Source organism: Rhodococcus sp. WB9 (genome assembly GCF_007558985.1).
GTDB lineage: Bacteria > Actinomycetota > Actinomycetes > Mycobacteriales > Mycobacteriaceae > Rhodococcus_F > Rhodococcus_F opacus.
In genome coordinates, this window is the sequence record NZ_CP041769.1 from 5,952,925 (window position 1) to 6,010,595 (window position 57,671).

Genomic DNA, 57,671 nt, shown 5'->3' on the forward strand with positions numbered 1-57,671 from the left:
GGGCCGCAGTGGAATCGCTGGTGGACGTCCCCGTCGACGTGACCATCGAAGATCTCCTGACAGAGACAGGACAAGCTCAATGAACAGCACAATCACAGGCCTGATCGTCGGGTTACTTCTCGCCATCGCCGGGATCCTCGGTGGCTTCAGCGGATTCGTCTTCGCCGTCCTCCTCGGCGCACTGGGCATGGCCGTCGGGGCGCACCGCGACGGCCACCTCGACCTCGGCGCCATCCTCCGAAGCCGTGGCCGTGGCTGAACCCTTCACCGCACCCTCCGCCGGTCCCCACGACGACGCGGCGCTCGACGACACCGCCCTGCGCGGCGAACTGGTCATCAAGGAGCGCGCCGTCGTGAAGATCGCCGTCGCCGCGGCGCTCCAGGTACCCGGCGTCGTCAAACAGTCCGGTGGGCTGTCTCGCCTGACGGGTCGGGAACTGCCCCGCGCCGACGTCTCGACGGGAGCGGGCGCCGTCGCGATCAACCTGTACATCGCGGTGCAGTGGCCGTGCCACCTCGACCTCGTCAACCGCCGGCTCCGCGCGCAGGTGCACCGTCAGGTCGAGCAGATGACGGGCATGCCGGTGATCGAACTCAACATCGTGGTCGTCGGAACGGAATCCGCACCCCCCGAAGACAGTTCGACCGAAAGCCGCTACTCCGAACAAGGCGACCCGGCCGTGCCGCCCGCCCCGGTGACGCCCATCCGGCCACGCACGCCGCGCGCAACCCCGGCCGCCGTGCCCGCCGCAATCATCGTCGCCGTCGGTGCCCTCGGTCTCGCGGTCGTCGCGGCGCGTGAGCTGCTCATCATGCGCGGCACCTTCGCCAACGCACCCTGGATCCGCAACACCGTGCAATGGCTGGGCCGCCTGCACTGGTCCGAGTGGATCGTCCCCGTCGCGGCAGGCGCGATCGTCCTGGGGGTCGTGTTCATCGTCGCGGCCCTCAAACCGCGGCCGCGCACCCACCTGCCGCTCGCGGTGGGTGACACCCCGATCGTCTGGCTGCGCCCCACGGACCTCGCTCGCAATTCCAGCAGCCACGCCAAGACCGTCCCCGGCGTGGTGTCGGCGCACACGACGGTCGACCGCAAGCACGTCACCGTCCGCGTGGTACGCACCGAATCGACACCCGCCGGCGACGTGGCCATCTCCGTCCGCGAGGCGGTGGAACCGACGCTGTCGCTGCTCGGCACGTCCCCCGAACTCCGAGTGCAGGTGAAGCCGTGAGACATCGGACCGCCGCCGTCAACCGGCTCATCGTCCTGATCGTCGGGCTCGCGCTTCTCGGGTTCGGCGCCTACGCCATGGCCTGGGACCTCCAGGTTCCGATCGTCCGCGAATGGGTGTCGCGGTACGACCGCGCGCGCGTCACCGCACTCCCCGACCAGGACTGGTGGGGCTGGGCGCTGGCCGCCACGGTCGTCGTGGGACTGGTCTTCGGGATCGTGCTCCTCGCCCTGGACCTCACCCGGCGACGCACGTCCCCCGTCGCCGTACCGGATCGCGAATCGGGCACTTACGTGACTGTCGACCTCGGCTCCCTCGCCAACGGGGTCGCCAGTGAACTCGCCCAGTACCCCGGAGTCCGGCAGACACGCGCTCGCGCCGTCATCGAACGCGGCCTCCCCACCCTGTCGATCGTCGTGACCGCCGACCCCACCCTCGACATCTACGACTTCACGCGCAAATCCGAGGACGTCGCGTCGTGGGTCGCATCGACCCTCGGTGGTGAAGAGGTCGCCACCCAGGTCCTGCTGCACCTCGACCGCGCCGACCACCCGGTGCACGTCGAAAGCTGACGCGGGGCGTTCCGGTCTCGGTAGGTTCGATGCCATGGAGTACGTGGTGTTCTATGCGACCGATCCGACCACCGCCGCCCGGATCCCGGAGATCTACCCACGGCACCGGGAGTACCTCGACGCGTTCGCCGCGGAAGGTGGGCTCCTCGGTATCGGACCGTTCGACGACCCGGCGAGCAACGGATCGATGGCGATCTTCAGCAGCCGCGAGCGAGCAGAACAGTTCATCGCCCGCGACCCGTTCGTCCTCGAAGGCATCGCGCATCCCGGCGACATCCGAGAATGGGATGCGCTGAACTACCGCTGAAGTCCGTACCCCGAAAACGCCAATGGCGCCCACCCCGGAGGGTGAGCGCCATTGGCGTTGGTGGAGCTAGATCACTTGTTGATCTTCGTGACCTTGCCGGCGCCGACGGTACGGCCGCCTTCGCGGATCGCGAAGCGCAGGCCCTCGTCCATGGCGACGGGCTGAATCAGCTTGACGGACATCTCGGTGTTGTCACCGGGCATGACCATCTCGGTGCCCTCGGGCAGCGTCACAACGCCCGTCACGTCCGTGGTACGGAAGTAGAACTGCGGACGGTAGTTGTTGAAGAACGGCGTGTGGCGGCCGCCCTCGTCCTTGGACAGGATGTACGCCTGGCCCTCGAACTCGGTGTGCGGGGTGGTGGTGCCGGGCTTGACGACAACCTGTCCACGCTCGACATCTTCGCGCTTGATACCACGAACCAGCAGACCGACGTTGTCACCGGCCTGGCCCGAGTCGAGGAGCTTGCGGAACATCTCGATACCCGTGACCGTGGTCTTGGTCTTGGTTTCCTTGATGCCGACGATCTCGACGTCCTCGTTGACGTTGATCACGCCACGCTCGATACGACCGGTGACGACGGTGCCACGACCGGTGATCGTGAAGACGTCCTCGACGGGCATGAGGAAGGGCTTCTCGGTCTCGCGGACCGGGTCCGGGATGGACTCGTCGACCGCAGCCATGAGCTCGAGGATGTTCTTGGTCCACTCCGGGTCGCCCTCGAGCGCCTTGAGTGCGGAGACCTTGACAACCGGAGCGTCCTCGTCGAACTCCTGCGCAGCGAGGAGCTCACGGACCTCCATCTCGACGAGCTCGATGATCTCGTCGTCGTCCACCATGTCGGCCTTGTTCAGGGCGACGAGGATGTACGGCACGCCGACCTGGCGGGCGAGCAGCACGTGCTCACGCGTCTGGGGCATCGGGCCGTCGGTGGCCGCGACCACGAGGATGGCGCCGTCCATCTGCGCCGCACCGGTGATCATGTTCTTGATGTAGTCGGCGTGACCGGGAGCATCGACGTGCGCGTAGTGGCGCTTCTCGGTCTGGTACTCAACATGCGAGATGTTGATCGTGATACCGCGAGCCTTCTCCTCAGGAGCCTTGTCGATCTCGTCGAAGGCCGAAGCCTCGTTGAGATCCGGGTACGCGTCGTGCAGAACCTTGGTGATGGCCGCGGTCAGCGTGGTCTTGCCGTGGTCGACGTGACCGATGGTGCCGATGTTCACGTGCGGCTTCGTCCGCTCGAACTTCGCCTTCGCCACTGTGTGTCCTCCTGGACTGATTGATGCTTGCGGTATGCAGCAGTGCGGTTGTTATTACTGGGTCGTGCTTCGGCCGGCTGGAACCGAGGTTACTCGCCGGTCGCCTTGGCGATGATTTCCTTCGAGACGTTCGCGGGAACCTCTGCGTAGGAATCGAACACCATGGAGAAGTTCGCCCGGCCCTGGGTCTTCGACCGCAGATCACCGATGTAACCAAACATCTCCGAGAGCGGAACCAGCGCCTTCACGACACGGGCACCACTGCGTTCCTCCATGGCCTGGATCTGGCCACGGCGGGAGTTCAGGTCGCCGATCACATCACCCATGTACTCCTCGGGTGTGGTGACCTCGACAGCCATGAGCGGCTCGAGAATGACCGGGCCGGCCTTGCGGGCGGCTTCCTTCAGCGCCTGCGAACCGGCAACCTTGAAGGCCATTTCCGACGAGTCGACGTCGTGGTATGCACCGTCGAGCAGCGACAGCTTCAGGTTCACCAGCGGGTAGCCGGCAAGAACGCCGTACTGCATCGCGTCCTGCGCGCCTGCATCCACGGAAGGGATGTACTCGCGAGGGATGCGGCCGCCGGAGACCTTGTTCTCGAACTCGTAGGTGGCACCGTCTTCGCCGACGAACGGCTCCAGCGCGATGATCACCTTGGCGAACTGGCCCGATCCACCCGTCTGCTTCTTGTGGGTGTAGTCGTGCTTCTCGACCTTCTTGGTGATGGTCTCGCGGTAGGCAACCTGCGGCTTGCCGACGTTGGCCTCGACCTTGAACTCGCGACGCATACGGTCGACGAGGATGTCGAGGTGGAGCTCGCCCATGCCGCCGATGACGGTCTGGCCGGTCTCCTCGTCGAGCTCGACGGAGAACGTCGGGTCCTCTTCGGCGAGCTTCTGGATCGCGGTGCCCAGCTTCTCCTGGTCGGACTTGGTCTTGGGCTCGATCGAGACCTGGATGACCGGGTCCGGGAAGCTCATGGACTCGAGCACGATCGGCGCGTCCTGTGCACACAGGGTGTCACCGGTCGTCGTGTCCTTCAGACCGATCATCGCGTAGATGTGGCCGGCCACGGCCTCGTCGACCGGGTTCTCCTTGTTGGCGTGCATCTGGAAGAGCTTTCCGATGCGCTCCTTCTTGCCCTTGGTCGCGTTCATGACCTGGGCGCCCGGATCGATCCGGCCGGAGTACACGCGGACGAACGTCAGCTTGCCGAAGAACGGGTGCGAAGCGATCTTGAAGGCCAGAGCCGAGAACGGCTCTTCCTTGCTCGGCTTACGCGTGAGGATCTCTTCTTCGTTGCCCAGGGCGTGACCCTGAACCTCGCCGATGTCCAGCGGGTTCGGCAGGTAGTCGATGACCGCGTCGAGCATGGGCTGAACGCCCTTGTTCTTGAACGCGGAACCACACAGCACCGGGTACAGCTCGGAGTTGACCGTCATCTTGCGGATGGCGCCCTTGATCTCCTCGACGGAGAGCTCCTCGCCGGCGAAGTACTTCTCCATGAGCTTCTCGTCGGACTCGGCGACCGTCTCGAGCAGCTTCTCGCGGTACTCGGCAGCCTTGTCGGCGAGATCGGCCGGGATCTCCTCGATGGTGGGCTCGGCGCCGATGGCGACCGTGCCACGCCAGGTGACAGCCTTCATCTCGACCAGGTCGACGACACCGTCGAAGTCGTCCTCGGCGCCGATCGGCAGCTGGAGAACGAGCGGCTTCGCGCCGAGGCGGTCGATGATCGTCTGGACCGTGAAGTAGAAGTCCGCGCCCATCTTGTCCATCTTGTTGACGAAACAGATGCGCGGAACGTCGTACTTGGCGGCCTGACGCCACACCTGCTCCGACTGGGGCTCGACGCCCTCTTTGCCGTCGAACACTGCGACGGCGCCGTCGAGCACGCGGAGCGAACGCTCCACCTCGACGGTGAAGTCGACGTGGCCCGGCGTGTCGATGATGTTGATCTGGTTGTTGTTCCAGAAGCAGGTCACCGCGGCAGAGGTGATCGTGATGCCGCGTTCCTTCTCCTGTTCCATCCAGTCCGTGGTCGAGGCACCGTCGTGCGTCTCACCGATCTTGTAGTTGACACCGGTGTAGAACAGGATGCGCTCGGTGGTCGTGGTCTTGCCGGCATCGATGTGCGCCATGATGCCGATGTTGCGGACCTTGTTCAGGTCGGTCAGCACTTCCTGTGCCACAGGATTCTTCCCCGCTCGTAGCTCGTGTATCGGGTGTCGGCCTCCCCGGTGTTCCACCAGCGGGGCCATTGTCTCGAGTTGTAGATCAGCCGGTCCCCGGTAGGGGCCCGACGTGCGACGACGCCGGAGCAGTCACGGTAGGTGACTGCTCCGACGTGACGTCACCAGCGGTAGTGGGCGAATGCCTTGTTGGCTTCGGCCATCTTGTGAGTGTCCTCACGGCGCTTCACAGCGGCACCCAAGCCGTTGCTGGCATCGAGGAGCTCGTTGGCGAGACGCTCGACCATGGTCTTCTCGCGGCGCTGCCGGGAGAAGGTCACGAGCCAGCGGAGCGCGAGGGTGGTGGAGCGGCCCGGACGGACCTCGACCGGCACCTGGTAGGTGGCGCCACCGACGCGGCGGCTGCGGACCTCGAGGGCAGGCTTGACGTTGTCCAGTGCGCGCTTGAGGGTGACGACCGGATCGGTGCCGGTCTTCTCGCGCGCCTGCTCGAGTGCTTCGTAGACGATGCGCTCGGCGGTGGACTTCTTGCCGTCCAGGAGAATCTTGTTGACGAGCTGCGTCACCAGGGGCGAACCGTAGACCGGGTCGTTGATGAGCGGACGCTTCGGAGCGGGGCCCTTACGTGGCATTAGCTCTTCTCCTTCTTGGCGCCGTAACGGCTGCGGGCCTGCTTGCGGCCCTTGACACCCTGGGTGTCGAGCGAGCCACGGATGATCTTGTAGCGCACACCGGGGAGGTCCTTCACACGACCGCCGCGGACGAGCACCATCGAGTGCTCCTGCAGGTTGTGACCCTCGCCCGGGATGTAAGCGGTGACCTCGACGGAGCTGGTCAAGCGCACACGCGCGACCTTACGGAGCGCCGAGTTCGGCTTCTTCGGGGTGGTGGTGTACACGCGGGTGCACACGCCACGACGCTGCGGGCTGCCCTTGAGGGCTGCCGTCTTGACCTTCGCGGTCTTGTCGCGGCGGCCCTTGCGGACCAGCTGGTTGATGGTTGGCATTTACCGGCTTTCTTCGTGTTGAACAGACTGCTCTGGACAAGCAACCTTGGCTGTTCTGAAATTAGGGATCTAGCAGTTGGGGCAAGAGAGCTGCTGCCCCTCACCCGCACCTCGAGCTGCACCCGAGGTCGGGTGTGTCGCATACCCCCACACAGGCAGCCGGATGCTCGTTCCATGCAGAAATCTGCACGAACGCGCGCACGGCAATACCTCGCTAGGCACACAGATCGGCCCGGGCATGCCGGACACGACCCACAACGATACCCGGCGGCGCGCCGGAAGGTCAAAGTGGGCTGGCAGTGGTAAGGGCTGACCTGCGATGTGGGGTGCTGCTCGGAGCTGTCGGTACGGACACGGGCACATCAACTACTCAGATTGAGCGTCAGATCCGCAAGCGTCGATGCCGCTTCACACGGGTCTGCCGCCCCCGTCTGGAACTGTACCCACCAGCCGACGACGCCCGCGGAGGGTGATCCGACCGTCACTCCGCACGCCCCCGGATCGCCGGGGGGACGCATCACGACGGCCTTGCGCCCCTGGATGGTGGAGGACTCCACGGTGTAGCCGAGCTTCTCGCCGGTCGACTTCTCCGTGTCGAGAGAACCCGTCTCGAACCAGTTGAACGTCACCTTCACGGGACCGTTGGCGCCGACCGCGTCCCAGCGGCAGATCGCGCCGAAGAAGCCCCGTTCGATGGCGTCGGCGCCGACGGTCTGGGCGATCTGTTCGTCGGCGACGGCGTTGCACTCCTCCAGCAGGGCCGTGAACTGTTCGGTGTCACCGGACGAGGACGCCCCTTCAGCCCTGGGTGAGCCCTCGATCGTCGACCCGCACCCCGCGATCAGCCCGACCGCGGTGGCCGCGGCCAGCACCCGCACGGCACGCCACGTCCCGCCGTTCATCACTCCCCCGCTCACTTGGCCCTCGACACGCTGAGTTCGGCGAGATCGCGCGCCACCGTGCACGGGTCCGCCGCGGGTTGCGCGTCGGCGTACATCACCGACCAGTGGACGAAGTCGCCCCCGAACTCCACGCCGAGTTCACACAGAATTCCTTCGGACGATGCGATGAATCCGGGGTGCCCCTGGATGTCGATGTCGGTGGCCGGCCTGCCGATCAGCTCGGAACCGGCCCGCTCGCGGCCGATGGGGCTGCCGCGGTACCAGGAGAACGTCACGCTGGGACCGCCTATTCCTGCGGTTTCCCACTCGCAGCCGACGGAATTTCGCGTCACTCCGGTGAAGGGCGGCATCCCGAACGCCTTGGCGACCTCGTCGTCGGTGACCGAACCGCACTGACCGAAGAACGGGCCCGGATCGGTCACCTGCGGGAGTTGCTGCGCGGCCGGTTCGGTACCGGAATCGTCTCCGTCTCCCCCACAGCCGGCCAGACCGGCGGCGACGGTGATCAGGACGAGCGCTCCCCATTTCCGGCCCATGGTCGGTGACTCTACCGATCCCCGCGCTCTTTGCCCGGTCAGTCGAGAACGGCCACGTCCAGCCTCGGCGGCTGTACCGACTGACCGCTCCGCGGCTGTCCGGACGGTAACGCCGCATCCAGCTGCGCCGCCCACTGCCGCACGATCTCCGCTCGTCGTTTGGAGTCGTCCGTGAGCACGTCGGCCAGGCCGAGTCCGCGGGCGAGATCCAGGGTGGCCTGGACGAGCCGGTGCGCCACCGGATCGGCATCGTCGAATCCGAAGTGTTCGACGGCGGTGCGGTGCGCGACCCGCCCGAACCGTTCCTCGAGCGGCACGATCCTGGCCCGGAGTTCGGGGTCGGCGGCCGCGGCCGTCCAGACCTGCAGCGCCGCCTTGAACAGGGTGCCCGTGTAGTAGTCGACGAGCCGCGCCACCACGGCCTCGGTGCGCCCCTCCCCGGTCGGCAGATCGGTGGCCTCACGTCGGGCCTGCTCCATCCGGGCGTCGAACATGACCTCGAGCGCCGCGGTGATGAGGTCCTCGCGGGTGGGGAAATGGTGCTGGGTCGCGCCGCGGGACACCCCGGCGCGCTGCGCGACGAGGCTCACCGTGGTGGCACCCCAGCCCAGCTCGGCGAGGCAGTCGATGGTGACCGCGAGGAGGTGCCCGCGCGTGACCCGGCTACGGTCCTGCTTCGGTTCGCGGGTCATGTGTCACTTCCTCTCGTCGCGCTGCGCGCCCGTGAGTGCTCGACGAGTCCTGAGACTCGTCAACCACGCACGGGGCCGGAGGCCCATCTCGGCGGCCGCTTCTGCAGGAACGCCATCATGCCTTCCCGCGCCTCCTCGGATTCGAACAGCCTCGCCGACTGGGCGGTCAGCTCGTCGGTGTAGCGGTCGAAATCGGCGAGCACACTGCGCGTCGTCAGGGTCTTCGACTCGGCCAGGCCCTGCGGCGACGCCTGCCGCAACTGGTCGAGCACTTCCTCGACGGTGTCCTCGGGATCCTCGGCGGACTCGCTGATCAGCCCGATAGCCTCCGCCTCGTGGGCACCGAACTTCTCGCCCGTGAGGAGGTAGCGGCTCGCGGCGCGCGAATCGATCCGGGGCAGCACGGTCAACGAGATGATCGACGCGGCGAGTCCGAGCCGGACCTCGGTCAGCGCAAACGTGCTGCGCGGGCCGGCGACGGCGATGTCGCAGGCCCCGACCAAGCCCATGCCCCCGGCCCTGACGTGACCGTCGATCCGGGCGATCACCGGCTTGGGCAACTCGACGATGGCCCGCAGCAGGTCGGCCATCTGCCGGGTGCGCGAGCCGACGTCGCCGGACGTCTCACTCAGATCCGCGCCGGCGCAGAACGTGCCGCCGGTGTGGGTGAGGACGACGCCGCGGACGTCGTTGTCCGCGGCGGCGTCCCGCAATCCCTGCAGCAGTTCGTCCACGAGCCTGCCGGAGATCGCGTTCCTGTTGTGGGGCGAATCGAGGGTGAGGGTGGCGAACCCCCGGTTCACCTCGTACCGGACGTACCGGTCGGCTTCCACGTCGGTCATGTGCTGTCCGTTCGACATCAGTACGACTTCGGCAACCCGAGCGAGTGCTGGGAGACGAAGTTGAGGATCATTTCCCGGCTCACCGGGGCCACTCGGGCGATGCGTGCCGCGCCGAGCATCGCCGCGAGACCGTATTCCTTGGTCAGGCCTGCGCCACCGTGTGTCTGGACGGCCTGGTCGAGTGCCTTGATGCTGGCCTCGGCGGCGGCGTACTTGGCCATGTTGGCGGCCTCGGCGGCGCCGAAGTCGTCGCCGCTGTCGTAGAGGACGGCCGCCTTCTGCATCATCAGCTTGGCGAGTTCGAGTTCGATCTTGATCTGCGCCAGCGGATGCGCGATGCCCTGGTGCGCGCCGATCGGCTCCTTCCACACCGTGCGTTCCTTCGCGAACCGCACCGCGGCGCCCAGCGCGTAGCGGCCCATGCCGATCGCCATGGCGGCGCCGAGGATGCGTTCGGGGTTGAGACCCGCGAACAGCTGCATCAACGCCGCATCGGCCTCGCCGACGAGGGCGTCGGCGGGTAGCCGGACGTCGTCGAGGAACAGCATGAACTGGTGGTCGGGCTCGACGATATCCATCTCCATCGGCGTCTTCACGAAGTTCGCGGCGTCGGTGGGGACGATGAACAGGGCAGGTTTCAGCTTGCCGGTCTTCGAGTCCTCGGTCCGCGCGACGATCAGCACGGCGTCGGCCTGGTCGACCCCGGAGATGTAGATCTTGTTCCCCGACAACAGCCAGTCCTCGGCTTGACCATCACCCCTCGCTTCGCTCGACCGGACCCGACGCGCGGTAGTCGTGATCTGGTGCGAGTTCGAACCCGCGTCGGCCTCGGTGATGCCGAACGCCATGATCTTCGAACCGTCGGCGAGGCCGGGGAGCCAGGTCTGTTTCTGCTCCTCGGTGCCGTACTTGCCGATGATCGTGCCGCAGATGGCCGGCGACACGACCACCAGCAGGAGGCCGGCGCCGTGGGCCGCGAGTTCTTCCTGGACGAGGGCGAGTTCGTAGATGCCTGCGCCGCCGCCCCCGTATTCCTCGGGGAGATTGACGCCGAGGAAGCCGAGTTTGCCCGCCTCGTTCCACAATTCGGTCAGCGGTTCGCTGCGCCGCGCCCGGGGCAGCACGTAGTCGACGTAGTTGAATCGCTCCCCGAGCCTCGACACGGAGGCGCGGAGTTCCTTCTGTTCTTCGGTCTCGATGAAGCTCATGACACTCCTTCAGGCTGCGCTGCTTCGACTACTGCCAGGACCGTTCCCACGTCGACCTGCTGACCGGCGGTCACGGAAAGTTCGGTAAGGACACCGGAAGCCGGCGCCTTGATCGTGTGTTCCATCTTCATCGCCTCGAGCCACACGATCGGCTGACCGGCGGTCACGGAGTCGCCGGCCGCGGCGCCGAGGCGGATGACGGAACCCGGCATCGGCGCGAGTAGCGACCCCTCGGCGACGACGGCGTTCGGATCGGTGAATCGCGGTGCGGCGTGCAGGCTCACCGGGCCCAGGGCGGAGTCGACGAACACGTCGTCCCCGTACCGGGACACCTCGAACGAGCGGCGCAGCCCCGCGACGTCCAGTGCGACGTGCCGCGCCGTGGCCGACACGAGCGCGACGTCGTCGAAGCCCTCGGCCTTCAGCCCGTACCGGGTGAGCAGGTACCGGATCTCGATGTCACCGTCGGTTCCCGTGAACGTCTTGCTCTGCGGCGCGGACGCCAGGTTCCGCCATCCGCTGGGCAGCGAGGTGTTCACGGTCGCGACGTCGCGGTTGTGCGCGGCGTCCGCAAGTGCGGCGGCCAGCGCCGACAGTCGCTCGGTGTCGGCCGAGGCCAGCGGACGCGCCAGCACGTCCAGCCCGTGCGTGTCGAAGAAGGCGGTGTCCGTGTCGCCGGCGAGGAATGCCGGGTGGCGGAGCACGTTGACGAGGAGGTCGCGGTTGGTGCGCAGTCCGTGGATCTGCGCGCGGCTCAGGGCCGCCGCCAGCCGCGTGGCCGCCTGCGTGCGGGTGGGCGCGAACGAGATGACCTTCGCGAGCATCGGGTCGTAGTGCACGCCGACGGTGGATCCGTCGACCACACCGGAGTCGAGGCGGATGCCCGGGGTGCGGAGAACGTCGAATTCGACCGCGTTCCCGGGCAGGTCCAGGCGGTGGACCGGTCCGCTCTGTGGCTGCCAGTTCTGCGCCGGATCCTCGGCGTACAGCCGGACCTCGATGGAATGGCCGGACACGGCGGGCGATTCGGCGCCGAGCGCCTGCCCGGACGCCACCTGCAGCTGCAGTTCCACGAGGTCGAGGCCGGTGGTGCATTCGGTGACCGGGTGTTCCACCTGCAGCCGGGTGTTCATCTCGAGGAAATAGAAGTCACCCTTGTCCGGGTCGTCTCCCTCTCGCTCCGCTCGACCGGAAGCCAGGAACTCGACCGTTCCCGCACCCTCGTAGTCGATGGCCTTCGCCGCGAGCCGGGCGGCCTCGAACAGTCGCTCGCGCATCCCGGGGACGGCTTCGACCAACGGTGACGGCGCCTCTTCCACCACCTTCTGGTGCCGCCGCTGGATGGAGCATTCACGCTCCCCCACCGCCCAGACGGTTCCCTGCCGGTCGGCCATCACCTGGACCTCGATGTGCCTGCCCGTTTCCAGGTAGCGCTCGCAGAACACGGTCGGGTCGCCGAACGCCGACTGCGCTTCGCGGCGGGCGCCTTCCAGCTGTTCCGGAAGGTCCGCGAGCTCACGCACGACACGCATGCCGCGTCCGCCGCCGCCTGCGGACGCCTTGACGAGTACCGGCAGGTCCGCTTCGGTGACGGCACCCGGGTCGAGTTCGGCCAGCACCGGAACTCCGGCGGCCGCCATCATCTTCTTGGACTCCACCTTCGAACCCATCATCTCGATGGCGGGCGCGGGCGGCCCGATCCACGTCAGCCCCGCGTCGTGGACGGCGCGCGCGAAGTCCGCATTCTCGGAGAGGAACCCGTAGCCGGGGTGGATGGCATCGGCGCCGGCGAGCAGTGCCGCCTCGATGACGAGGTCACCGCGCAGGTACGTGTCGGCAGGACTGTTGCCCGGCAACCGGACCGCGGTGTCGGCCTCGGCGACGTGCGGGCTGAGGGCGTCGGCGTCCGAGAACACGGCGACGGTCCCGATGCCTGCGCGGCGGCAGGTGGCGAAGACGCGGCGGGCGATCTCACCGCGATTGGCAACCAGTACGGACTGGATCATGTCGGGCCTCACATCCGGAAGACGCCGAAGTTCTCGGCGCCTTCGATCGGGGCGTTGGCAATGGCCGACAGGCACATTCCCACCACGGTTCGGGTGTCGCGCGGGTCGATCACGCCGTCGTCGTAGAGGCGACCGGACAGGAACATCGGCACGGATTCCGCCTCGATCTGGTTCTCGATCATGGCGCGCATGCCGGCGTCGGCCTCTTCGTCGAACGCCTGCCCGCGGGCCTCGGCGGAGGCGCGGCTGACGATGGAGATGACACCGGCCAGCTGCGCCCCGCCCATGACCGCGGATTTGGAACTGGGCCAGGCGAACAGGAAGCGCGGGTCGAATGCGCGTCCGCACATGCCGTAGTGACCGGCGCCGTAGGAGGCGCCGAGCAGGATCGAGATGTGCGGGACGGTGGAGTTGGAGACGGCGTTGATCATCATCGACCCGTGCTTGATCATCCCGCCCTCCTCGTACTCCCTGCCCACCATGTATCCGGTCGTGTTGTGCAAGAACAACAGTGGGGTGTGCGAGCGGTTGGCCAGCTGGATGAACTGGGTCGCCTTCTGCGATTCCTCGCTGAAGAGCACGCCGCGCGCGTTGGCGAGGATGCCCACCGGATATCCGTGCAGCTCGGCCCAGCCCGTGACGAGTGACGATCCGTACATCGGCTTGAACTCGTCGAAATCGGAGCCGTCGACGATGCGGGCGATCACCTCGCGGGGATCGAACGGGATCTTGAGGTCGGCGGGGACGATGCCGAGCAGTTCCTCGGCGTCCTCGAGGGGTTCGATGACCTCGGGCCGCGGCGCGGGACCCTGCTTCTTCCAGTTCAGGCGCTTGACGATGCTGCGTCCGATCCGGATGGCGTCCTGCTCGTCGACCGCGAAGTAGTCGGCGAGGCCGGACTTGCGGGCATGCATCTCGGCGCCGCCGAGGGTTTCGTCGTCGGATTCCTCACCGGTGGCCATCTTCACGAGCGGCGGTCCGGCGAGGAACACCTTGGACCGTTCCTTGATCATGACGACGTGATCGGACATGCCGGGGATGTACGCGCCGCCGGCCGTCGAGTTGCCGAAGACGAGGGCGATGGTCGGGATACCCGCGGCGGAGAGCTGGGTGAGGTCGCGGAACATGCGGCCACCGGGTATGAACACTTCCTTCTGAGTGGGAAGGTCCGCGCCGCCGGATTCCACGAGGGAGATGACGGGGAGCCGGTTCTGCCGGGCGATATCGTTGGCGCGGAACCCCTTCCGCAACGTCCACGGATTGCTGGTGCCGCCGCGGACCGTCGGGTCGTTGGCGACGATCAGGCACTCGACGCCTTCCACCGCACCGATGCCGACGACGGTGCTGGCGCCGACCGGGAAGTCGCTGCCCCACGCCGCGAGCGGGCACAGTTCGAGGAACGGCGAGTCGGGGTCGAGGAGCAGTTCGATGCGCTCCCGGGCGAGCAGCTTGCCGCGCTTCTTGTGCCGCTCGGTGTACTTCTCGCCGCCGCCCGCGAGCGCCTTGGCGTGCTCGGTGTCGATCTCGGCGAGCTTGTCCGTCATGGCCTTCGCCGCCGCGGCATACTCTTCGGAACCAGTGTCCAGCGTGGACTTCAACGTGGTCATGACTGATACCCCAATCGCTTGGCCGCGAGCCCCGTCAGGATCTCGGTGGTACCGCCACCGATCCCGAGGATGCGCATGTCGCGGTACTGCCGTTCCACTTCGCTCTCCCGCATGTAGCCGAGGCCGCCGAACAGCTGGACGGCCTGGTTGGCCACCCATTCACCCGACTCGACGGCGGTGTTCTTCGCGAAGCAGACCTCCGCGATGAAGTCCTCGTTCGACACGAGCGAACGCTCCACCAGCGCTCTGGTGTAGACGCGGGCCACGTCGGTCTTGCGCGCCATCTCCGTGACCGTGTTCTGTACCGACTGCCTGCTGATCAGCGGACGGCCGAACGTCTCGCGGTCGCGCACCCACTGCAGCGTGAGGTCGAGGCACCGTTGCGCGCTCGAATAGGCTTGCGCGGCGAGGGCGATGCGCTCGGTGAGAAACGCCTGGGCGATCTGCGCGAACCCGCTGTTCTCCTCGCCGACAAGATTGGCGGCGGGCACCCGGGCGTCGACGAACGACAACTCGGCCGTGTCCGACGCACGCCAGCCCATCTTGTCGAGTTTTCGGGCCACCGCGAATCCCGGTGTGCCCTTCTCGATCACGAGCAGGGAGACCCCGGACGCGCCGGGACCGCCGGTGCGGACTGCGGTGACCACGAAGTCGGCCCGGACAGCGGACGTGATGAACGTCTTGGATCCGTTGACGACGTAGTGGTCGCCGTCGCGGACCGCCGTGGTCCGCAGATGCCCGACGTCGGAACCGCCGCCGGGTTCGGTGATGGCGAGCGAGCCGATGAGCTCGCCGCGCAGGGTGGGGCGGACCCACTTCTCGATCTGCTCCGGGTCACCGGCCGCCGCGAGGTGCGGCAGCGCGATTCCCGACGTGAACAGGGAAGCGAACGCGCCACCCGATGCACCCGCCTGGTGGAATTCCTCGCAGATCAGCACCGCGTCGACGAGGTCTCCGCCCTCGCCCCCGACGGATTCGGGGAAACCGGCGCCGAGCAGACCCAGCTCGGCGGCCTCCCGGTGCAGCGCGCGGGGCAGTTCGCCGTCGCGCTCCCACTCGTCCAGGTGCGGCAGTATCTGTCGTTCGACGAAGCTGCGCACCGTCTTGCGCAGTTCCTGCCGCTCGGGTGAATCCCACACGCTCACAACGTTGTCCCTTCGGGAAGGAGTGCTTCCGGTATGTCGACGTGCCGGGATCTCAGCCATTCGCCGAGACCCTTGGCCTGCGGGTCGAACCGGGCCTGGGACGCGACGCCCTGCCCGAGGATTCCCTCGATCACGAAGTTGACGGCGCGCAGTTTCGGCAGCACATATCTCGTGACGGCGAGGTCGGCGGCCTCCGGGAGAAGGCGCTTCAGTTCGTCGACGGTCAGCGCGTGAGCCAGCCACCGCCACTGCTCGTCGGTGCGCACCCACACACCGACGTTCGCGTTGCCGCCCTTGTCACCGCTGCGCGCTCCGGCGATGGTCCCGAGCGCCACCCGCACCGTGGGTTCGGCGCCCCGCGGCTTCGGGAGCGCGGGCTCGGCGACGTCCTCCAGTTCCCGGACGTCGGTGGCGGGTTCGATGTCGACGCGCGTTCCGTCCGGCAGCACCGCGACGTGCGGCACCTCCTTGGCGTACACGTATCCCGGGGTGAACACGCCGTAGGGCTGACCCTGCCCGGGTGGCGCCGTCAGCGTGAAGCCGGGGTAGCTCGCCAGTGCCATTTCGACTGCGACGGAGGAGAATGCGCGCCCGACTGCGTTGGCGTCCGAATCCCGGACCACGCAGCGCAGCAGCGCGCTCGCGGCCTCCTCGGTGTCGGCGTCCGGGTGATCGGTGCGGGCGAGTGACCAGTCGAGTTCGGCCGGCCGGGTGGGAAGCCACCCCTCGAGCTGCCGCTTCACCAGGGCCGCCTTGGCCTCGATATCGAGGCCGGTGAGGACGAACACGGCCTCGTTGCGGAAACCCGCGAGCGTGTTCAGCGACACCTTGAGCTGCGGCGGCGGCGCCTCGCCGACGACGCCACTGATGCGCACGCGGTCGGGGCCCTCCTGCGACAGTGCGGCGGAATCGATTCGCGCGGTCACGTCGGGACCGGCGTAGCGGCCACCGGTGATCTCGTACAGCAACTGCGCGGTGACGGTGCCGACGTTCACGGCGCCACCGGTCCCGGGGTGCTTGGTGATGACGGACGATCCGTCCGAGTCGATCTCGGCGATCGGGAATCCGGGACGGTCGAGGTCGCCGATCTCCGTGAAGAACGCGTAGTTGCCGCCCGTCGCCTGGGTGCCGCACTCGATGACGTGCCCGGCCACCACGGCGCCGGCGAGCTGGTCGAAAGCGTCTCGCCGCCAGCCGAAGTGTGCGGCCGCCGGGCCCACGATCACGGACGCGTCGGTGACACGCCCGGTGACGACGACGTCGGCGCCGGCGTTCAGGCAGTCGACGATGCCCCACGCGCCGAGGTAGGCGTTGGCGGTCAGCGGGCTGCCCAGCCCCAGTTCGGCGGCCCGGCCGATCAGGTCGTCGCCTTCGACGTGGGCGACCGTCGCCTGCAGCCCCAGCTCGTCGTTGACCTCCCGCAACGCGTCCGCGAGACCGGCCGGGTTGAGCCCGCCGGCGTTGGCGACGATGCGGACACCCTTGTCCAGGGCCAGCCCGAGGCAGTCCTCCGCCTGACGGAGGAACGTCTTCGCGTAGCCGCGGTTCGGGTCCTTCATGCGGTCGCGGCCGAGGATCAGCATGGTGAGTTCGGCGAGGTAGTCGCCGGTCAGATAGTCGAGTTCGCCGCCCTCGAGCATCTCGCGCATCGCCGACAGCCGGTCGCCGTAGAAGCCGGAGCAGTTGCCGATCCGCACGGTCATCGGGTTCCCGCCTCACGGCCGCCGCCCGCGGGGCCGGCGAAGGCCTGAGCGATGTTCAGCCACGCGTCCGCATCCGCGCCGGTGGCATCGAGGGCGAGATCGGCTCGGTTCGCGCGCTGGGTGACGAGGAGGCAGAAGTCCTCGGCGGGTCCGGTGACCTTCTGCGCGGCGTCCTCGGGGCCCCACGTCCAGAGGGACACTCCGTCGGGGGCGGTCAGTTCGACGCGGAACTCCTCCGCGGGTGGGGCGAGTTCGTTGACGGCGTAGGCGAAGTCGCGGGTGCGGACACCGAGGTGGGCGATGCTCTTCAACCGCTCGGTGGGTGTGCGCGGCACCGAGAGCGCGTCGGCGACGTCCTGGCCGTGCGCCCACGTCTCCATCAACCGGGCGGTGGCCATCGAGGCCGCCTTCATCGGCGGGCCGTACCAGAGGATCTTCTGTCCCGGCGGCACCGCCAGGAGGGCCTCCGCGAGTCGAGCCCGGGCCGAGCGCCAGGCGGCGAGCAGTTCCGTCGGTTCCCTGCGGGCGTGCTCCTCGGCGCCGGCGTCGACGAAGCCGGCGGGGTTCGAGGCGGCCACCGTCAGTTGCTCGGTGAAGCCGTCGGGGTCGGTGATCGCCAGGAGGGCGGCCTCGTCGGTCCACAGCAGATGTCCGATCTGGTGGGCGATGGTCCAGCCCTCGGCCGGTGTCGGATCGGCCCAGCGGGAGTCGGGGAGGTCGGCGACCAGGGCATCCAGCGAATCGCTCTCGGCGCACAAGTCATCGATGAACCTCTGCAGTTCAGCCATGCGACCAGCATCACACCGACCCAATAAAAAAGCAAGCACGATTGATTGTTATTTGGCTGCGGATCGTCCGGCGAGCTGCCACGCTGGTCAGGTGATACGACAGTTGCTCACCCGGGCCGCGCTCAACCCACTGCCCTCCCCGCGCGCAGTGGCCGCCCGAGTCGTACCGGGAACCGGCCACCGCATCGCCGGGAAGCGGATACTCGTCACCGGCGGTTCCTCGGGGGTCGGTGAAGCGGCCGCACGCCGGCTCGCCGACCTCGGCGCGGAGGTCGTCCTCGTGGCCCGCCGCTCCGACGCCCTCGAGTCCGTGCGCGACGACCTCCTGCGGTCCGGTTGCGACGCACACGCCGTCCCCTGCGACCTCACGGACCCGGAGTCCGTCGACGCCCTCGTCGCGCAGGTGCTCGGGGAGATCGGCCCCGTCGACGTTCTCGTCAACAACGCCGGACGGTCGATCCGGCGGACGGTCGAGGACTCGCTGGACCGTTTCCACGACTTCGAACGCACCATGGCCGTCAACTACTTCGGCTCGACGCGACTGACCCTCGCGTTGCTCCCGTCGATGATCGAGCGCCGCAAGGGCCACATCATCAACGTCGCGACGTGGGGCGTGCCCGCCGGCGTCATGCCCAAGTTCTCCGCCTACCACGCGTCCAAGGCGGCCGTCGGCGCGTTCGGCCGAAGCCTCGGCGCCGAAGTGCGCGACCGCGGAATCTCCGTGACCACCCTGGACTTTCCCCTGGTCCGGACGCCGATGATCGCACCCACCACGGACTACGACGCGATGGCGGCCCTGACGCCCGAGCAGGCGGCGGAATGGTTCGTGACCGCCGTGCGTACCCGCCCGATCGAACTGCTCCCCAGTTACGCCGAACTGTTCCGGGTGCTCGGCACGTTCGCGCCGTCCGCCACCGACGCACTGGTACGGCGCACCGGCATCTGAACGCAATGACAGACTGGGACGGTCTCGAATCCGCGCTCACACCCGAGGGAGTCGTCCATGACCGACGCCGTGCTCACCACCCGCGAAGGCGACATCGTCACCTGGACGCTCAACCGCCCGGAGGCGCGCAACCCGATCTCCGAGCCGGACATGATCGAGGCGCTCGAGAACGCGGTGGCCCAGGTCAACGGTGATCCCACCGTGCGCGTCGCGATCGTCACGGGTGCGGGTTCGGCGTTCTCCTCCGGCGGCAACGTCAAGCACATGCGCGACCGCGCCGGAATGTTCGGCGGCTCCCCCGCCGACCTGCGGCAGGGCTACCGGCACGGCATCCAGCGCATCCCGCTCGCCCTCTACCACTGCGAGGTGCCGACGATCGCGGCCGTCAACGGACCCGCCATCGGTGCCGGATGCGACCTGTCGCTGATGTGCGACATGCGGATCGCCTCCACGGCCGCCGTGTTCGCGGAGAGCTTCGTCAAGGTCGGGCTCGTCCCCGGCGACGGCGGCGCCTGGTTCCTGCCGCAGGCCGTCGGGATGGCGCGGGCCAGCGAGATGGCGTTCACCGGCGACGCGATCGACGCCGCGAAAGCCCTGGAGTGGGGACTCGTCTCGCAGATCACCGAACCCGGGGAACTCCTCGGCGCGGCACGGGCGCTCGCCGAACGGGTGGCGGTCAACCCGCCGCAGGTGCTGCGGATGACCAAGAAGCTGCTCCGCGAAGGCCGTCACCAGAGCCTCGAGAGCCTCCTCGAACTGTCGGCCGCCATGCAGTCGCTCGCCCATCACACCGCGGACCATCACGAGGCGGTCGGTGCGATGCTCGACCGCCGCAGCCCGAACTTCACCGGCCAGTGAACCCGGGCATCGCACACCGGTGACAGCGGGGACGCGCAGTCAGTTTCTTCCCGTCGTCTCGGTCCTCGGATCGGTGCTGTCCGTCCAGTTCGGCGCCGCCTTCGCGAGCACCCTGTTCGAGGAGGTGGGCGCCAGTGGCGCGGTGTCGCTGCGACTGACGATCGCGGCGATCATCCTCGGGGTCATCGTGCGGCCGCGGTGGCGACGGTGGACACGAACGCAGCGCGAGGGCATCCTCGCACTCGGAGTGGCGCTCGCCGTGATGAATTCGGCGTTCTACGAGGCCCTCGCGCGGCTGCCCCTCGGCACCGCCGTCACCATCGAATTCCTGGGCCCGCTCACCCTCGCCGCCGTGCTGTCGCGAAGACTATGGGACGGTGTGTGGGTACTGGCGGCGCTGACCGGCGTGGTCATGCTCGGCCTGCGCGAGAACTCGGGCGCCGAGTCCCTCGACCTCGTGGGGGTGTGTTTCGCGCTCACCGCAGGCGCGGCCTGGGCCGGTTACATCGTCGCCGGCTCGAACCTCGCGGCCACGGTTCCCAGCGCGGACGGCCTCGCCGGGGCGAGCATCGTCGCGGCGGCCCTGACGCTTCCGCTCGGCGCGGTGTCCGGCGGCACCGCACTGTTCGACCCCCGAATCCTTGCCGTCGGTGCGGCGGTGGCCCTGCTGTCCTCGGTGATTCCGTACTCGCTCGAGCTACGGGCGCTGCAGGTGATGAGCAAGAAGGTGTTCGCCGTGCTCATCGCGCTGGAACCGGCGGCCGCGACCCCCGCCGGGGTGATCGTGCTCGGGCAGGTCCTCGGACTGCAGTCGCTGGCCGCGATCGCGCTCGTCGTCGCGGCCGGAGTCGGCTCCGTCCTGAGCAACCGGTAGCGCCGCGGCCTGCGGGCCGGGCTGGCAGGATCGACGCGTGAGCACCGCGAACCTGACCCGAGCCGAAACCGCCGAACGTTTCCGTGTGATCGACGTTCTCGGCTATCGGGTGGAACTGGACGTACTCGGCGCCGTCGACCCGGAGGTCGCGACGTTCGCGACCACCACGACCGTCGAGTTCACCGCCCGCACGTCCACGACCTGGCTCGACTTCCTCGGCGCCGATGTGGAGTCGGTGACGGTCAACGGCGCCGACGTCCCCGTCGACTACGACGGCGCCCGCATCGCGTTGACCGGGCTGCGTGAATCCAACGTCGTGACCGTCGCCGCCCGGGGCGAGTACAGCCGTTCCGGCGAGGGTCTGCACCGGTTCCTCGACCCGGCGGACGGGCAGACGTACCTCTACACGCAGTACGAACCGGCGGACGCGCGGCGGGTGTTCGCGTGCTTCGAACAGCCGGACCTGAAGGCGCCGTTCACGTTCGTCGTCACCGCGCCGCGGCAGTGGGAGGTGGTCTCCAACCAGCAGATCGCCGAACGGGAAGACACCACCGGCGGCCAGGTGGTCACGTTCGCGCCGACACTGCCGATCTCCACCTACATCACCGCGGTCGTAGCCGGGCCCTACCACCGGGTCGACTCGGAGTGGTGCGGCGGCGACCTCACGATCCCGCTGGGCGTCCTCTGCCGGGCCTCACTTGCGCAGTACCTCGACGCCGACACGATCTTCGAGATCACCCGGCAGGGGCTGGGATTCTTCACGGACGGTTTCGACTACCCCTACCCGTTCGGCAAGTACGACCAGGTGTTCGTCCCCGAGTACAACCTCGGCGCCATGGAGAACCCCGGCTGCGTGACGTTCACCGAGGCGTACGTGTTCCGCGGCGCCGCCACCGACTCCCAGTACGAGGGCCGGGCGAACACGATCCTGCACGAGATGGCCCACATGTGGTTCGGCGACCTCGTCACGATGGTGTGGTGGGACGACCTGTGGCTCAAGGAATCGTTCGCCGACTACATGGGCGCACTGGCCAACGCGGAGGCCACCCGGTGGACCGACGCGTGGGTGGCATTCGCCAACCGCCGCAAGGCGTGGGCGTACCTGCAGGACCAGTTGCCGACGACGCATCCGATCGTCGCGGACATCGTCGACCTCGAGGCCGCGAAACTGAACTTCGACGGCATCACGTACGCGAAGGGCGCCAGCGTCCTCAAGCAACTCGTCGCGTACGCCGGGCGTGACGCGTTCTTCGAGGGGGCGCGCCGCTACTTCCGTGCCCACGCCTTCGGGAACACCACCCTGAAGGATCTGCTGACGGAACTGTCGGCCACGTCGGGCCGGGATCTGACGAGCTGGGCGCGCGCCTGGTTGCAGACCACCGGCGTGTCCGCACTGAGCCTGCAGCGCGGCGCCGACGGGCGCGCCGCGATCGTGCAGACCGATCCGCGTCCGCACCGGCTCGGGGTCGGGCGCTACGACTTCGACGGGACCGGCGACCTCGTGTGCGTGCAGCGGGTCGAGGTCGACCTCGCCGACGCCCGCACCCCGATCGATCTCGCCGACGCGCCGCTCGTGTTGCTCAACGACGCCGACCTGACGTACGCGAAGGTGCGGCTGGACGACCGATCGCTGACCACCGTCGAGACCTCGCTCGACCGGCTGCGGGACCCGCTGGCGCGGGGCCTGATCTGGTCGTCGCTGTGGAATGCGACCCGCGACAGCGATCTGGGCGCCATGCGCTATCTGTCGATGGCCCGGAGGTTCTCACCGGCGGAGTCACACCTGACCCTCCTCACCTCCGTGCTGGCCAACGCCCCGTACGCGATCGAGCACTTCCTCCCCGAGCCCTTGCGCGACACCGCTCGCCTCGACTGGCTCGAGCACACCTGGCGTGCGTTGTGGAACGCTCCGCCGGCTTCCGGAAGCCAACTCGCCTGGGCACGTGCGGTTGCCGGCGCCGCTGCGATGGACGGCAGTCGCGCGGCCGACATCCGGTCGATCCTCGAGGCCGGCGGGCCGGTGCCGACCGGGCTGGCGCTCGACCCGGATCTGCGCTGGGGGTTCTGGGGCGCGCTCGCCGCCACCGGACACGCCGACGACGCGGACCTCGACGGTGAGCTGCGCCGCGACGACACCGGTTCCGGGCGCACCGCGTACCTGCGAGCGAAGTTCTCGCGACCGGACCCGGACGTGAAGGCGAAGGCCTGGGAATCGATCTTCCACGACCGCACCCTGTCCAACGAACATCTCGGCGCGGTCATCGCCGGGTTCCGCGCAGGCGCCCGGCACGACCTCGTCGAGGGGTACGCCGCCGGCTACTTCGCCTCGATCCGCCCGGTGTGGGAGGAGCGCAGTATCGAAATCGCGCGGCGGATCGTGGTCGGGCTGTTCCCGTCCGAGACGACACTCGACGCGGCGGACGGATGGCTCGCCACCAACGCCGACGCGCCCGCCGCGCTACGACGGCTGGTGCTCGAGCAACGGGATCATCTCGCCCGGGATCTGCGAGCGCAGGCGTTCAACAGCCGTTCGGACGTCACCGGCTGACCGGCCGGGCACCGGTCGACGTGCGGGCCGTCCACCGTTCCAGGACGTCCCGCCACAGGCCGGACCTACTGTGGCCCGCCCAGGCGATGTAGCCGTCGGGGCGTACGAGCAGTGCGGGTCCGTCGTCGGTCCGGGGCACCGCGTGGACATCGTCGGGGACAGGAGCCCCGGGCTCGGTGACCAGGACGAAACCGCCCGAGCGCATCACCTCGTACAGCCGCCCGGCGTCGGTGGGCAGGTCTTCGGCGCGTCGGCCGACCAGGGTGCTCTCGCCGGCGTCGTGGCCGTACCCGATTCCGATGCCCGAGAACATCCGGGCGACCGCGTCGCCGATCGGCGGGAAGGAGAGAAGCGCCGCCACTGCCCCGTTCCGGAGCTTCCGCAGGATCCACGGCCGGATGATCATCATGCGCATCGTGGCACCGCTCGACCGCAGAACCAGCCGGCCGACCGGGTGCCGCTCGGTGTGGTAGGTGTCGAGCACCGCGTCGTCCGCGCCGTCCAGGACGGCCGCGAGTTTCCAGCCGAGATTGACGGCGTCCTGGATACCGGTGTTCATGCCCTGCCCACCTGCGGGCGAATGCACGTGGGCTGCATCGCCGGCGAGAAACACCCGGCCCGTCCGATACTGCGGGACCTGCCGTTCGTCGCTGTGGAATCGCGACTGCCAGCGCACGTCGCCGAGTCCGTAGTCGGTGCCCATCGCGACTTCGATGGTGCTGCGCAGTTCCTCCCGGTCCACGGGCGCGGTGTCGTCCACCTGATGCCGCCGGTTCCAGGCGATCACCCGAAACAGGTTGTCGCCGTACGGCGCGATGAACGCGAATCCGTCTCGGACGGCGTTGACGGTCACGAGATTGTCCGGTGGTTTCTCGAGTTCGACGGCGGCGAGCATGATCGACCGCAGCACGGCCTTGCCGGGGAACGGTTGCCCGATCATCGTCCGGACCGCGCTGTGTGCGCCGTCCGCACCGACCGCATATGTCGCGTGGAACGTACTCTCGCGTCCTGAAACGTCGCGGCCGTGAACGCGGACGCCGTTTCCGTCCTGCTCCACCCCGGTCACGGTGAACCCACGGATGATGTCGGCGCCGCGGTCCCGAGCGTGCTCCTCCAGAAGGGCGTCGACGTTCCGTTGAGGCGTCACGAGGACGAACGGGAACCGGGACCGCAGACGCCCGAGATTCAGCGCCGCACCGCGCCACAGCTTCAGACCGGGTGAGGCGGCGCCGGTGGCCACGAGGCGGTCGGCGAGGCCGCGGGCGTCGAGCAGTTCGAGGGTGCGGGCGTGGACGCCGAATGCGCGACTGAGGGTGGACGGCGCGGCGCGCTTGTCCAGCACCGTCACCGATCGGCCCGCCGTCGCCAACTCGCCCGCGAGCATGCATCCCGTGGGTCCCGCGCCGATCACCACCACGTCGATGTGCTTCATGACGCTGCCTCCGATCGAAAGATGGTCCATCAAGTCAACACCTGTTGACTTCCACGGTAGGCGCATCCCCACGCCAGGTCAACAGCTGTTGACTTACACTGGTGGAATGCCCGAACGTCGCGCCCGCTCCGCCGTCGCCACCCGCGCCGCGATACTCGACGCCGCCCGCGCCCGGTTCGGCACCGACGGCTACGAACGCACGACGATGCGCGCCGTCGCGTCGGATGTGGGCGTCGACCCCGCACTGGTGGTCCGGTACTTCAGCACCAAGGAATCGCTGTTCGCCGAGGCCGCCGAATTCGATCTGCACCTTCCCGACCTCCACGACGTTCCCGTCGAGGACCTCGCGAGCGTGCTGATGCCGCGCTTCTTCGCGGTGTGGGAGAACGACGGTGCGTTCCTCCCCCTCCTCCGCGCGGCGGCGACCAGCCCGCGGGCCGCCGAGGCGATGTTGCAGGTCTTCGCCCGCCAGGTGGCGCCCGCGCTCGCCGTGGTCGCGGCGGATCGCGCGGACCAACGTGCGGCCCTCGTCGGGTCGCAGGTCCTCGGACTCGCCTTCTCCCGCTACATACTCCGGGTCCCGCCCGTGGCGGACATGACACACGAACAGCTGATGCGCTGGGTCGGGCCCGTGCTCGAGTACTACCTCACGACAGAACCGCGGTAGCCCTACCGGTGATGCCTGCCGCCGTTCAGCATCCAGCGGGCATCGAGCTCGCTCGTGCTGCGGCGGTGCCGCCTGATGGTGAACGACGTGATCGGCAACCGCTCGACGACACTCGCCTCGGCATGAGGATCGCCCGCGATCCCCTGTTCCAGAACCGAATACGCGGTGTGGTTGACCGAATGCACGGCCAGCCGGAGGGCGTCGAGCGCCGTCGGTCGCGGCCCGAACGCGGCGAGCGTGTGACCGCCGTCCACCGCGGTTTCGACCACCGCGTAGAAATGCCAGTCTGCACTCGAATCGCCGGTCATGATGTGCCTCACTCGATCTACTTCTGTGAGCTGTGCCATCACGGTATCGCGAGGGTACGACACGTTTTCGAAGCCGCGCCGCTCAGGCGACGTACCGGCGGCCGATCCCGAAGAGCTCCTGGGGCGCATCGATTCCCTTGAGCCGGTGACTGCCCGCCGGTTCGCCCCAGAACTCGTCGGTGTCGAGTTCGTCGTAGAACTCACCGGTTACGACCACCTCGTGGGACGGTGCGACCGCGACGACGCGACTGGCCATGTTGACGGGCCTGCCGAACCAGTCGCCCGCACTGGGCACCGCCGTGCCCCAGGCGATCCCGGCCCGCAACGGTGGAAGCCCCTCGGTGCGCGCGGCCTGCACGAGGTCGAGCGCGGAGTACGCCAGCGCGTTGGGATCGGGCGAGACCAACATGACGGCGTCCCCGATCGTCTTCACCAGACGCACCGGCGCGAGCGCCAGATCGGTGGCCAGCCCGTCGAGCCGCTCGGCCACCCGCCCCAGATCGGCGGGCGCCACCTGCTCACCGAGCAGCGTGAATCCGACGAGGTCGGCGAAACAGACGCCGATCTCCTGCGCACCGCGAACCTGCATGTTCGAGTCCCTGGCGATGCCCACCGCATCGGACCGCAACTGGTGGCGCAGAGTGGTGGCGATGAGGTGAGCCAGGATCTGCGCCTCGAAATCCGCGATGCGACGCACCTCCACCGCGTACCGCAGGGCCACCTCGGGGTGATCGCGCGTCGCCTCGAGTCGCTCCTGCAGGAGCGCGTCCGCGGCGTCGGCGACCGTCCAGAGGTTGCGGCCGAGGACCCGCGCGGCCGCGAAAATTCCGCTCTCGTCGAGCCCCAGGTCCCGGTACTGCTTGAGGCCGCGCGCGAGGTCGAGGTCGCCGTCGTCGTAGAACGTCCCGTCCTCCGACGCACCCCGGCCGATCGCCCGGAACCACCGCCGGGTGTCCTCCACGGTGACGCCGGTCTTCCGGGAGATCTCGTCGATGCCGTACCGGCCCTTCGGCGACAGCGCGTGCTCGAGGAGCAGGTGCGCGAGGCGATTGTCCCGCGATGCGACACGGAGTTCGTCGATCGACACCCCGTCCTCGATCAGGGTGTTCAGCACCCCCACGCGCGCAGAGCGATCCGATCCGCTGAGTCCGTCGAGGAGGCCGGCGGCCTCGAACTCGTGGAGTTGCGTGGGTGCCGGACCCGGGCGTCGGAGCGGGCGAGGCGGCGGGGACACCAGGCGACCCGTTCGGGGCGTGATCCGTCGGGGCTGTCGCGGGATGCGCACGTCCTCATCGTCCCAGGAACGACGTCGCCCATCGCCGTAATCCTGCGAACTCGCCTTCCCCCGTCGCCATGACCGAACTATATTCGGTATGTGACGATTCAAAGTCTGTTGCTGGACGCGGCGGAGGGACATTTCGCCCGCCGCGGCGTCCTCGCGACCCGGCTCGCCGACATCCGGCACGAGGCCGGTGTCAGCGTGGGAGCCGTCTACCACCACTTCCCGAACAAGGAAGTGCTGTACCTCCAGGTCTGGTTACGCGCGCTCGCCGACTATCAGGACGGATTCCGGGCCGCGCTCTCGGAATGCGCCGACGCCCGGTCCGGGGTGGAAGGCGCCGTGGTCCACCACCTGCAGTGGGTGTCCGGCAACCCGCAGCGGGCCACCATCCTCGCCGCGCCCCGGCCCCCGGGCGTCGACGAGCGGGCCGATTCCACCAATGCGGCGTTCTTCCGCGACGTCACCCATTGGTGGCGGGTCCACGAACACTACGGAACGGTCCGCCGGTTCGACTTCGACGTGCTCTACGCGTTGTGGCTGGGCCCGGCTCAGGAGTACTCCCGCCAGTGGCTCGCGGGCGCCATGACCACCGACCCCACCGCGGTGGCGCCCGAACTGGCGCGCGCCGCGTGGAACTCGCTACGGAACCAGGAGTAGAGGCATGACAGTGGACGTCGCACTCACCGCCGACACCGCGCAGGCCGTGCTGGCGGCCCAGCCGTTCAGCATGCTGGTCGGCGCCCGCATGACGCAGTTCGGGGAGGGCGGCGCCACCCTCGAGATCCCCGTCCGGGACGAACTCCGGCAACAGAACGGCTTCGTGCACGGCGGCGTCCTGTCGTATGCCGCCGACAACGCTCTGACGTTCGCCGCAGGCACCGTGCTCGGCGCGAACATCATGACCGCGGGCTTCACGATCACCTACCTCCGTCCCGCACAGGGTGTGCTGCTGCGGGCGGACGCCCGAGCCGACGCCTCGACCCGGCGCCAGGCGTTGTGCCGGTGCGACATCTACGCGGTGCAGGACGACGGCTCGGAGGTACTGTGCGCCGCCGCCCAGGGCACGGCGACGGTCAAGCAGCCGCGGTAGTCGCGGCCGCACGGGATGGAACGATGGGACCATGGCTCACTCCGTCGATCGTGCATCCGTGGACAGGGCGCGTGAGCGCATCACCGGCCTGATCCGCCGGACACCCACGTTCCGTGCCACCGTCTCCACCGTGCACGGCCCCGTACCGGTGATCTTCAAACTCGAGTTCCTGCAGTACGGAGGCTCGTTCAAGGTGCGGGGCAGCCTCAACGCTCTGCTCCACGCGGAGGAGGACGGGCGGCTCGACGACGCGGGCGTCGTCATCGCGTCCGGCGGGAACGCCGCGATCGGAGCGGCCTGGGCGTCGCGGCTGCGGGGCGTGAAGTGCACGGTGGTCGTCCCCGTCACGGCACCCGACGTCAAGATCGACAAGCTGATCGCGCTCGGCGCGGACGTGCGCAAGGTCGGTGCCCGATACGCCGAGGCGGCCGAGTACGCGGACGAACTCGCGACGTCGTCGAACGCCCTCGCCCTGCACGCCTACGATCTCCCCGACATCGTCGCCGGGGCAGGCACCATCGCACTCGAGATCCAGGACGACGTCGCCGAGCCGCTGTCCTACGTGATTGCCGTCGGCGGCGGCGGACTGCTCTCCGGTGTCGTCGCAGGCAGCGGCGAGGACGACAGCATCTACGGCGTGGAACCGAGCGGAGCGGCGACGCTGCACGCCGCGGTCGCCGCCCGGCAGCCCGTGGACATCGACATCGACAGCATCGCCGGCGATTCCCTCGGCGCCACCAAGATCGGTTCCATCGCCTGGGACACCGTCCGGTCGCGGCCCGTGTCCAGCCTGATCGTCGACGACGACGCCCTCATCGACGCGCGAACGCTGCTGTGGGAGGAGTTCCGGATCGTCGTCGAGCACGGCACCGCCGCGGCGCTCGCCGCGATCGTCACCGGACAGCTCGCCCCCGCCGACGACAAGCCGCTCTGTGTGGTGCTCTGCGGCGCCAACACGTCGATGACCAGCTACTGATCCTCAGACGTGTCAGCCGCGCGGTTTCAGCCGGCTGTTCGGCAGTTCGGGTGCGGGCAGCGGATCGCCGTCGTAACCCTCGACCGTGCAGAACCGGGGGTCGGCGGGCGCCGCGCCACGGAGCTCGGACTGCCACTCGCGGCGGTAGCCGACGATGTCCTCGTGGCTACGGCCGAGGAAGTTCCACCACATGATCACCTGCTCGCCCAGCGGCTCACCACCGAGCAACAGCAGCCGGGCCCGGGTCCCGCCCGTGTTGCGCAACGCCACCAGCGATTCCCCGGGCGGCTGATAGCCGAGTTCCGCCCACCGCAGCGTGGTCCCGCGCAGCTGCACCTCACCCTCGTCGACGAGCACCCCGACCTCGAAGCCGCGCTGGATGTCGAGGGTGACGTCCGCACCCGGCTCCAGGAGGATCTCGGCGCCGAGCAGCGGCGTGAACGTGCGGACCGGTGACGTGGAGCCCGCCGTGCTCCCGAGGAACACCCGCACCGTCGCGCCGTCCAGTTCGACCGGGTCGGGTGCATACGTCTCGAACGCCGGATCCGCGTCCTGCGCCGACGCCGGCAACGCCACCCACAGCTGCGCGCCGTGCAGGACGCGCGTCTGCGGTGTCGAGACCTCGGAGTGCGCGATCCCCCGACCCGCGGTCATCAGGTTGAGCTCGCCGGGACGCACCATCGCGTGCGAACCGATGCTGTCGCGGTGTTCGATCTCGCCGGTGAACAGCCAGCTCACCGTCTGCAGTCCCGTGTGCGGGTGTGGTGGCACGTTCATCCCGCCCGTGTTCCCGACGTCGTCCGGACCGTAGTGGTCGGCGAAGCACCAGGCTCCGATCAGCGACCGTTCGCGCTGTGGGAGAGTGCGCCGGACCGGCATCGCGCGGGGACCACCGAGCGGGACCTCGCGCGAACCGAGCACCTGGATGCCCCCGCCGTCGGGGTGCGACTCGCACCGCTCTTCCACCGAATTCGTCTCCAGATTGCTCACTGCTCCATCGTGCCTTCCGTCAGTCCTGTGCGCCGCGCAGTTTCGCGCAGAGTTCGGTGAGTGTGTCGAGTTCGTCGTCGGACAGTGCCGGGCCGACGTGCCGCCGGATGCTCGCCGCGTGCCTGCGTCCGACGGACTTCTGCACACGCGCACCCTCGTCCGTCAAGGCGACGACGGTTCCCCGGCGGTCGCCGGGATCGCACTCCCGCGTGACGAATCCGGAGCCGGACAGCCGCTCGACGAGCCGGCTCAGCGACGGTTGGCTGAGCAGGATCTCCCGGTTGAGATCGTGCAGGCGCAGTCTGTGTCCGGGTGCCCGGGCGAGGGTGAACAGCACGTCGTATTCGCGCATGCTCAGTTCGTCCCACACGTCGTCGGCGGCGAGGTTGCGCATCACCGCGACCTGGGCGCGGAAGAGAGCCTCCCACGCCTCGGCCGCTCGTTCGGTCCTACTGACGGGCGGCATCGACCGGCTCGCGATCGGCCTTCATCGACGCGTGCGTCGGCGGGTTGTCCGGCACGCCCGCAGGTCGCCGGGCGGCGAACTCCTTGCGCAACACGGGCACGACCTCGTCGCCGAGCAGATCCAGCTGCTCCAGCACCGTCTGCAAGGGAAGCCCCGCATGGTCGACGAGGAACAACTGCCGCTGGTAGTCGCCGAAGAAGTCGGCGAACGTCAGGGTCTTCTCGATCACCTGTTCCGGTGTGCCGACGGTGAGCGGGGTCTGATCGGTGAAGTCCTCGAGGCTCGGCCCGTGGCCGTAGACGGGGGCGTTGTCGAAGTAGGGCCGGAACTCGTCGACGGCGTCCTTGGCGTTCCTGCGCATGAAGACCTGCCCGCCCAGTCCGACGATCGCCTGGTCCGCGCGGCCGTGACCGTAGTGCTCGTACCGTTCGCGGTAGAGGTTGATCAGGGCGATGTAGTGCTCCTTGGGCCAGAAGATGTTGTTGGCGAAGAAGCCGTCACCGTGGAACGCCGCGATCTCGGCGATCTCCGGGCTGCGGATCGAGCCGTGCCACACGAAGGGCGGGATGCCGTCGAGCGGACGCGGGGTCGACGTGAAGCCCTGCAGCGGGGTGCGGAACTGTCCCTGCCAGTCCACGACGTCCTCGTCCCACAGCCGGCGCAGCAGCCGGTAGTGCTCGAGCGCCAGCGGAATTCCCTGGCGGATGTCCTGTCCGAACCACGGGTAGACGGGGGCCGTGTTTCCGCGACCCATCATGAGATCCACCCGGCCGTCCGCAAGGTGCTGCAGCATCGCGTAGTCCTCGGCGATCTTCACCGGGTCGTTGGTGGTGATCAGCGTCGTGGACGTCGACAGGATGATCTTCTCGGTCTGCGCTGCGAGGTAGCCGAGCATCGTGGTCGGGGAGGACGGCACGAACGGCGGGTTGTGATGCTCGCCGGTGGCGAACACGTCGAGCCCGACGTCCTCGGCATGCTTGGCGATGGTCGTCATCGCCTTGATGCGTTCGTGCTCGGTGGGGGTGCGGCCGGTGGTGGGATCGGGGGTCACGTCGCCGACGGTGAAGATTCCGAACTGCATAGCTGTTCCTCTCGCGCCAGAACTCCATGCGTTTGCATGAACCTATTGCAACATTCAACCACTTTGTCCTATTCCGGAAACGACCGAGGGCGGCAAGCGCAGTGCGCTTGCCGCCCTCGGCGATGTCCGGATCGAACGAGCCCGATCAGTGCATCATGGCCGTGGGGGCACCTTCCGCCTCGAGCTGCGGGTTGACCGACTTCTTGCGCGGCAGCAGGAACGCCGGGATGAGCGTCAACGCGATCAGCACGGTGGCGACCAGGAACGTGTTGCCGAACGCGTCGGCCGCCTGACTCAGGACCTGGTCCACCATCCCGGGAGGCTCCTGTGCGGCGACCTCGGGCACGTGCTGCATCGCGACCGTCTGGCTGTCGAGCCCGCGATCGAGCAATTGGTTGGTGAGGACCACCGACATGACGGCGGTACCGATCGAACCCGCGGTCTGCTGGACGATGTTCATCAGCGTGGAACCGCGCGCGACCTGCTCGTTGGACAGCGTGACGATCGCTGCGGTCATCAGCGGCATCATCGTGCAGCCCATGCCCATGCCCATCACGAACAGCGCACCCATCAGCAGCCAGGTCGGTGAGTCCGACGCCACCTGCGTGAAGACGCCCAGACCGATCAGGATCAGCGGCAGACCCGTCAGCACGATCTTGCCGGGCCCGATCTTGTCGACGAGACGTCCGGCCACCGGCATAGTCAGCATCGCGCCGATACCCTGCGGCGCCATCAGCAGACCAGCGGCGAGCGTGGTGTGCCCGCCGACCTGGATGAAGTAGCTGGGAAACAGCAGACCGGCACCCATGAACGCGACGATGAACAGCGACGTCGTGATGACCGCGACCGACAGCTGCCGGTTCTTGAACAGGTGCAGGTCGATCAGCGGGTGATCCTTGCGGAGCGCGTGGAACACGAACGCGACGATCAGCGCCAGGCCGACCACACCGGGCACGAGCACGCGAGCCGAAGCAACGGTTCCCACCTCCGGGATGGACGACACACCGAACAGGAACAGAGCCAGACCCGGCGAGAGCAGCAGCATGCCGAGGAAGTCGAAGGACTCGGACGGCGACGCGTTGTCGGACGGCAGGATGATGAACGCAGCAGCCAGGGCGATGATGCCGATGGGCAAGTTGATCAGGAAGATCCAGTGCCAGCTCGCCGCCTCGATCAGCCAGCCACCGAGGATCGGACCACCGATGGGGCCGAGCAGCATGGGGATTCCGAGAACCGCCATGACCCTGCCGACGCGGTCGGGGCCGGCCGCCTTCGTCATGATCGTCATGCCGAGCGGCATCAACATGCCGCCGCCGAGGCCCTGCAGGACGCGGAAGCCGATGAGCGACGTGATGTCCCACGCGAAGCTACACAGCACCGAGCCGAGGACGAACAGCACGAGCGCCGTCATGTAGAGGCGCTTGGTGCCGAATCGGTCGGCCGCCCACCCGGTGACCGGGATGACCGTGGCCAGGGCGAGTGTGTACGCGGTCATCGTCCATGCGACGGTGGCGTACGTGGTGTCGAATTCCGTGGCGAACGTCGGCAACGCGACGCTGACGACGGTCACGTCGAGGATCGACATGATGGCACCGAGCACCACCACGGACGCGATCTTGAGGACCGTGCCGTCGAGCTTGTCGGGCGCCGCGTTCGCGGCGGTCGGCGATGTCATCCGAGTATCTCCTGGTTGAGTTCTCGCAGGGACTCCCCCGCGAGGATCGGTTGTAGTGCCTCGATCAGCCGAGTTCGCTCGATCTCCGGAACCCGCCATGCGAACCGTCGCAACTGATCACGCTTGCATTCGATGTGCTGGGTAGCGACCTTATGTCCGGCCTCCGACAGGGAGACCCGCTTGACCCGCCGGTCGCGTTCGTCCTCCCGGCGAACGACCAGACCCAGTTTCACGAGTTGATCGACGTTCCGACCCGCTGCCGCCACCGAGAGCCGCAACCGCTCGGCCACCTCGTTGATCGGAAGTGGCTCACCGTGCTGAACCAGCGCGAAGAGCATGCGCACCTGCGAGAACGTGAGATCCAGCTCGATGAGGTTGTCCATCGACTCCGACTCCCCCGCACTCAACAGTTGGGTGAAGAAGTCGTTGAGTAGTTCGAAGAGAAGATCAGGAGATTTGTCGGGCACCCTCAAATGCTAGCGCTCATGCAACTATTGCCCAAGGGCAACTATGACGCAACCGAATAAATGGTGTCAGGTGTCACATTCCCCGGCGGCACCCTCGACCTGCGGGTTCAGTCCTGAACGAGCACCGCTTTGCCCAGCACGAGACCGGCCTCGAGATCACGCAGTGCGTCCGCGGCCCGCTCGAGCGGATACCGTGAGGTGACCACGGGACGCAGTCCGCGCTCCACGTGCCGGATCAACGCGGCATGCACCTCCTCCAGCGCATTCGGTTCGGTCCGGATGAACTCACCCCACGCCGCACCCACGATGCTGATGTTGCGGAACAGCACCCGGTTCACCTTCACCTCGGGGATCGCCCCGCCCGCGAAACCGATCACGACCAGCCTGCCTTCGGGGGCCAGCACCCGGACGGCCTCGTCGAACGCGTCGCCGCCGACCGGATCGACCACGATCTGCGCGCCCCGGCCGCCGGTCAGCTCACGGACCCGGGCGCCCCAGCCGCCGAGGCGGACGACCTCGTCGGCCCCCAGTTCGCGCAGGAAGTCGTCGGCCCCGTCCCGGCGCACCACCGCGATCACGCGGGCGCCGTGCGCCTTGGCCAACTGGATGGTGGACGTTCCCACCCCACCCGCCGCGCCGAGGACGACGACGGTTTCGTCTGCCCGCAGCCGAGCCCGGCGCTCCAACGCGAATTCCATCGTCTGATAGTTGACGATCAGTGACGCCGCTTCGTCGAAATCCAGGATCGACGGGATGGGCAGCACCTGCGCCGGCGGCACCGCGACCCGTTCGGCGTAACCGCCGACCTGCGACGCCGCGAGCACCCGGCGACCGGGCTCGAACCCGCTGCCTGCCGGTGCGGACACCACGACACCCGCGACTTCGGCGCCGGGAACGAACGGCAACTCGGGGCCGAGCTGATACTTGCCGTAGCTGATCAGCAGGTCGGGGAAGCACACACCGCTGGCCTTGACGTCGATCAGGACGAGCCCCTCGGCCGCTGGTTCGGGGATGTCCTGCAGCGTCATGCCGCCCGGCCCCGACAGCTCCGTCACCACCACTGCGCGCATGCTCGAAACATTAGACGCGCAGGGGTGGCGAGAGGCGTCAACGAGCGAACAGCCGCTTCCGCCTACGGGCGACGGAGACCAGCTCGACCGCGTCGGTCATCTTGACGCGGGGCCGGCCGGACCCCGCCGCGCGGCCGGTCTCCGCCTTGTCGATCGCACGCCAGCCGGGGAAGCCGATCTGTTCCGGCTGGCGTCGATCGATCAGCTTCTTCACGTCCTTGCGGGTGCCGACCGTGCCGAGGAGCTTTCCGGCCTCGAAATCCGCGAGCAGTGACGACACCGTCTCCTTCGCGCACGCCTTGTTGGTGCCGATGACGCCGCTGGGACCACGCTTGATCCATCCGGTCACGTACACCCGGTCGGTGACCCGGCCGTGCTCGTTGGGGATCACGCCGCGCTTCTCGTCGAACGCGACACCGCCGACGGGATTGCCGCGGTACCCGATGGAACGCAGCACGAGCGAGGTGTCCAGCGAGCCCTCCTCGCCCCGAGCCCGGGCGGACAACGCGCCCGACTCGTCGACCACCAGTTCGTTGCGTCCATAGCGCAGGACCTCGGCCTTGCCGGATCCGGTGACCTCGAGCGGCGACGCCAGGTAGCGGAACACGATGCGCTTGTGACCGGGCCGCGGGGCACGCTGCGCGAACTCCCGTGCCAGCCGGACCTTCATCGCGGTGGCCGGATCGTCCAGCAGTGCCTCACTGGCCGGGTCCAGGTCGAGGTCGGCGTCGTCGATGACGACGTCCACGTTGTCGAGGTCGCCGAGCGCCAGGAACTCGGGGTTGCTGTAGGCGGCCTGCGCGGGCCCGCGGCGGCCGAGAAGCACGACCTCCTCGATGTTGCTGCGACGCAGCGCGGCGAGGGCGTGATCGGCGATGTCCGTCCGCTCCAGCTCCTCGACGTTCATAGTGAGGATGCGGGCCACGTCGAGCGCGACGTTGCCGTTGCCGACGATCACCGCGCGCTTCGCGGACAGGTCGAACGTGCGCTGCGCGTAGTCCGGGTGGCCGTTGTACCAGGCCACGAATTCGGTGGCGGCGTGCACGCCGGGAAGGTCCTCGCCCGGGATTCCCAGACGCCGGTCGTTCGACGCCCCGACGGCGTAGATGACGGCGTGGTGATTCTCCAGCAGCTCGTCGTGGGTGACGTGCGTGCCGACCTCGACGTTGAGGTGGAACTCGAAGTTCGGCCGGTCGAGGCTCCATTCGAACATCCGGGTCACCTCCTTGGTGCCGGGGTGGTCGGGTGCGACACCGGCGCGGACGAGTCCCCACGGGGTCGGGAGCTTCTCGAACATCTCGACCTCGACGTCCGAACGTTCGAGCAGTTCACCCGCCGCGTAGCAGGCCGCGGGGCCGGCGCCGACGACGGCGACCCGGAGTGTGCCGAGGTCGCGGCGCGGCGGGGTCGCGGGCGTGAGGGGGATCCACCCGGTCGGCATCGGGTTGGTCGTGTAGTACTCGGCGTTGATGTCCTTGTAGCGGGTGAGCGAACCGATGAGCTTGTCTTCCGGGAAGATCGCGTCGACCGGACAGGCATCGACGCAGGCCCCGCAGTCGATGCAGGTTTCCGGGTCGATGTGCAGCATCTCGGTCTGCGCGAATTCCCGCTCCTCCGGTGTCGGATGGATGCAGTTCACGGGGCATGCGGAGACGCAGCTCGCGTCGTTGCAGCACGCCTGGGTGATGACATATGCCATTGCGGTTTCCTCACACCTGTCCGGACATCGAACTCGTTTGTGTTACACGTAGTAACAGTTATATGAACTGTACTGAGAATCGCGTCCGCAAACAAGCACCGGCGCCGGATGGAAGAATCAAAGCTCCGTCCACGAGCGAAGGAACCGCATCTTGGCACTCGACCTACCCCTCGCCGCTCCCCCCGCACGCGGCCGCTTCTTCGAGACGTCCTGGCCGGTCCGCACCGGCGACATCGATGCCGCGAAGCGCCTCCGTCTCGACGGGATCGCGCGCTATCTGCAGGACGCCGGTCTGGACAACCTCGACGCGGTCGACGCCGCCGACAGCCACCCGCTGTGGATCGTCCGGCGCACCGTCATCGACGTCGTGCGGCCCGCGGTGTGGCCCGAGCGGGTGCACCTGCGGCGCTGGTGCTCGGCACTGTCGACCCGTTGGACGAACATGCGGGTCCAGATCGAGGGTGAGGCGGGCGCGCTCATCGAGACCGAAGGTTTCTGGATCCACATCAGCGGCGAAACGGGAATGCCCACCCGCATCGACGACGGGTTCATCGAACGCCTCGGCGAATCGGCGGACGAACACCGGCTCAAGTGGAAGCGGTGGCTCGTCGAGAATGCTCCGGCCGCCGACGAGGACGGCATCGTGGACACCGAGTTCGTCCTGCGCCGCACCGACATCGACCCGTTCGACCACGTCAACAACGCCGTCTACTGGCAGGCCGTCGAAGAACTGCTCGCCGACCACGAGCATCCGGGCGGTGGCCGCCTCGTCGACAACCCCCATCGCGCCGTGCTCGAATACCTCTCGCCCATCGTGTCGACCGACCGGATCGTCCTGCGTTCGCGGCGGGACGACACGTCGCTGACCGTGTGGTTCCTGGTCGACGACGCCCTGCGCGCCGTGGCCCGGGTCGGGCCACTCACCACCTGATCAGACCATCTGCTGGGTGCCGATCACCCGCAACAGGTCGAGCCTGGCCCGCGCGTCGGAGCCCGGCTGCGGCATGTACACGAGCAGGTGCTGGTAGGCGCTCGGGGTCAGCAGCGTCTCGCAGACGAGGTCGATACGTCCGACCTCGGCGTGGAGGACGGTCTTCGTGTCGGACCGGCGGACGGCCACATCGTGCCTGTCCCAGAGCGCCGCGAACTCGGTGCTGCTCTCGTAGAGGTGGTCCACGAGTTCCGTCACGTCGGCGTCACCGGCCCGCCGGGCGGCTGTCGCCCGCAGATCCGCGACGTGACGTCCGGCGAGCCGCTCGTGATCGTCTTCAGGGAACATCCCGCGCTCGCCGGGGTGCGCGAACCACCGCCACGGCACGTACCGATCGAGACCCGAATACCGGGACGCGTCGCCGAACAGGATCACGTGCATACGGTTCTGGACCAGCACTTCCCCGAGGTCCGAGATGACGCAGCCCGGGGTGTCGTCGAGCTTGTCGAGCAGATGCAGCAGTCCCGGTCCGACGTGCTTGTTGCCCGCGGACCGCATCGGCGGAACCTGACCCGACAACAGGTAGAGATGGTCGCGCTGATCGTCGGTCAGCCGCAGCGCCCGCGCGATCGACGCCAGGACCTGCGTCGACGGATGCGGACCGCGTGCCTGCTCGAGTCGCGTGTAGTAGTCCGTCGACATTCCCGCGAGCATCGCCACCTCGTCGCGCCGGAGCCCCGGCGTCCGCCGCCGCACTCCCGGTGGCAGTCCGACGTCGGCCGGAACCAGCTGTTCCCTGCGACGGCGGAGGAAGTCGGCCAACTCGGAGCGGTTCATGAATCAACTGTGCCGGACCCGCCTGCCCGCTGCCAGGGATCGCCGGTCCCCCGATAAGCGGTCTCTGGTTGCCGCTCCCGGCGACGGCGACGCTGGTAACAGTCCGGAACAGCCACCGCCCATCGGAGCAGAACATGATCAGCACCGCACTCGGAACCACCGGTCCCACCGTCAGCCGGCTCGGCCTCGGCGCCATGGGCATGTCCGGGATGTACGGCAAGACGGACGACGCGGAGTCCGTCGCCACGATCCACGCGGCGCTCGACGCCGGGATCGACCTCGTCGACACCGGGGACTTCTACGGATCGGGCCACAACGAGTCCCTGATCGGCAAGGCCCTCGCCGGCCGCCGACGCGAGGACGTGACCCTCAGCGTCAAGTTCGGCGGTCTGCGCGGCCCCGGCGGCACGTGGGCGGGGGTCGACACGCGACCCGAGTCGATCCGGAACTTCCTCGCGTACTCGCTGCAGCGTCTCGGCGTCGACTACATCGACATCTACCGCCCCGCCCGTCTCGACCGCGACGTGCCGATCGAGGACACCGTCGGCACGATCGGTGAACTCATCGAGGCCGGCTACGTGCGCCACATCGGCCTGTCCGAGGTGGGTCCCGAGACCCTTCGCCGAGCGGCGGCGGTGCACCCGATCGTGGACCTGCAGATCGAGTACTCGCTCGTCTCCCGGGGTATCGAGGCCGCGATCCTCCCGCTCTGCCGGGAACTCGGGATCCGCGTGACGGCCTACGGCGTACTCTCCCGGGGCCTGCTCAGCGACTCGCTGCGCACCGATCAGACCCTCGCGGCCGACGACTTCCGCGCACACAGCCCCCGGTTCCAAGGCGAGAACCTCCGGCAGAACCTCACCCTCGTCGACTCGCTCGCCGCCGTGGCCGCGCAGCACGGGGTGAGCGTCGCGCAGCTGGCGATCGCGTGGGTACTCGCCCAGGGCGACGACATCGTGCCCGTCGTCGGAGCGCGCACCGTCGCCCGGCTCGAGGAGACGCTCGGCGCACTCGACGTCCACCTCGGCGACGGTGACCTCGCGGCCATCGCGGCAGCGGTTCCCGACACCGCTGTCGCCGGGGAACGCTACGCGCCCGCGCAGATGGCCCAGCTCGACAGTGAACGCGCCGGCGTGGGGCGCTAGCGTCTAGCCATGGCCTCGCACAGCTCGTCGCGGAATCGCACCCTGATCCTGATGCGCCACGGCAAGTCGGCGTACCCGGAGGGGGTCGCGGATCACGAGCGGCCGTTGGCGCCGCGCGGCCGGAAACAGGCGGGTCTGGCCGGTGAGTGGCTGCGGTCGACTCAGCCGCCGATCGACGCCGTGCTGTGTTCGACCGCGCGCCGCACCCGGGAAACGCTGGAGGCGACCCGGGTCGGCGCTCCCGCCCGGTTCGCCGAGGAGCTGTACGGCGCGTACCCGTCCGAGGTGCTCATGGAGATCGTGCGGGTCGAACTGTCGGTGCGTACCCTGCTCGTGGTCGGGCACGTTCCCGGCATGCCGTCGACGGCACTGGATCTGGCGGGCAACCCCGATACCGGGGAGGCCAACCTGATGCGGGAGAAGTTCCCGACGTCCGCGCTCGCCGTCCTCACGGTGCCGTGCGACTGGGACGAACTCACGTCGAGCGCGGCGTCACTCGCCGCGTTCCACGTCCCGCGGTAGCGGTCTCAGAACAGCTTCCGGCCGACGACGGCGACGACACCCAGAATGAGGACCAGCACGAGGGCTGACCAGAATCCGAACAGCCACCACACCACCCCGAAGACGACCAGTGCCGGGGCCACGGTGATGAGTGCGATCGTGGGGCTCTCCCGCAGCACTTCGAGTGCCGACTCGGTCTTGACGCGATCGATCTTCTTCTCGGACATCTCGTCCCCGTTCAGCTAAACCACACATATCGGACAGGTGTGCTCGAGGATAGTCTTCACGGACGAGAACCAGCCTCCGAGCGAGGGCAGACGAGCGGCGAGGAGATGAGGAAAGCGCAGTGACCACCCGACAGGAGACGGCCGCCCAGACACGCCGGGACTTGCTCGACGCCGCCTAAGTGGTCTTCGAACGCAAGGGGTATCTGAACGCGACCATCACCGACATCACCACCGAGGCGGCAAGGCCGCGGGCTCGTTCTACAACCATTTCGACGGCAAGGAGGCGCTGCTCCTCGCGCTCGCGGGCGACATCGGCGACGACGCGGATGCACTCATCGCCACGTCCCCGGACGATCTGCGGGACCTCGGCCCGCATCTCGCCGTGTTCTGGTAACTCCAGTCGCGGCACCCCACCGTGATGGCCGCGCTCCGTGACGCAGCCCTCGTCGATCCCGCGTTCGCGCAGCGGATGCACCACTTCGGGATCGAACAGATGAAGCCGTGGGCCGAACTCCTCACGGCACTCACCACGGACGGCGCACACCTCCCCGCGAGCCCCGACGTCAGTGCCCAACTGATCGCCGCGGTGGCGACCGCCTTCGTCGGCCTGTGGGACGGCGGCGACGCCGAGGGCATCGCCGCACTCACCCGGTTCGTCGAGCGCGGCCTCCTCAGCTAACTGCCCGGGAACGTCACGACGTCGAGGTACAGCGGCATCTCGTCGGTGCGCGACCCGGTCTGCGTTCCCGTCGCGTCGACCACCGGGGCGCCGGCGGTCGCAGCGGCCTCGAAGCTCTCCCCCGTCACCCGCCCGTCGAGGTCGAAGTTCTCGAACTCGAACGGAATGCCGTTCGACGCCAGATAGTCCGGCCCGTCCATCAGATGGAAGTGCAGATGTGGTGCGTCGGTGTTTCCGCTGTTGCCCAGCAGCCCGAGTTGGTCGCCCGCCCGCAGGTCCTGGCCGACGCTGATGTCGTCGACGCTGCCGGGCTGCAGATGCGCGTAGAACGCGTACCGCCCGTTCCCGATGTCCAGTACGACGTGATTTCCGCCGTACTGGTCGAGGGGCAGTCCCTGCGGACTGGCACCCGGAACCTGTTCGGACAGATCGCCCACGACGGCGATCACCTTGCCGTCCGACACCGCGCGGACGGGTGCGCCGTAGTACTCGTAGCTCGACAGCTGAGTCTTGTCGCCGACGTAGATGCGTCCCTGCTCGTCGAGTTGGACGAAGTCGATCGCGAAGCGCTCGGCCGCGAGCATCCGTCCGTTGATCGGCAGCACGGCCGCGCGGTGGGACGTGACCGTGCAGCAGCCGGTGCCGTCGAGCCACCGCGGCCCGTCGAGGGGAGCGCGGATCCGGACGGCGTCGCGGGTGTCGACGTCGGTGTCCGCCACGTTCTCGGCCAGCTGGGACGGCACGAGCGACGTCGCCTGCGGGAAGTCGACGTTCACGACGTGGCCCAGGCTACGGGGCACGTCGTCGGGACTGTTCAGTGTCGCATCGATCCACACCAGCCCCTGCTGTCCGGGGGTGAGGACGGTGCCGGTCCTCGGTCCACCGCCGAGGGCCTGGAACCACGGTGTCAGCGCCTCGCCGCTCAGGTCCACCAGCGTGCGGCCGTCGCCCTTCACCTGCAGCGACGTGATCGTCGCCGGCTGCGAACCGGTGTTCGTCAGCCGCAGTTCGTAGGCGAGATGCACGCGACCGTCGCTGCCCGACACCGGGATAGGCGCGGCCACCACATCCGCGACCACCGGAGTGAGCACGGCGGGACCGGCGGACGTGGCCGGAGCCGCCGACGACGTCGCCTCGCTCTGCTGGGTGTCCGAGGCCATGCAGGAGGTCGCTGCCCCCATGACGACGGCGAGAAGAAGCGCGATGGCGAACCTCGACCGGGCCATCATCCGACGCTAGCAACGGCGAACACCCGGCGACAAGGCAAGGAAACAGATGAAGGCCCCACCCCCGAAGAGAGAGGGGTGGGGCCTTCGTCCTTGGTGAGTGCCCGGCGAGTCCTGGGACTCGTCAACCGCTCACGGGCGCGGAGCGCCTACCGGTAATCGTTGCTGAAACCGTAATCGTCCAGCGGCACCGCGGCACCGGTGTTCTGGCCGAAGCCGTCCGGGCTGTAGTACTGGTCGTCGTAGGACGGAACCGCGTACGCAGCAGCGCGGGCTTCTTCGGTCGGCTGAACCTGGATGTTGCGGTAACGGTTGATACCGGTACCGGCGGGGATCAGCTTTCCGATGATCACGTTTTCCTTCAGACCGATCAGCTTGTCCGAGCGGCAGTTGATCGCCGCATCGGTCAGCACGCGAGTGGTCTCCTGGAACGACGCCGCGGACAGCCACGAGTCGGTCGCCAGCGATGCCTTGGTGATACCCATCAGCACCGGACGTCCGGCTGCCGGCTCGCCACCCTCGGCGACGACACGGCGGTTGGCCGCTTCGAAGTCCGCACGCTCGGTCAGCGAACCGGGCAGGAACTCCGTGGCGCCCGAGTCGATGATCGTCACGCGACGCAGCATCTGGCGCACGATGACCTCGATGTGCTTGTCGTGGATCGACACACCCTGGCTCCGGTACACCTCCTGGACCTCGTTGACGAGGTGGATCTGCACCTGACGGGGGCCCATGACACGCAGCACCTCGTGCGGATCGGCAGCACCTTCCATCAGCTGCTGACCGACCTCGACGTGGTCACCGTCGGCCAGAAGGCGTTCGGTGCCGTCGTCGTGCTTGAAGACACGCAGACGCTGACGCTTCGAGAGCTTGTCGTAGACAACCTCTTCGCCACCGTCGTCCGGGACGATGGTGATCTTGTAGAAGCGGTCGCCGTCCTCGAGCTGCACGCGGCCACTGACGTCGGCGATCGGCGCCTTGCCCTTGGGGACGCGCGCCTCGAACAGCTCCTGAACACGCGGCAGACCACCGGTGATGTCGTCTCCGGCGACACCACCCTGGTGGAACGTACGCATGGTCAGCTGGGTACCGGGCTCACCGATGGACTGCGCGGCGACGATACCGACGGCCTCACCGATGTCGACGAGCTTGCCGGTGGCCATGGAGCGGCCGTAGCAGGTGGCGCAGACGCCGGTGCCGGTGGTGCAGGTGAGCACCGAGCGGACCTTGACCTGCGTGATGCCTGCCTCGAGCAGCGCGTCGATAGCCGGGTCGCCCAGGTCGTGTCCACGCTCGACGATGACGTTGCCGTTCTCGTCGACCGCGTCGGCGGCCAGGGTTCGGGCGTACGTGCTCGTCTCCACGTGAGCGTCGCGGATCAGCGTGCCGTCGGCCTGCTTCTCGGCGATCGTGGTGACGATGCCGCGCTCGGTTCCACAGTCGACCTCGCGGACGATGACGTCCTGAGAGACGTCCACCAGACGACGGGTCAGGTAACCCGAGTCGGCGGTGCGGAGCGCGGTGTCGGCCAGACCCTTACGGGCACCGTGCGTGTTGATGAAGTACTCGAGAACGGTCAGGCCTTCCTTGAAGGAAGACTTGATCGGACGCGGGATGAACTCACCCTTCGGGTTGGTCACCAGACCCTTCATACCGGCGAGCGAACGAACCTGGGTCATGTTGCCGGCGGCGCCGGACTTCACGATCATCGGGATCGGGTTGTCGTCGGGGAAGTGGGCCTCCATGGCCTTACCGACCTCGTCGGTGGCCTCGGACCAGATCTTGACCAGGGCGCTGTTGCGCTCGGTCTTGTTCAGAGCACCACGCTGGTACTTCTTCTCGATCTGGTCGGCCTGAGCCTCGAAGGACTCCATGATCTGAGCCTTCTCCGGCGGCACGAGGACGTCGGAGATCGAGACCGTGACACCCGAACGCGTGGCCCAGTAGAAGCCGGCGTCCTTCAGCTTGTCGACGGTCTGCGCGACCACGATCATGGGGTAGCGCTCGGCGAGATCGTTGATGATCGTCGCCTGACGCTTCTTCGGCATCTGCTCGTTGACGAACGGGTAGTCCGCGGGCAGCAGCTCGTTGAAGAGCACGCGACCCAGCGTCGTCTCCGCGGTCCAGCCGTCACCGTAGTTCCAGCCCTCGGGGAACAGCTCCGACTCGATGTCGCGGGGCGGGCGCTGCTGCGTGAGCCGCACCTTGATCTTCGCCTGCACGACGAGCGCGCCACGATCGACGGCCATCTGAGCCTCGGCAGGCGAGGAGTACACGCCCTGCTCCGCCTCGTCGCTGGTCGACGCCGCGAGCTCGCCGATCGCACCCTCGTCCAACCGGGTCAGGTGGTACAGACCGGTGACCATGTCCAGACGGGGCATGGCGAGCGGTCGACCCGACGCGGGCGACAGGATGTTGTTCGACGACAGCATCAGGATGCGAGCCTCGGCCTGCGCCTCCGCGGACAGCGGAAGGTGCACGGCCATCTGGTCACCGTCGAAGTCGGCGTTGAAGGCCTCACACACCAGCGGGTGGAGCTGAATGGCCTTACCCTCGACCAGCTGCGGCTCGAAGGCCTGGATGCCCAGGCGGTGCAGCGTCGGTGCACGGTTCAGCAGCACGGGGTGCTCGGCGATGACCTCTTCGAGGACGTCCCACACCTGTGCGCGCTGACGTTCCACCATGCGCTTGGCGGACTTGATGTTCTGCGCGTGGTTCAGGTCGACCAGGCGCTTCATCACGAACGGCTTGAACAGCTCGAGAGCCATCAGCTTCGGCAGACCACACTGGTGCAGCTTGAGCTGCGGGCCGACGACGATGACGGAACGACCCGAGTAGTCGACGCGCTTACCGAGCAGGTTCTGCCGGAAACGACCCTGCTTGCCCTTGAGCAGGTCGCTCAGGGACTTCAGCGGACGGTTACCGGGACCCGTGACGGGACGGCCACGACGGCCGTTGTCGAACAGCGCGTCCACGGACTCCTGCAGCATCCGCTTCTCGTTGTTGACGATGATCTCGGGGGCACCGAGGTCGATCAGTCGCTTGAGGCGGTTGTTGCGGTTGATCACGCGGCGGTACAGGTCGTTCAGGTCGGAGGTGGCGAAGCGGCCACCGTCGAGCTGAACCATCGGACGCAGCTCCGGCGGGATCACCGGGACGGCGTTCAGAACCATGCCCATGGGCGAGTTCTGGTTGACCTGGAAGGCTGCGACGACCTTGAGACGCTTCAGCGCGCGGAGCTTCTTCTGCCCCTTGCCGCTGCGGATGGTCTCGCGGAGGTTCTCGGCCTCGGCGTCGATGTCGAAGCTCTCCATGAGCTTCTGGATCGACTCCGCACCCATGGCGCCCGTGAAGTACTCGCCGTAGCGGTCGACGAGCTCGCGGTACAGCAGTTCGTCGACGATGAGCTGCTTGACACTCAGCTTGGTGAACGTGGTCCAGATCTCGTCGAGACGATCCAGCTCACGCTGCGCCCGGTCACGGAGCTGACGCATCTCGCGCTCGCCGCCGTCCTTGACCTTGCGGCGGACGTCGGACTTCGCGCCCTCTGCCTCCAGCTCGGCGATGTCGGCTTCGAGCTTCTGAGCGCGGGCCTCGAGGTCGGCGTCACGCTGATCCGCGACGGACTTCTTCTCGACCTGCATCTCGGCTTCGAGAGTGGACAGCTCGTTGTGACGCAGTTCCTCGTCGACACCGACGATGACGTACGCGGCGAAGTAGATGATCTTTTCGAGATCCTTCGGCGCCAGGTCGAGCAGGTAGCCGAGACGGCTGGGCACGCCCTTGAAGTACCAGATGTGCGTGACCGGGGCAGCCAGTTCGATGTGGCCCATGCGCTCACGCCGAACCTTGGCGCGGGTCACCTCGACACCGCAGCGCTCACAGATGATGCCCTTGAAGCGGACACGCTTGTACTTACCGCAGTAGCACTCCCAGTCCCGGGTGGGGCCGAAGATCTTCTCGCAGAAGAGGCCGTCCTTCTCGGGCTTGAGCGTGCGGTAGTTGATGGTCTCCGGCTTCTTGACCTCGCCGTAGGACCAATTGCGGATGTCCTCTGCACTGGCGAGGCCAATGCGGAGTTCATCGAAGAAGTTGACGTCGAGCACGTAACTTCCTTTCCCCAGAGGGATTGTGGATCAGCGGTGGCCGCCGATACCTGACTGCCAATTCAAATGTGAACTACGCCCCCGGACCCTGATTTCTCAGGACCCGGGGACCGAAACCTAGTTCGCGAGGTCGTCGACCGTCGCCGCTTCGTTCCGGGACAAGTTGATGCCCAGGTTCGCTGCGGCCCGCTCCAGGTCCTCGTCGTCACCGTCGGCCATCGCGATGGCCGCGCCGTCCGAGGACAGCACCTCCACGTTGAGGCAGAGCGACTGGAGCTCCTTCAGGAGCACCTTGAACGACTCGGGGATACCCGGCTCGGGGATGTTCTCGCCCTTGACGATGGCCTCGTACACCTTGACTCGACCCACCACGTCGTCCGACTTGATGGTGAGCAGCTCCTGCAGCGTGTATGCCGCGCCGTAGGCCTGCATCGCCCAGCACTCCATCTCACCGAAGCGCTGGCCACCGAACTGGGCCTTACCGCCGAGCGGCTGCTGGGTGATCATCGAGTACGGACCGGTCGAACGAGCGTGGATCTTGTCGTCGACCAGGTGGTGCAGCTTGATGATGTACATGTAGCCGACCGAGACCGGGTACGGGAACGGCTCGCCGGAACGGCCGTCGAACAACGTGGCCTTTCCGTCGGACGCGACCATGACCTCGCCGTCGCGGTTCGGCAGCGTCGAACCGAGGAGACCGGTGAGCTCGTCTTCCTTGGCGCCGTCGAACACCGGGGTGGCGATGTTGGAGTCGGCAGGTGCAGACAGCATCTCCTCCGGCAGCTGCTCCGCCCAATCGGGACGGGAGCCGTCGCCGGCGATCTGAACGTTCCAGCCGGTCTTGCCGATCCACCCGAGGTGGGTCTCCAAGATCTGACCGATGTTCATACGACGCGGAACACCGTGGGTGTTCAGAATGATGTCGACCGGAGTGCCGTCGGGCAGGAACGGCATGTCCTCCTGCGGGAGGATCTTGCCGATGACGCCCTTGTTGCCGTGGCGGCCGGCGAGCTTGTCGCCGTCCTGGATCTTGCGCTTCTGTGCCACGTAGACGCGGACCAGCTCGTTGACACCGGGGGGGAGATCGTCGTCGTCGTCGCGCGAGAACACGCGGATGCCGATGACCTTGCCGGTCTCACCGTGGGGAACCTTCAGCGACGTGTCGCGAACCTCGCGGGCCTTCTCACCGAAGATGGCGCGCAGCAGGCGCTCCTCGGGGGTCAGCTCGGTCTCACCCTTCGGCGTGACCTTTCCGACCAGCACGTCGCCGTCACGAACCTCGGCACCGATACGGATGATGCCGCGCTCGTCGAGGTCGGCGAGGACCTCGTCGGAGACGTTCGGGATGTCGCGAGTGATCTCCTCGGCACCGAGCTTGGTGTCGCGGGCATCGATCTCGTGCTCCTCGATGTGGATCGAGGTCAGGACGTCCTCTTCCACGAGGCGCTGCGACAGAATGATCGCGTCCTCGTAGTTGTGGCCTTCCCACGGCATGATCGCGACGAGCAGGTTCTTGCCGAGCGCCATCTCACCGTTCTCGGTGCAGGGGCCGTCGGCGAGGACCTGTCCGACCTCGACACGCTGCCCCTCGTCCACGATCGGACGCTGGTTGGCGCAGGTGCCTTGGTTCGAACGCGCGAACTTGCGCATCCGATAGGTCTTGCGGCTGCCGTCGTCGGCCATGACCGTGACGTAGTCGGCGGAGACCTCTTCCACGACACCGGTCTTCTCGGTGACGATGACGTCGCCCGCATCGACGGCGGCACGCAGTTCCATGCCCGTACCGACCAGCGGAGCCTCGCTGCGAACGAGGGGCACCGCCTGACGCTGCATGTTCGCACCCATCAGGGCACGGTTGGCGTCGTCGTGCTCGAGGAACGGAATCATCGCGGTCGCGACGGACACCATCTGCCGCGGCGAGACGTCCATGTAGTCGATCTCGGCGGACGAGACGAACTCGACCTCGCCACCCTTACGACGGACCAGAATGCGATCGTCCGTGAAGTGACCGTTCGCGTCGAGGGCCGAGTTGGCCTGGGCGACGACGTGGCGGTCCTCTTCGTCCGCGGTCAGGTAGTCGACCTGGTCGGTGACCTGGCCGTTCTCCACCTTGCGGTACGGCGTCTCGATGAAGCCGAACGGGTTGACCCGTGCGTACACCGACAGCGAACCGATAAGACCGATGTTCGGACCCTCAGGGGTCTCGATCGGGCACATGCGGCCGTAGTGCGACGGGTGAACGTCTCGCACCTCGAGGCCGGCGCGCTCACGGGACAGACCACCCGGGCCGAGGGCGGACAGACGACGCTTGTGCGTCAGCCCCGACAGCGGGTTGTTCTGGTCCATGAACTGCGACAGCTGGGAGGTTCCGAAGAACTCCTTGATCGCAGCCACGACGGGCCGGATGTTGATCAACGTCTGCGGCGTGATGGCCTCGACGTCCTGGGTCGTCATGCGCTCACGAACCACGCGCTCCATGCGGGACAGGCCCACGCGGATCTGGTTCTGGATGAGCTCGCCGACCGTGCGCAGACGACGGTTACCGAAGTGGTCGATGTCGTCGACCTCGACGGGCACCGCACTGCCGCCGGGGGCTGTCATCTCGGTGTCACCGGCGTGCAGGCGCACCAGGTACTCGATGGTGGCGACGATGTCTTCCTCGGTGAGGGTCGACGCGACGATCGGCTGTCCGAGATTCAGGCCCAGCTTCTTGTTGATCTTGTAGCGACCCACGCGAGCCAGGTCGTAGCGCTTGTCCTTGAAGAACAGGTTCTCCAGGAGCGTCTGCGCGCTCTCCTTGGTCGGCGGCTCGCCCGGACGCAGCTTGCGGTAGATGTCGAGCAGCGCCTCGTCGGTGCCGGCGGTGTTGTCCTTCTCGAGCGTCGCCATGAGGATCTCCGAGAAGCCGAAGCGCTCGGTGATCTGCTCGGTGGTCCAGCCGAGGGCCTTCAGCAGCACGGTGACGGGCTGGCGGCGCTTGCGGTCGATGCGGACGCCGACCGTGTCGCGCTTGTCCACGTCGAACTCGAGCCATGCACCACGGCCCGGGATGACCTTGACGCTGTGCAGGTCCTTCTCGGTGCCCTTGTCGACGGAGTGGTCGAAGTAGACGCCGGGGGAACGCACCAGCTGCGAGACCACGACACGCTCGGTGCCGTTGATGATGAACGTGCCCTTGTCGGTCATCATCGGGAAGTCGCCCATGAAGACCGTCTGGCTCTTGATCTCACCGGTGTTGTTGTTGATGAACTCCGCGGTGACGAACAACGGCGCCGCGTAGGTCATGTCTTTGTCTTTGCACTCGTCCGTCGAGGCCTTCACCTCGTCGAAACGCGGGTCCGAGAAGGACAGAGACATCGAGCCCGAGAAATCCTCGATCGGGGAAAGCTCCGCGAGAATGTCCTCGAGACCTCCGGAGATTGCGCTGTCGCCACGAGCGGCGGCGCGTTCGCGCCAGCTCTGCGCACCGATCAACCACTCGAACGAATCGGTTTGTACATCAAGAAGCCCGGGAACTTCGAGGGGTTCGCGAATCTTTGCGAACGAAACCCTCTTCGGGGCTCCGGGGATTCCGGAAACTGCCTTGGTCTGGCTAGAGACTGCCAAGATGCGTCCTTCCAGCACCTCACGCGGGCCGCTCTTGCTGTTGCGACCGCCGCTGTATCTGCTTCGAATTTCGCTGGTCACAACCCGAACGAAACTCGTCACAGTTGCTGAAGAGTGAATCACTTCGCAGCGGTGCGGACGAGGGGTGGACAGGAGGCAGCCAGCGCAACGTCCAAAAGTACACCCAAACTCAGTAGATGTCGAGTCGGGCACCCGAAACAGCACCCAGCCGGGCGCTTGGCCACGCGTCACTGCGCATGTTCACGCATCAGAGTGACGCGTGATCATCGCGGCGTCAAGAGTTAGGGGGCGTGTCGCGTCGTTTCGCGAGGCCCGGGCTGTTCCCGCCGCCCCTTCCCAGCCGCTGACGGGCGGTGAACAATATGCGCACGCGATCGCCGTCGATTTCGCGAGGGAAGCAGAGCCGTGACGCGCTGGAGTTCGTTCGTCGTCGCCCGTCCGAAGCTGGTCCTCGCCGCCACGGTGCTGCTGGTGCTGCTCGGCGGGGCGTGGGGATCGGGTGTGTTCGACCGGCTGAGCCTCGGCGGGTACACCGATCCGGGCAGCGAGTCCGCGGGCGTCGAGCGCCTGATCGAGGGGACGTTCGGACGGCAGACCCCCGATCTGGCGGTCACCTACCACGCACGTCCGGGTTCGACGATCGACGATCTCGGGCCCGAGGTGGCCGCGCACCTCGCTCAGATCGACCCCGGAATGCTCGCCAGCACTCCCCTGTCGTACTGGTCGGCGCCGCCGCAGGCGAAGGAATTCCTGCGGTCCACCGACGGCACCGAGGGACTGGTGGTGCTGTCGCTGAGCGGTGACGAGAACACTCGGATCGCCGCGTATCACGATCTCGAACCCCTGCTGGTCATCGACGGCACGGATGCGGAGTTCAGCGGCTTCAGCGCGGCCGCCAACGCCTTCAACGAGGTGTCCGAGAGTGATCTACTGCGCGCCGAGGCGGTGTCGTTCCCGCTTCTGCTGCTCCTTCTGCTCGTCATCTTCGGCGGCCTCGTCGGCGCGGCCGTCCCGCTGTGCGTCGGCGGTCTCGCGATCCTCGGCGCCCTCGGCGCCCTGCGCGTGATCTCCTACTTCACCGAAGTCAGCGCATTCTCGGTGAACATCGCGAGCCTCGTCGGGCTCGGCATGTCCATCGACTACGGATTGTTCGTCGTGACCCGGTTCCGCGAGGAGCTGCGGTCTGGCGCCCACACCGACGACGCCGTCCGCCGGACGCTCGCCACGGCCGGCCGGACCGTGGGGTTCTCCGCCCTCCTCCTGGTGTGCGGCTTCGTGGGCATGCTCGTGTTCCCCCAGGCCATCGTCCGGTCGTTCGCCTACGGCGGGATGGCGGCCATCGGGATCGCCGCCGTGTTGTCGCTGTCGGCGCTGCCCGCGGCACTCGCGCTGCTCGGGCCTCGCATCAACTCGCTCACCTGGCGACCGGGTGTGGTCGAACGCGGCGAAGACCGGGCGCACCGGTTCTGGGGCGGCGTCGCCGCCCGGGTCATGCGGCGGCCCGTCCCGATCGCGACGGCCATCGTCGCGGGGCTGCTCGTGCTCGCCGCGCCCCTCGCAGGCGCATCGTTGGGCGATCTCGATCACACCGGACTGCCCGCGACTCACCCGCTCCGGCTCGCCGTCGACGATCTCGCCACCGACTTCCCGCTCGCCAACAACGGGGCGACCCTGATCCTGCAGGGCAGCGACGGCAAGGCCCCGCCCCCGGCCGCCACGGCAGAGCTCTTCCGGGCGACGGCCGCGGTCGACGGCGTCCAGCGGGTCGTCCCGGTCGGCGCCACCGACACGTTCGTCGCCATCCGGGCCATCTTCGACGACGCCGACCGCACGACGGGGGCCATGGCGACGGCCGCCGCACTGCGCGACCTCCGGCCCCCGGATGGCACCGAGAAGATGCTGGGCGGGTTGAACGCCCTGACCGCCGACGGACTGGACGCGATGGCGGCGCGGCTGCCGTGGATGATCGGGATCATGGTGGCCGTCACCTTCGTGCTGATGCTGCTGGCGTTCCGGTCCGTGGTGCTGCCCCTGAAGGCGATCGCGATGGCCACCCTGAGCCTTGCCGCCTCGTTCGGCGTGCTCACGTGGATCTTCGAGGACGGCCACGGTGCCGAATTCCTCGGCGTGACGCCGGGGCCGCTGCCCGCGACGATGGTCGTCCTCATCATCGCGGTGGTGTTCGGGCTCTCCACCGACTACGAGATCTTCCTGATGTCGCGAATGGTCGAGGCCCACGACAAGGGTGCATCGACCGAAGAGGCCGTGCGGATCGGCACGGCACATACGGGGCGCATCGTGACTGCTGCCGCCGCGTTGCTGATCGTCGTCACCGGCGCGTTCACGCTCTCGGAGCTGACGATGATGCGATTCATCGGACTCGGCATGATCGTCGCGCTGCTCATCGACGCCACCGTGATCCGCATGATGCTGGTGCCCGCCCTGGTGAAGCTGATGGGTGAGGCCAATTGGTGGGCGCCGGGATTCCTGGCACGGCAGGCACCCACCCCCGGTTCCCCCGAGGATCCGAAACCGACACCGCAGCAACCGATTCCCATCCAATCGTGAAGACGATCGGATGGGAATCGGTTCGCGTTGCCGGAGAGGACAATCCGGCGAGCACCTGCGCAGCGTGCGCGGATCTCGTTCCGGCTCAATTCTTTCCGGGGGTCAGGATCAGCCCTCGCTGTCGGAGATGTCGGACAGCACCCACTTGCCGTCGATCTTCTCCATCTTGATCGACAACGGGGTCGCGGCACTGCCCTGAGCCACGGCATCACCGGTGGCGCTGACGTTCATGTGCGCGAGCAGCTCGGCGCGGTCGCCGTCGAGCACCGTGACGCCGATGTCGGTGACCGAGGCCTGGGTGGCCGTCTTGGTCTGGATGGCGGCCTCCTTGGTGGTGTCGGCGGTCGAGTCGAATTCGTCACGCTTGGCGTCGTTCAGGTAGCCGCGTGCCTTCTCGAAGTCCTGATCGATCGTTTCGTAGCTGTACGTGTACAGCGTCTCGATCGCCTCGGTCCCCGCCTTGGTCACCTCGGCAGTGGCACCTTCGTCGACCCAGGCGGTGTTCGTGATGTCTGCGCCGGGCTTGAATGCCGCGACGACCGCGAACACCCCGAGCACCACCGCCACGGCTCCGAGGATCCCGACGAGCTTCCAGGTGATCCTGCCGGAGGCGTTGTCATCGGCCGCGGTCTCGGCGGCGGTGGGGGCCTGCTGCTTGCTGATGCGCGGTTGAAGGTTGGGCACCTTCGTCTTTCCCGCGGACGCGGTCTTCGCGGTCGACACCGACTTGGCCAGCGACACGGTCGCGTTCGTGTCGGAGGTCTTCGACGCCCCGTCGGACGCGGCGGAGGAGGCCGCGGCGGCTGCTGCTGCGGTCGTTGCGGCCTCGGCCTTTGCCACCGGGGCCGACTTCTCGACCGGCTCTTGCTTCTTCGCCGGTTCCGGCTTCGTCACCGGCTCCGTTTTCGCCACAGCCTCCGCCTTCGCCGCAGGCTCCGTGGCCGGGGCTTCCGATCGGGGCGGCTTCGGCGTTGTCTGACGGGTCCCCGCCACGCGCGGACGCCTGCCCTTTGCAGCGCTGTCCGGCACGTTGTTTCGGCGCTTGGGGGGCATAGTTCACCACTTTCTCATTACACGACGAGCTATCGTCGACGTGGACACCGCAGCGACATGCCGCCGCGGCACATCAGCACTACTGACCGCCGCTGTCGCCTTCGGGCGCCTGTTCAGCCGGCGCCTGCTCGGCGGGAGCCGGTTCGGCGGGAGCCGGTTCGGTGGGGGCCGGGGCGGGAGCCGCGCCGTCGGCGGGCACCGGACCGCTCTCGAGCGGAATACGCCCGCCCACCGGTTCGACCGACGAGGCCTTCCAGACCCCGTCGACGTCCTGGACGTCCATCCGCATCGTCACCTTGGCCTTGTCGAAGCGGTCGGGCCACGTGGTGGTGACTGCCACGACGACCAGCGCCTTCGCGGTGCCGTCGTCGGTGTTCAGTTCCGTGAGTGTGCCCTGGATCAGCTCGGCCTTGCTCGCCGCACCCGACTGACGCATCTGGTCGGTGAACCCGTCCATCGTCGCCTGGAGGTCCTGGTTCATCTTGTCGCCCGTGATCGACGACTTCATGTTCTCGAACGATCCGTCGAGGTCTTTCGAATCGACCGAGTTGAGGTTGATCGCGGCCTGCTGGGCGCCCGTCAACGCGGAATCGCGTGCGTCGGCGATCGGCTTGTCCACGAAGAGAGCGCGCGCCCACCCGAAGCCAAACCATCCGGCTGCGACAACCGCGATCACCACCAGTGCGGTCACCGCAGCAAACGAGGCCTTCAGAGTTCTGTCCTTCCCCGGAGTCGATTGTCCCGACTCCGGGGGCGTGGTAATTCGCGTCACACCAATACCCTACTGATTGTTTTCTTCTACTCGCCCTCGGTCGGGACCGAATGCTACTTGGGAGTAACCCCGAGGAGCGGCGCGAGCTGCGTTGCGATGGGATTCAAGTTGAGAGTGTCAGGCATGACCTTCGGCTTGAAATCCCACGGCTGGATCGTGTCCGGATCGGCGAACACGATGCGGTCTGCACTTCGCACACCCGTCACGCTTCCCTGGGGAGCGTCGCAGTTGGCCTTCGTGTTGTACGGGAAGTCCTGCTGGGTGTCGTCGAAGTTCGGGTCCTGCCGCTTCATCTCGGCCAGGATTTCCTGTGTCCCTTCGTAACCGAGTGTGCACGACGGCGGATTGTTGGTTTCCAGGACGATGCCCTGATGCACCGTGCCGTCGCCGGGGGCCACCGTCGACGCGGACGCCGCGATGGCAGGCAGGAACATCAGGATCGGCCGCAGCGCGATCGCCTGCGGAGCCAGTTTGTCGCCGACAGCGGCGAGGTTCGTCAGGTCGGTGGTGAGACTCGGACCGATCTGGTTCACCAGCAGACCGACCTCGTCGCTCGCCGGAATTCCCTTGTCGATGATCGCGCGGAGATCGGGGTCGCTGGTCCGCAGCTGCGCCGCAACCGCGTCGAGGTCCGAACTGAACTGGGCGATCGCGGAGGACTGATCGGACTGCGTCGCCAGCACCGTCTGGCTGTCCCTGATGAGGGCCAGGGTCTGCGGGAGGACGTCGAGTCCGTCCTTCGTCAGCGTCGACAGCGAATCCGCGAGTGTCTGCAGATCCTCGCCCTTGCCGTTGAATGCCGTTCCCAGCTGGGTGACGACCGTGCGCAACGAGTCGACCGGAACCGACCGGACCAGACCGTCGGTGGCCATCAGCACCTGCTCGACCGGAACGGGTGTCGACGTGTCGGCCTCGGTGATCACCGAGCCCTGTTCGAGGAACGGCCCCTGGTCGCTGTCGGGCTGCAGGTCCACGTACTGCTCACCGATCGCGGAGCGGTTGGCGACGACGGCCTTGGCCGACGCCGGGATGTCGGGCCCACCCGAGGAGATCTTCAACTCGACGTTGATTCCGTCCGCGGTCAGGGACAGCTCGCCGACCCGGCCGACGGGAACTCCGCGGTACGTTACCTCGGCGTTGGTGAAGATGCCGCCGGAGTCCTTGAACTGCGCGTTCACGTCGAATTCACCGAACCCGAGCAGGTTGTCGAGGCGCACGTATTTCGCGCCGACGTAGACCAGCCCGAGCATCGCCACGATGGCGAACGCGACGAGCTGGATCCTGACCAGTCGTGACCTCACTGTCCACCCCCGATTCCGAACTGCTCCAGCAGTCCCCCGAGCGGGTTCTGCGGCGACGGCGCTGCGCCGTCCGTCGTGCCGTTCTCTGCACCGTTGCCGGCCGCAGGCGCGGTTCCGGGGAGACCCGGGATCCGCAGACCCGTCGGGGCGGGGATGATCGGCGGAATCGGCAGCAGCGACACCGTCGGCCATCCCGGCTTCGGTCCGTTGCCGTTGTAGTACGGGTTCGAGGGATCGACGATCGGCTTGGGCTCACCGAACTTCGGCGGCACGTACACCGGGTCGCCCTGACCGACGCCGAGCGCGCTGAGCGCATCGCCGATCTGCAGGTCGACCGTGAGGAACAGGTTGACCGATCCGCCGAGCGCGATCTTCTCGACACCGTCCGGGAACGGGACGGTCGGGATGAACGCGAGCGAATTGGGCAGGTCGTCGCCGGACTCGGCGAGCGCCTTCAGCGTCGGCCGCAGTGCGAGGAGATCCGCGATCAGATCGTTCTTCGACCTGTTGATCACGTCCGTGCCGACGGTACCGAGCCGGTCCAGCTGCGTCAGCATCTGGGTGAGCTGCGGACGCTGCTCGTTGAGCACTTCGGCGGCGATCGGGAGCTGATCGAGGATCAGCCCGATCTTCTCGTTCTGTTCGTTCACCCGTGTGGTCAAGGTGTCGAGTCCGTCCAGGGCGCGGGTGATGTCGTCGCGCTGCTGGTTGAGACCGTCGATGAGCGTGTTCGCCTGCTCGAGAAGTCCACGGACACGATCCTCACGCCCGTCGAGTGCGGTGGTCAGTTCGTGCACGATCGGCTGCAACTGGCCGACGCCGCCACCGTTGAGCAGCAGCGACAGCGCGCCGAGTACCTGCTCGATCTCGGTGGCGTGCCGGGTGCGATCGAGGGAGATCGTGTCGCCGTCCTCGAGCCGCGCGGGATCCTTGTCCTCCGGCGGTTCGGACAACTGGACGAACTTCTCGCCGAGCAGGTTCGTCTGCTCGATGGCGGCGACCGCGTTGGCCGCGAGATCGACGGACGAGTCGAGGACGACCTCCACATCCGCCGTCCAGCCGTCCGGCGCCACCTTGATCGTTTCGACCCGGCCCACCGGAACACCGTCGACCTTGACTGCGGACTGCGGGACGAGGTCGAGGACGTCGTCGAACTGGATCGTCAGGTGCATCGGGTGGTCACCGACATCCGGACCGCCCGGCAGCGGAACTCCGTAGATTCCCTCCGACGAGCAGGACGTCACTGCGATGGCGACGGCGCACGCACCGGCGCCGAGGATTACCGACCGCTTCATTCGCCCTCACCACCCGTTGCGCCTTCGAATCGCGGCGACACGACACCCGGCACCGTGCCGGGCGTGACCGTCCGCTGAATGTTGTCCGCACTCATGATCCCGAAGGGAAGCACGAGCGACGGCGTCTTCGCCGATTGCGTGATCTGCGACGTGATGTTGGCGCAGTTGTCGATCAGCGGCTGCATCTGACGCCCGAGTTGCTCGAAGCGCGGATCGCCGGGGACCAGCTTGCCGAGGTCGATCAACTTGCACGCGACGCCGGCCGGGTCCTGCAGATCCGGGAACGCCAGGCGCGAGGCCAGGTTGCCGGACTCCGCGTCGTAGGAGTTGGCCAGGTTGCTGATCGCCAGCGGAAGCAGGGTCAGCGAATTGACCAGCGACTCGCGGTTGTCCGCGAGGGTCTGCGTCACCGGAACCAGATCGTCCACGTTCTCGGCGAGGATCTCCCGGTTGTCGGCCACGAACTTCGAGACGTCACCCAGGGCGATCGCCAGTTGGTTCAGGGCGGCACCGAGGTTCTCCCGCTCCCCCGCAAGGAATCCCGACAGGTCGGACAGCTGGGAGTTGAAGTCGCGGACCTGCTGATCGTTGGCCGCCAATGCACCCACGAACACCTGGAGGTTCTTGACGGTGTCGAACAGATCGCCGCGGCTCTCGTTGAGCGTGCGGGCGGCGTCGGACAACTGATTGATGCTCTGCCCCAGCGCCTCTCCGTTGCCGTCGAGGTTGGCCGCGCCGGTCTCGACGAACTGTGACAGCGCGCCTTCCTTGTTCGCCCCGTCCGGGCCGAGAGCGGTGGACAGCTTCTCGATGCTCGCGTACAGCTCATCCACCTCGACGGGGGTGGCCGTGCGGTCACGCGAGATCACGGCGCCGCTCTGCATCTTGTCGCCGCCCGTGTAGGCAGGCGCGAGCTGGATGTAGCGGTCGGACACCACCGACGGCGTGACCTGCGCGGCCTTCGCGTCGGCGGG

Annotated in this window: 53 protein-coding genes (2 of these 53 only partly in view); 18 read left to right on the plus strand and 35 right to left on the minus strand. The window is 67.7% G+C overall.

Annotation, left to right across the window (positions count from 1 at the left end; translation table 11 throughout):
* The 5 genes in view from FND50_RS27745 to FND50_RS27765 are tightly spaced (at most 34 nt apart) and all read left to right on the plus strand, a layout consistent with a single transcriptional unit that may run on beyond the window.
* Positions 1 to 83: the final stretch of an Asp23/Gls24 family envelope stress response protein gene (locus FND50_RS27745; protein ID WP_005252220.1), read on the plus strand. Its footprint begins 232 nt before the window's first position; the window shows 83 of its 315 coding nt (coding positions 233–315); the start codon falls outside the window, past its left edge; its stop codon occupies positions 81 to 83.
* Positions 80 to 259 (plus strand): hypothetical protein, encoded by a 180-nt coding sequence (locus tag FND50_RS27750; RefSeq protein WP_005252219.1) that lies wholly within the window; start codon positions 80 to 82, stop codon positions 257 to 259. Before FND50_RS27745 ends, FND50_RS27750 begins: the two co-directional genes overlap by 4 nt.
* A complete protein-coding gene (locus tag FND50_RS27755; RefSeq protein ID WP_144289178.1) occupies positions 252 to 1,232 on the plus strand; it encodes a DUF6286 domain-containing Asp23/Gls24 family envelope stress response protein in 981 nt (326 codons plus the stop codon). The genes FND50_RS27750 and FND50_RS27755 overlap by 8 nt, the downstream gene beginning before the upstream one ends.
* Positions 1,229 to 1,804, plus strand: coding sequence for a hypothetical protein (locus FND50_RS27760; RefSeq protein WP_005258134.1), 576 nt, complete (start codon positions 1,229 to 1,231; stop codon positions 1,802 to 1,804). Before FND50_RS27755 ends, FND50_RS27760 begins: the two co-directional genes overlap by 4 nt.
* 34 nt (positions 1,805 to 1,838) lie before the next feature.
* A complete protein-coding gene (locus FND50_RS27765; RefSeq protein ID WP_144287843.1) occupies positions 1,839 to 2,111 on the plus strand; it encodes a YciI family protein in 273 nt (90 codons plus the stop codon).
* Positions 2,112 to 2,182: 71 nt separating this feature from the next.
* On the opposite strand, the gene tuf is transcribed toward FND50_RS27765, so the two are convergent.
* The 14 genes from tuf to FND50_RS27835 form a co-directional block, all read right to left on the minus strand.
* The gene (gene tuf, locus FND50_RS27770) at positions 2,183 to 3,373 is read right to left on the minus strand and encodes an elongation factor Tu (RefSeq protein ID WP_005252203.1); all 1,191 of its coding nucleotides are present in this window, start codon (positions 3,371 to 3,373) and stop codon (positions 2,183 to 2,185) included.
* Between the two features lie 89 nt (positions 3,374 to 3,462).
* Positions 3,463 to 5,565, minus strand: a complete 2,103-nt coding sequence (gene fusA, locus FND50_RS27775) for an elongation factor G (RefSeq protein ID WP_005258137.1) — start codon at positions 5,563 to 5,565, stop codon at positions 3,463 to 3,465.
* A gap of 161 nt (positions 5,566 to 5,726) precedes the next feature.
* Positions 5,727 to 6,197 (minus strand): 30S ribosomal protein S7, encoded by a 471-nt coding sequence (gene rpsG / locus FND50_RS27780; RefSeq protein ID WP_005252199.1) that lies wholly within the window; start codon positions 6,195 to 6,197, stop codon positions 5,727 to 5,729.
* Positions 6,197 to 6,571, minus strand: coding sequence for a 30S ribosomal protein S12 (gene rpsL, locus FND50_RS27785; RefSeq protein WP_005252198.1), 375 nt, complete (start codon positions 6,569 to 6,571; stop codon positions 6,197 to 6,199). Before rpsL ends, rpsG begins: the two co-directional genes overlap by 1 nt.
* A gap of 362 nt (positions 6,572 to 6,933) precedes the next feature.
* The gene (locus tag FND50_RS27790) at positions 6,934 to 7,473 is read right to left on the minus strand and encodes a DUF3558 domain-containing protein (protein WP_005258138.1); all 540 of its coding nucleotides are present in this window, start codon (positions 7,471 to 7,473) and stop codon (positions 6,934 to 6,936) included.
* 11 nt (positions 7,474 to 7,484) lie between these two features.
* Positions 7,485 to 8,009: a DUF3558 domain-containing protein gene (locus FND50_RS27795; protein ID WP_054245451.1), complete on the minus strand. Its 525-nt coding sequence runs from the start codon at positions 8,007 to 8,009 to the stop codon at positions 7,485 to 7,487.
* Positions 8,010 to 8,047: 38 nt separating this feature from the next.
* Positions 8,048 to 8,701 carry a TetR/AcrR family transcriptional regulator gene (locus FND50_RS27800; protein WP_144287844.1) on the minus strand — a complete coding sequence of 218 codons (654 nt, stop codon included), beginning with the start codon at positions 8,699 to 8,701 and terminating at the stop codon, positions 8,048 to 8,050.
* Between the two features lie 59 nt (positions 8,702 to 8,760).
* On the minus strand, positions 8,761 to 9,561 hold the full coding sequence (locus FND50_RS27805) for an enoyl-CoA hydratase family protein (protein WP_005258141.1): 801 nt from the start codon (positions 9,559 to 9,561) through the stop codon (positions 8,761 to 8,763).
* The gene (locus tag FND50_RS27810) at positions 9,561 to 10,751 is read right to left on the minus strand and encodes an acyl-CoA dehydrogenase family protein (RefSeq protein ID WP_005572738.1); all 1,191 of its coding nucleotides are present in this window, start codon (positions 10,749 to 10,751) and stop codon (positions 9,561 to 9,563) included. Before FND50_RS27810 ends, FND50_RS27805 begins: the two co-directional genes overlap by 1 nt.
* On the minus strand, positions 10,748 to 12,757 hold the full coding sequence (locus tag FND50_RS27815) for a biotin carboxylase N-terminal domain-containing protein (protein ID WP_144287845.1): 2,010 nt from the start codon (positions 12,755 to 12,757) through the stop codon (positions 10,748 to 10,750). The genes FND50_RS27810 and FND50_RS27815 overlap by 4 nt, the downstream gene beginning before the upstream one ends.
* A gap of 8 nt (positions 12,758 to 12,765) precedes the next feature.
* Entirely contained in the window at positions 12,766 to 14,364 is a 1,599-nt protein-coding gene (locus FND50_RS27820; protein WP_144287846.1) for an acyl-CoA carboxylase subunit beta, read from the minus strand.
* Entirely contained in the window at positions 14,361 to 15,509 is a 1,149-nt protein-coding gene (locus tag FND50_RS27825) for an acyl-CoA dehydrogenase family protein (RefSeq protein WP_144287847.1), read from the minus strand. The genes FND50_RS27820 and FND50_RS27825 overlap by 4 nt, the downstream gene beginning before the upstream one ends.
* Positions 15,506 to 17,212, minus strand: coding sequence for an acyclic terpene utilization AtuA family protein (locus FND50_RS27830; RefSeq protein WP_144287848.1), 1,707 nt, complete (start codon positions 17,210 to 17,212; stop codon positions 15,506 to 15,508). Before FND50_RS27830 ends, FND50_RS27825 begins: the two co-directional genes overlap by 4 nt.
* Entirely contained in the window at positions 17,209 to 18,000 is a 792-nt protein-coding gene (locus FND50_RS27835; RefSeq protein WP_144287849.1) for a TIGR03084 family metal-binding protein, read from the minus strand. Before FND50_RS27835 ends, FND50_RS27830 begins: the two co-directional genes overlap by 4 nt.
* 103 nt (positions 18,001 to 18,103) lie before the next feature.
* On the opposite strand from FND50_RS27835, the gene FND50_RS27840 reads away from it, so the two are divergent.
* From FND50_RS27840 to pepN, 4 genes are read left to right on the plus strand one after another with little or no spacing between them, the layout of a single operon-like run.
* Positions 18,104 to 18,946 (plus strand): SDR family oxidoreductase, encoded by an 843-nt coding sequence (locus FND50_RS27840; RefSeq protein WP_260851066.1) that lies wholly within the window; start codon positions 18,104 to 18,106, stop codon positions 18,944 to 18,946.
* A 57-nt stretch (positions 18,947 to 19,003) separates the two neighbouring features.
* Positions 19,004 to 19,804, plus strand: coding sequence for a crotonase/enoyl-CoA hydratase family protein (locus FND50_RS27845; protein ID WP_144287850.1), 801 nt, complete (start codon positions 19,004 to 19,006; stop codon positions 19,802 to 19,804).
* A gap of 19 nt (positions 19,805 to 19,823) precedes the next feature.
* Entirely contained in the window at positions 19,824 to 20,678 is an 855-nt protein-coding gene (locus tag FND50_RS27850; protein ID WP_144287851.1) for a DMT family transporter, read from the plus strand.
* 37 nt (positions 20,679 to 20,715) lie between these two features.
* A complete protein-coding gene (gene pepN, locus FND50_RS27855) occupies positions 20,716 to 23,226 on the plus strand; it encodes an aminopeptidase N (RefSeq protein WP_144287852.1) in 2,511 nt (836 codons plus the stop codon).
* Here the strand turns inward: pepN and FND50_RS27860 are convergent.
* Positions 23,216 to 24,688 carry an FAD-dependent oxidoreductase gene (locus tag FND50_RS27860; protein WP_144287853.1) on the minus strand — a complete coding sequence of 491 codons (1,473 nt, stop codon included), beginning with the start codon at positions 24,686 to 24,688 and terminating at the stop codon, positions 23,216 to 23,218. The two genes, pepN and FND50_RS27860, sit on opposite strands and share 11 nt — an antisense overlap.
* Before the next feature lie 76 nt (positions 24,689 to 24,764).
* Here FND50_RS27860 and FND50_RS27865 point away from each other — a divergent pair, with 76 nt between their 5' ends.
* Positions 24,765 to 25,325, plus strand: coding sequence for a TetR/AcrR family transcriptional regulator (locus FND50_RS27865; RefSeq protein WP_144287854.1), 561 nt, complete (start codon positions 24,765 to 24,767; stop codon positions 25,323 to 25,325).
* A gap of 2 nt (positions 25,326 to 25,327) precedes the next feature.
* Here the strand turns inward: FND50_RS27865 and FND50_RS27870 are convergent, their stop codons facing one another.
* Positions 25,328 to 25,633, minus strand: a complete 306-nt coding sequence (locus tag FND50_RS27870; RefSeq protein ID WP_144287855.1) for a hypothetical protein — start codon at positions 25,631 to 25,633, stop codon at positions 25,328 to 25,330.
* A gap of 82 nt (positions 25,634 to 25,715) precedes the next feature.
* Positions 25,716 to 26,918 (minus strand): adenylate/guanylate cyclase domain-containing protein, encoded by a 1,203-nt coding sequence (locus FND50_RS27875; protein ID WP_144287856.1) that lies wholly within the window; start codon positions 26,916 to 26,918, stop codon positions 25,716 to 25,718.
* Between the two features lie 90 nt (positions 26,919 to 27,008).
* On the opposite strand from FND50_RS27875, the gene FND50_RS27880 reads away from it, so the two are divergent.
* The 3 genes from FND50_RS27880 to FND50_RS27890 are packed head-to-tail and all read left to right on the plus strand — an operon-like array spanning position 27,009 to position 28,981.
* Entirely contained in the window at positions 27,009 to 27,572 is a 564-nt protein-coding gene (locus FND50_RS27880) for a TetR/AcrR family transcriptional regulator (RefSeq protein WP_144287857.1), read from the plus strand.
* Positions 27,573 to 27,576: 4 nt separating this feature from the next.
* The gene (locus tag FND50_RS27885; RefSeq protein WP_005258207.1) at positions 27,577 to 28,005 is read left to right on the plus strand and encodes a PaaI family thioesterase; all 429 of its coding nucleotides are present in this window, start codon (positions 27,577 to 27,579) and stop codon (positions 28,003 to 28,005) included.
* A 31-nt stretch (positions 28,006 to 28,036) separates the two neighbouring features.
* Positions 28,037 to 28,981, plus strand: coding sequence for a serine/threonine dehydratase (locus FND50_RS27890; protein WP_144287858.1), 945 nt, complete (start codon positions 28,037 to 28,039; stop codon positions 28,979 to 28,981).
* A 12-nt stretch (positions 28,982 to 28,993) separates the two neighbouring features.
* Here the strand turns inward: FND50_RS27890 and FND50_RS27895 are convergent, their stop codons facing one another.
* The 7 genes from FND50_RS27895 to FND50_RS27925 form a co-directional block, all read right to left on the minus strand.
* Positions 28,994 to 29,971: a pirin family protein gene (locus tag FND50_RS27895; RefSeq protein ID WP_144287859.1), complete on the minus strand. Its 978-nt coding sequence runs from the start codon at positions 29,969 to 29,971 to the stop codon at positions 28,994 to 28,996.
* A 19-nt stretch (positions 29,972 to 29,990) separates the two neighbouring features.
* A complete protein-coding gene (locus tag FND50_RS27900) occupies positions 29,991 to 30,437 on the minus strand; it encodes a MarR family winged helix-turn-helix transcriptional regulator (protein WP_005252154.1) in 447 nt (148 codons plus the stop codon).
* On the minus strand, positions 30,421 to 31,518 hold the full coding sequence (locus tag FND50_RS27905; RefSeq protein ID WP_144287860.1) for an LLM class flavin-dependent oxidoreductase: 1,098 nt from the start codon (positions 31,516 to 31,518) through the stop codon (positions 30,421 to 30,423). The genes FND50_RS27900 and FND50_RS27905 overlap by 17 nt, the downstream gene beginning before the upstream one ends.
* 145 nt (positions 31,519 to 31,663) lie before the next feature.
* A complete protein-coding gene (locus FND50_RS27910) occupies positions 31,664 to 33,193 on the minus strand; it encodes a DHA2 family efflux MFS transporter permease subunit (protein ID WP_144287861.1) in 1,530 nt (509 codons plus the stop codon).
* Positions 33,190 to 33,660, minus strand: a complete 471-nt coding sequence (locus FND50_RS27915) for a MarR family winged helix-turn-helix transcriptional regulator (RefSeq protein WP_005574387.1) — start codon at positions 33,658 to 33,660, stop codon at positions 33,190 to 33,192. The genes FND50_RS27910 and FND50_RS27915 overlap by 4 nt, the downstream gene beginning before the upstream one ends.
* Positions 33,661 to 33,767: 107 nt before the next feature.
* Positions 33,768 to 34,730, minus strand: coding sequence for an NADPH:quinone oxidoreductase family protein (locus tag FND50_RS27920; RefSeq protein WP_144287862.1), 963 nt, complete (start codon positions 34,728 to 34,730; stop codon positions 33,768 to 33,770).
* Between the two features lie 37 nt (positions 34,731 to 34,767).
* Positions 34,768 to 36,429 (minus strand): FAD-dependent oxidoreductase, encoded by a 1,662-nt coding sequence (locus FND50_RS27925; protein WP_144287863.1) that lies wholly within the window; start codon positions 36,427 to 36,429, stop codon positions 34,768 to 34,770.
* Between the two features lie 151 nt (positions 36,430 to 36,580).
* Here FND50_RS27925 and FND50_RS27930 point away from each other — a divergent pair, with 151 nt between their 5' ends.
* On the plus strand, positions 36,581 to 37,360 hold the full coding sequence (locus tag FND50_RS27930; protein WP_005258224.1) for an acyl-[acyl-carrier-protein] thioesterase: 780 nt from the start codon (positions 36,581 to 36,583) through the stop codon (positions 37,358 to 37,360).
* On the opposite strand, the gene FND50_RS27935 is transcribed toward FND50_RS27930, so the two are convergent.
* Positions 37,361 to 38,197: a helix-turn-helix transcriptional regulator gene (locus tag FND50_RS27935; RefSeq protein ID WP_144287864.1), complete on the minus strand. Its 837-nt coding sequence runs from the start codon at positions 38,195 to 38,197 to the stop codon at positions 37,361 to 37,363.
* Positions 38,198 to 38,331: 134 nt separating this feature from the next.
* On the opposite strand from FND50_RS27935, the gene FND50_RS27940 reads away from it, so the two are divergent.
* Together FND50_RS27940 and FND50_RS27945 are read left to right on the plus strand one after the other, a co-directional pair.
* Positions 38,332 to 39,342 carry an aldo/keto reductase gene (locus tag FND50_RS27940; RefSeq protein ID WP_144287865.1) on the plus strand — a complete coding sequence of 337 codons (1,011 nt, stop codon included), beginning with the start codon at positions 38,332 to 38,334 and terminating at the stop codon, positions 39,340 to 39,342.
* A 9-nt stretch (positions 39,343 to 39,351) separates the two neighbouring features.
* Positions 39,352 to 39,864, plus strand: a complete 513-nt coding sequence (locus tag FND50_RS27945) for a histidine phosphatase family protein (protein WP_144287866.1) — start codon at positions 39,352 to 39,354, stop codon at positions 39,862 to 39,864.
* Between the two features lie 5 nt (positions 39,865 to 39,869).
* On the opposite strand, the gene FND50_RS27950 is transcribed toward FND50_RS27945, so the two are convergent.
* Together FND50_RS27950 and FND50_RS37165 are read right to left on the minus strand one after the other, a co-directional pair.
* Positions 39,870 to 40,070 (minus strand): hypothetical protein, encoded by a 201-nt coding sequence (locus FND50_RS27950; protein WP_005258232.1) that lies wholly within the window; start codon positions 40,068 to 40,070, stop codon positions 39,870 to 39,872.
* 175 nt (positions 40,071 to 40,245) lie between these two features.
* Positions 40,246 to 40,479 carry a hypothetical protein gene (locus FND50_RS37165; protein ID WP_260850744.1) on the minus strand — a complete coding sequence of 78 codons (234 nt, stop codon included), beginning with the start codon at positions 40,477 to 40,479 and terminating at the stop codon, positions 40,246 to 40,248.
* Between the two features lie 9 nt (positions 40,480 to 40,488).
* Here FND50_RS37165 and FND50_RS37170 point away from each other — a divergent pair, with 9 nt between their 5' ends.
* Complete coding sequence (locus tag FND50_RS37170) at positions 40,489 to 40,749, plus strand: hypothetical protein (protein WP_260850745.1); 261 nt, start codon at positions 40,489 to 40,491, stop codon at positions 40,747 to 40,749.
* Here the strand turns inward: FND50_RS37170 and FND50_RS27960 are convergent.
* The 3 genes from FND50_RS27960 to FND50_RS27970 form a co-directional block, all read right to left on the minus strand.
* Entirely contained in the window at positions 40,746 to 41,978 is a 1,233-nt protein-coding gene (locus FND50_RS27960; protein ID WP_144287867.1) for a M23 family metallopeptidase, read from the minus strand. The genes FND50_RS37170 and FND50_RS27960 overlap by 4 nt on opposite strands.
* 146 nt (positions 41,979 to 42,124) lie before the next feature.
* A complete protein-coding gene (locus tag FND50_RS27965; protein ID WP_005252128.1) occupies positions 42,125 to 46,081 on the minus strand; it encodes a DNA-directed RNA polymerase subunit beta' in 3,957 nt (1,318 codons plus the stop codon).
* Positions 46,082 to 46,198: 117 nt separating this feature from the next.
* A complete protein-coding gene (locus FND50_RS27970; protein WP_005258235.1) occupies positions 46,199 to 49,705 on the minus strand; it encodes a DNA-directed RNA polymerase subunit beta in 3,507 nt (1,168 codons plus the stop codon).
* A 408-nt stretch (positions 49,706 to 50,113) separates the two neighbouring features.
* Here FND50_RS27970 and FND50_RS27975 point away from each other — a divergent pair, with 408 nt between their 5' ends.
* Positions 50,114 to 52,276, plus strand: coding sequence for an MMPL family transporter (locus tag FND50_RS27975; protein ID WP_144287868.1), 2,163 nt, complete (start codon positions 50,114 to 50,116; stop codon positions 52,274 to 52,276).
* 108 nt (positions 52,277 to 52,384) lie between these two features.
* On the opposite strand, the gene FND50_RS27980 is transcribed toward FND50_RS27975, so the two are convergent.
* The 5 genes from FND50_RS27980 to FND50_RS28000 all read right to left on the minus strand — a co-directional run.
* Positions 52,385 to 53,329: a hypothetical protein gene (locus FND50_RS27980; RefSeq protein ID WP_144287869.1), complete on the minus strand. Its 945-nt coding sequence runs from the start codon at positions 53,327 to 53,329 to the stop codon at positions 52,385 to 52,387.
* A gap of 79 nt (positions 53,330 to 53,408) precedes the next feature.
* Complete coding sequence (locus tag FND50_RS27985) at positions 53,409 to 54,020, minus strand: hypothetical protein (protein WP_144287870.1); 612 nt, start codon at positions 54,018 to 54,020, stop codon at positions 53,409 to 53,411.
* 134 nt (positions 54,021 to 54,154) lie between these two features.
* Positions 54,155 to 55,402, minus strand: a complete 1,248-nt coding sequence (locus FND50_RS27990) for an MCE family protein (protein ID WP_005258243.1) — start codon at positions 55,400 to 55,402, stop codon at positions 54,155 to 54,157.
* Positions 55,399 to 56,697: an MCE family protein gene (locus FND50_RS27995; RefSeq protein ID WP_005564075.1), complete on the minus strand. Its 1,299-nt coding sequence runs from the start codon at positions 56,695 to 56,697 to the stop codon at positions 55,399 to 55,401. Before FND50_RS27995 ends, FND50_RS27990 begins: the two co-directional genes overlap by 4 nt.
* Positions 56,694 to 57,671, minus strand: the 3' portion of a protein-coding gene (locus tag FND50_RS28000) for an MCE family protein (RefSeq protein ID WP_144287871.1). The gene runs 279 nt beyond the window's last position; only the last 978 of its 1,257 coding nucleotides appear in the window; the start codon falls outside the window, past its right edge — the gene reads right to left on this strand; its stop codon occupies positions 56,694 to 56,696. The genes FND50_RS27995 and FND50_RS28000 overlap by 4 nt, the downstream gene beginning before the upstream one ends.

Excerpts from the sequence above, each read along its gene's own strand:
- FND50_RS27815 (WP_144287845.1), bottom strand. The coding sequence starts at position 12,757 with ATGATCCAGTCCGTACTGGTTGCCAATCGCGGTGAGATCGCCCGCCGC.
- FND50_RS27960 (WP_144287867.1), bottom strand. The coding sequence starts at position 41,978 with ATGATGGCCCGGTCGAGGTTCGCCATCGCGCTTCTTCTCGCCGTCGTC.
- FND50_RS27805 (WP_005258141.1), bottom strand. The coding sequence starts at position 9,561 with ATGTCGAACGGACAGCACATGACCGACGTGGAAGCCGACCGGTACGTC.
- FND50_RS27940 (WP_144287865.1), top strand. The coding sequence starts at position 38,332 with ATGATCAGCACCGCACTCGGAACCACCGGTCCCACCGTCAGCCGGCTC.
- FND50_RS27925 (WP_144287863.1), bottom strand. The coding sequence starts at position 36,429 with ATGGCATATGTCATCACCCAGGCGTGCTGCAACGACGCGAGCTGCGTC.
- FND50_RS27910 (WP_144287861.1), bottom strand. The coding sequence starts at position 33,193 with ATGACATCGCCGACCGCCGCGAACGCGGCGCCCGACAAGCTCGACGGC.
- FND50_RS27865 (WP_144287854.1), top strand. The coding sequence starts at position 24,765 with ATGCCCGAACGTCGCGCCCGCTCCGCCGTCGCCACCCGCGCCGCGATA.
- FND50_RS27830 (WP_144287848.1), bottom strand. The coding sequence starts at position 17,212 with ATGACCGTGCGGATCGGCAACTGCTCCGGCTTCTACGGCGACCGGCTG.
- FND50_RS27905 (WP_144287860.1), bottom strand. The coding sequence starts at position 31,518 with ATGCAGTTCGGAATCTTCACCGTCGGCGACGTGACCCCCGATCCCACC.
- FND50_RS27900 (WP_005252154.1), bottom strand. The coding sequence starts at position 30,437 with ATGCCGCCCGTCAGTAGGACCGAACGAGCGGCCGAGGCGTGGGAGGCT.
- FND50_RS27765 (WP_144287843.1), top strand. The coding sequence starts at position 1,839 with ATGGAGTACGTGGTGTTCTATGCGACCGATCCGACCACCGCCGCCCGG.
- FND50_RS27860 (WP_144287853.1), bottom strand. The coding sequence starts at position 24,688 with ATGGACCATCTTTCGATCGGAGGCAGCGTCATGAAGCACATCGACGTG.
- FND50_RS27980 (WP_144287869.1), bottom strand. The coding sequence starts at position 53,329 with ATGCCCCCCAAGCGCCGAAACAACGTGCCGGACAGCGCTGCAAAGGGC.
- FND50_RS27820 (WP_144287846.1), bottom strand. The coding sequence starts at position 14,364 with ATGACCACGTTGAAGTCCACGCTGGACACTGGTTCCGAAGAGTATGCC.
- FND50_RS27800 (WP_144287844.1), bottom strand. The coding sequence starts at position 8,701 with ATGACCCGCGAACCGAAGCAGGACCGTAGCCGGGTCACGCGCGGGCAC.
- FND50_RS27790 (WP_005258138.1), bottom strand. The coding sequence starts at position 7,473 with ATGAACGGCGGGACGTGGCGTGCCGTGCGGGTGCTGGCCGCGGCCACC.
- FND50_RS27795 (WP_054245451.1), bottom strand. The coding sequence starts at position 8,009 with ATGGGCCGGAAATGGGGAGCGCTCGTCCTGATCACCGTCGCCGCCGGT.
- FND50_RS27935 (WP_144287864.1), bottom strand. The coding sequence starts at position 38,197 with ATGAACCGCTCCGAGTTGGCCGACTTCCTCCGCCGTCGCAGGGAACAG.
- FND50_RS37170 (WP_260850745.1), top strand. The coding sequence starts at position 40,489 with ATGGCCGCGCTCCGTGACGCAGCCCTCGTCGATCCCGCGTTCGCGCAG.
- FND50_RS27845 (WP_144287850.1), top strand. The coding sequence starts at position 19,004 with ATGACCGACGCCGTGCTCACCACCCGCGAAGGCGACATCGTCACCTGG.
- FND50_RS27995 (WP_005564075.1), bottom strand. The coding sequence starts at position 56,697 with ATGAAGCGGTCGGTAATCCTCGGCGCCGGTGCGTGCGCCGTCGCCATC.
- FND50_RS27835 (WP_144287849.1), bottom strand. The coding sequence starts at position 18,000 with ATGGCTGAACTGCAGAGGTTCATCGATGACTTGTGCGCCGAGAGCGAT.
- FND50_RS27950 (WP_005258232.1), bottom strand. The coding sequence starts at position 40,070 with ATGTCCGAGAAGAAGATCGATCGCGTCAAGACCGAGTCGGCACTCGAA.
- FND50_RS27945 (WP_144287866.1), top strand. The coding sequence starts at position 39,352 with ATGGCCTCGCACAGCTCGTCGCGGAATCGCACCCTGATCCTGATGCGC.
- rpsG (WP_005252199.1), bottom strand. The coding sequence starts at position 6,197 with ATGCCACGTAAGGGCCCCGCTCCGAAGCGTCCGCTCATCAACGACCCG.
- FND50_RS27890 (WP_144287858.1), top strand. The coding sequence starts at position 28,037 with ATGGCTCACTCCGTCGATCGTGCATCCGTGGACAGGGCGCGTGAGCGC.
- FND50_RS27870 (WP_144287855.1), bottom strand. The coding sequence starts at position 25,633 with ATGACCGGCGATTCGAGTGCAGACTGGCATTTCTACGCGGTGGTCGAA.
- FND50_RS27810 (WP_005572738.1), bottom strand. The coding sequence starts at position 10,751 with ATGAGCTTCATCGAGACCGAAGAACAGAAGGAACTCCGCGCCTCCGTG.
- FND50_RS27885 (WP_005258207.1), top strand. The coding sequence starts at position 27,577 with ATGACAGTGGACGTCGCACTCACCGCCGACACCGCGCAGGCCGTGCTG.
- FND50_RS27750 (WP_005252219.1), top strand. The coding sequence starts at position 80 with ATGAACAGCACAATCACAGGCCTGATCGTCGGGTTACTTCTCGCCATC.
- FND50_RS27920 (WP_144287862.1), bottom strand. The coding sequence starts at position 34,730 with ATGCGCGCAGTGGTGGTGACGGAGCTGTCGGGGCCGGGCGGCATGACG.
- rpsL (WP_005252198.1), bottom strand. The coding sequence starts at position 6,571 with ATGCCAACCATCAACCAGCTGGTCCGCAAGGGCCGCCGCGACAAGACC.